Genomic DNA, 46,281 nt, shown 5'->3' with positions numbered 1-46,281 from the left:
CTGGCGCCGCGAGGCGTGGGGGTTCAAGTCCCTTCACCCGCACTTTGCGGAAGTAGTTCAGTGGTAGAACATCACCTTGCCAAGGTGGGGGTCGCGGGTTCGAATCCCGTCTTCCGCTCCAATAATTGAATGATGTGCCGGGGTGGCGGAACTGGCAGACGCACAGGACTTAAAATCCTGCGGTAGGTGACTACCGTACCGGTTCGATTCCGGTTCTCGGCACCATTTATTATTAAGAAAAGTGAATAGCTGTGAACATAGCCTAATTTTGATAGAGAATTTGGCTGATTTTCAAAAATTTAGGGATAATACATTTCTTGAGTGCGACAATACATGTTTGAAAAAAATCATTTTTAACATCGGGAAGTAGCTCAGCTTGGTAGAGCACTTGGTTTGGGACCAAGGGGTCGCAGGTTCGAATCCTGTCTTCCCGATCTTTTATTTAATATAACTAAATGGGGCCTTAGCTCAGCTGGGAGAGCGCCTGCTTTGCACGCAGGAGGTCAGCGGTTCGATCCCGCTAGGCTCCACCAATTATTTACTTTACAGGGGTACTAGTTAGAACATATGGATTCATAATCCACCTAGTTATAAGTTCTAGTCTATCGCTCGAATCGTTTATCTTATGGAGGGATACCCAAGTCTGGCTGAAGGGATCGGTCTTGAAAACCGACAGGGGAGTCAAATCCCGCAGGGGTTCGAATCCCCTTCCCTCCTCCATTTTTATATTATTATTATCGCGGGGTGGAGCAGCTCGGTAGCTCGTCGGGCTCATAACCCGAAGGTCGCAGGTTCAAATCCTGCCCCCGCAATCGTTGGTCCGGTAGTTCAGTTGGTTAGAATGCCTGCCTGTCACGCAGGAGGTCGCGGGTTCGAGTCCCGTCCGGACCGCCATTTTTAAATGGCTTAGTAGCTCAGTTGGTAGAGCAAAGGACTGAAAATCCTTGTGTCGGCGGTTCGATTCCGTCCTGAGCCACCATTTTAATTATGGCAGCTATGGCGAAGTAGTTAATTAATTGGGTTGTAGGTTCTATTTTGATCAGACACCAAGTCTGGTTTTTTTATCTTTTAGCGGGTGTAGTTTAATGGTAAAACCTCAGCCTTCCAAGCTGATGTCGTGGGTTCGATTCCCATCACCCGCTCCATTTATACATAATGGGCCTGTAGCTCAGCTGGTTAGAGCGCACGCCTGATAAGCGTGAGGTCGATGGTTCGAGTCCATTCAGGCCCATTTTATTCTTGCAATAGATCAGTGATGATTGATAGAGCAACTGAATTAGACTGTGTAGGCTAGGTGAGGGCAAGTTCTCTAACCGAAACCAGTTTTCCTAGCAGTCCTTTACATGGAGGGGTAGCGAAGTGGCTAAACGCGGCGGACTGTAAATCCGCTCCTTCGGGTTCGGCAGTTCGAATCTGCCCCCCTCCACCATCTAAAGGGGCATAGTTTAACGGTAGAACAGAGGTCTCCAAAACCTCCAGTGTGGGTTCGATTCCTACTGCCCCTGCCAATTAATTGAACAATATAATGGCGGTCGTGGCGAAGTGGTGAACGCATCGGATTGTGGCTCCGACACTCGGGGGTTCGATTCCCCTCGATCGCCCCATATTTTTAATTTTTATTGGGCTATAGCCAAGCGGTAAGGCAACGGACTTTGACTCCGTCACGCGCTGGTTCGAATCCAGCTAGCCCAGCCATTTTAAACGGAAGTAGTTCAGGGGTAGAACCTAGTTTGCCCAGGCGGCGAGTTCGAATTTGAAACTTGTCTTCTGATACATAATTTAATACAGCATAACCAAGTGGTCAAGCCAAGGTCGTAAAAGGCCATTGAAAAACAACTTTACTTCGCCTAGATACCAGATACGTAGTAATCACCGCTAGAACGTTTCTACTCAAACGGGAACAAATACCCCAGTAGGCATCCTGCACCAAATAATCTAAATAGCTCCCATTAGACAGCTTAGTTCCATCACCTTCATACCAGCCTATATTATTTTCAGTCGCTTCCTCCTCAACTAAAGCAGGGATATCCGTTTATCTGAATAAATGTTATCAGAGATTTTATGCATAGGTTCAGGTTTGATCTGTTTCTCCTCCGATGGCAAAGTAATAATCAATTTGTTTAATCAAATCATTCTGATCCCAATCTACTTAATTCTCCTCATACAATATCAGGATTTTCATGAATATATTTAGCAGCTTCATTGACTGTTATGTATACCTTATCAAGGTTTTCATCTAAGTTTACAGCTTAGTGTATTTAAGCTAACTTCTTTATCGAATTTTGGCAGCTTATTTCTTTTTTCAGAAGGATTGGTTCTATAAAGCAAAAACAAACTATAATAAAACAAGATCACATAGGCAATCGTGTAATATTTAGAAAGATAAATTTCGTTTATATATTTCAAGGAAGCCAATATGAAGCTCTTTCGAGGATATGTGATCCGTTTCATTAAGGTATTCAGGCAGGTTTTGAAGGTTAGATTAATGTTCAATTGGAATTTTAAAAAGGTTTAAGCATCTGAAATGTTTAAACCTTTGATATTATTGGGACAGTTAAAATAGCTAAAATGACAGCACATGTATTAGACGTTGTTTATTCATTTTCATTGAGTGTTTTGCGGCTCAGAACGATCGTATATGGAAGTTTCTCCAGGTCATCAGCCATTAAGGTAATATCGGCTGTTTCTAAAGCTGTACCGGTACCATCACTACTTTTCCGTATTGTTCCCTGAGCGATCTAATAGCTTGCAGCATTAATTCGGCCTTTACTTCACTTAATACTAATTAGGTGCCGATCGATTGTCCCGTCGCTTGGTTATCACGCGTTAACATGACGGTTTTTTCAATCCCTAGTTTTTGTAATTTTTGAATAATGGACAAGTTGCTTTCCCGTACCTGATCTGCTACGGCTAAGTATCCTTTAATTTCTTATTCTGTATTATAGTTGCTTACGTAGATAGAGAGAGTTTATTCTTTCTCATCTATCTTGTTTATTTTCATAGCTACTTCTTCTGTCAGCCCCTTTACCTGCTTTTAGCATACTCCCAAAAAATTTCTCTCTGTTTTGTTAACTGAACTGACTTTCCCTTGCGATGAAAAAGCTGCAAACTAAGCATGTCTTCCAAGTAACGAATATGGTGACTGATCGCAGGCTAAGAACAATACAACCTTTTTGCAGTTTCCGTGAAAGAGTTACATTCAGACAAAACGATAAATTTCTCCATTTTATCTAAAAATTTCATGTTAAACACCTCGATAAATGGATACCTTTTTAATTAAAAATAATAATAAGTATCATATTAAAACTCATAAAAGTCGGTGTCCAACCATTGATTACTTAACAGTTTTATTTGCTCGAAAGATGGGTTTGTACATTCAGAAAAAAGAAAAAATGCAACAATATTCGTCAAAGGACATTCCCTTGAACACACCGAACTTTACACATAAGCGAAAAAACCTGCTCGAAAACTTGAAAAAAACGATCATACACCTTTGAAGAGCGTTGTATTAGGTTTCTTTATCAGACACAGTCATTGAAACTTATCTTGAAAGGATGATTGAAAACATGAATCAAACGATGAATCAAACGGAAGACCAACGTACTGAAAACCTTGATGATTTACGCTTAACCGTCAAAGAAGCCGCGAAACATATTCAGGAAAGTCCTGGTGTTGTTCGGAATTGGATGAGAGAATTAAAATCTCATATTCCTACCATACAAGGCGAAAATGGCTATCACTACTTTGATCAACCGGCATTAGAAAAGTTAATATTGATCCGCCAGCTAAACCGTGATCAGAATTATTCGATTAAACAAATTGATTATTACTTTTCCAATGGTGAGACACGGGTCCAGCCTGAATCAGTCCATGTAGTCTCTAATGACATTCGTGAGGATTTAAAAACAATTGTAGATCGTCTGGAACTGCAACAGCAATTCAATCAGGCGTTGGTCACGAAACTAGACGAACAGCAGCAATACATCAAAGATTCTCTCATTAAACGGGACCAAATGCTGCTTGAATCACTTAAAGCATCACAAGAAGCCCGAAAAGCTGAAGTGAATAATAGAAAAAAGGGGTTTTTTGGGCGTATATTTCAGGTGAGTGAATAAGCTGAAGTGGTGATGTTGTTCTGGTAAAGGAGCCTGCTTTTGAAAAAGATTGATCAAAAGCAGGCTCCTTTATTTAAGAATAAATTAATGGTTTTGGAATATTCATGTCTTTTCATGTGACTGGTTGTTGTTCTTCTTTTTTAGCACGTATAACTTTTCACCCGCGATATCTTCTCTCCAAAATCAACTTCAGAAAAGCCATTTGTAAACTGATACTACCTTACTCTTATTCAGTCATAAAATACAAAATCGTCATGCTATATTTTTCAGAAAAACCTGAGGTCTTTTTACGCAATATAATATACTTAGTAGAAAACTTAAAACTATTTGAGACTCTTGTTTATGGGCTATGTATAGTTCTCTGGTCAATGGAAATCCTACTGTTATCATAGTATAAAATGGAGGATTTATTGTGACCCATAATGATCGATCAGAAGGAAAGTTACCACAGGTCCCTAAGCCCTATTGGAGAGACTTTATTGATTTGCCAGAATTTCCTCGTTTAGATAAAGATATTCATGTGGACGTTGTTATTGTAGGAGGCGGTATTACCGGAATCACATCTGCTTATCTTTTAGCAAATGAAGGGTTGAAGGTCGCTGTTTTAGAAGCAGGGAAATTATTGAACGGTACAACGGGGCACACAACTGCAAAAATTACGGCCCAGCATGACATAATATACGATGAATTCATTCAAACTATGGGGAAAAGCAAAGCCAGATTGTATTATGAAGCCAATATGGAAGCGTTAAGCTTTATCAAAAAAACCGTGGATCAGCATCAGATTAATTGTGATTTTAGCATACAAGATGCTTACATATATGCGACCACTGAGCAGTACGCAAGCAAGCTTGAAATAGAAAAGAAGGCCTATGAAAGGCTTGGTATTGATGGCGAGCTAGTTGATCACATACCCTTTGATATCGATATAAAAAATGCACTTGTCATGAAAAACCAGGCACAGTTTCATCCGATTAAATATTTGACCCACCTCATTCAAATCATCAAGGAAAAAGGCGGACTCATCTTTGAACATACGACGGCAGTGAATGTTGAAACTGGCGAGCAGCCAACCGTTCTTACCCGTAAAGGCTCACGTGTCACCGGCAGCCATGTTCTTTCCTGTTCGCATTTTCCATTTTATGAGGGACTAGGTTTTTACTCTACAAGAATGCACGCAGATCGTTCCTATATCCTTGCCGTGAAAACAAAGAAGTCTTTTCCGGGAGGGATGTACATTAGTGCTGATCAGCCAACGCGTTCCCTTCGTTCTGCAATGGTTAACGGAGAAGAAATGGTGCTTATTGGCGGTGAAGGTCATAAGACCGGTCAGGGAAAAGACACGATGGAACATTACAAAGCTTTAGAGACCTTTAGTGAACAAGTTTTTGGGGTCAATGATATCGTCTACCGTTGGTCTGCCCAAGACTTGATTACAATTGACAAAATCCCCTATATTGGGGAGATAACTGCTGGTCAACCAAATATCTTGATTGCTACTGGTTACAGAAAATGGGGAATGACAAACGGAACGACCGCTGCTCTATTATTTCGGGATATGATTTTAGACAAAAAAAATGCCTATCAAAATTTGTATACACCATCGCGGTTCTATGCGCATCCAAGTTTGAAAAATTTCTTAGTAGAGAACGCTAATGTTGCCGCCCATTTAATTAAAGGAAAACTTGAATTGCCTGCTAAAAATGCAAATGACTTATCTAACGGCGAGGGTGCAGTTATTACTATCAAAGGGCACAGAAAAGGGGCCTATAAAGATGATGGAGGGAAACTACATATTGTGGATACAACCTGCACTCACATAGGATGTGAAGTTGAATGGAACAATGGTGATCGGACCTGGGATTGCCCATGCCACGGCTCTAGGTTCTCATATACCGGAGAAGTCATTGAAGGTCCAGCAGAAAAACCGTTACAGCGGCACGATCATACGATGCTGGACAATCTTACATCCGAGGACTCCGGCTATTAATGAGTGAACTTACTGCAGCAGAATCTCTCTGCTGCAGTTTTTGATGCGATCATCAGGCGCGTTGTGAAAGTATTTGAGCCCCATCTTTAGTCTTTTAATTGTAAAGATCATTTGATAAGCAATCCCCCTCGCCTTCTTTGTCAATTTGAATGGTGACATGATACAAATAAAATTCATCTAGAAGAAGTTTTTTGGCCTTTGACAAAATTATTTGGTAATCCTCATCCCGTTCGACATAGTTGACAGTCAATTTTAAATTTAAAACAGCCTTCAATATTTAGATATTTTCAGAAATTAAATAAATATGATAACGCCAAAAGCCAAGTGTTCTTTTATCTTCATTATGTAGAGACCTAGCCCATTACAGTTCGGCAATTGCATATACAAAATAAAAAAGGCCACTGCACTGAGCAGTGAACCGACGTTTATTTTAAAATTAAGAAGATACAATGAACTCGATTGCGAGGTTTAAGAAAAATACTGTATGGACCGCCGCAAAAATAAGTCCTTGTTTATTTAAACGCTTCATCAATACTTGATCCATATTAATCACCTCATAAGTAGTTTGTAAAGTTATCATACTACAAGTTCACAGAAAGTTCAAAATATTTTTACGAATTTGTCACAAAAAATTAGAAAAGAAGTGAAAAATGTTTCTTTTAGCCTATTCAGAGGGCTTTTCCATATATAAAATCATCTATCAAAAGAATTTTTGAAATTTAAAAAAGTCTTACTATCTTCCAAAAATGTTTCTTTTTTTCTACATATCTCTCTTGTCGTTCCATTATAAAAAAATGAATAAATTCATTTTTTTATTTTATAACCTTACTTAATGATGAGATAAGACAAAGAAATATGAGAAATTAATATAATAATTGATTTTGATAATTGTTACCGGTGTTGATATAACGAACTTATCTTAAAAAGACTATGATTCTACGGAGGTTAAGCAATGTCAGTCATACATATTAACGATGGAAGTAAATTATTAGAAATTAGTTTTGAGGATATTAAAAGTACCATGGAAACCGGGCACTTATGGCTGTTGCTATCGGTTTTCGCTCTTTGCAGGTAGCGCTTAGAGAATTGTATAAAGAAAATAGTCCAGAGAGAGGAGATATCCATATTTTATCTGGTCATGGTGGACCTGGATTTCGAGATGCATTTGAATATGTCACACGAAATGCCTATCATGTAGAAACGTCTTATCCAGTTGCTGAATACGACCCGCATCGTTTAAAATCTTATCCAAAAGATATCAGCGATACTGGAAACTGGCTTCAGAATTCCTTATTCGAATTTGTTCCTTTGTTGAACCGTTAAAATTACTAGCAGCTTCTATATACAACGATGACCAAACAAGTTGGTTTGCAGATGAATTAAATGACTTAGTCGAAAAAGGGATCCTTCAGGGATTATATGGAGAAACATTTGATACAAACAAAGAAATCACAAGTGGAGAATTTGTACAATTGGTTCAGAAATCACGTGAACTTGGTCCAACGAGTGAAGAGAATGTATCGTTTACCGATGTGAGAAAAGAATACAGCTATTCCCCCGCCATTTCAGTGCTAGTAGCTTCTGATATCATAAACGGATATAAGAACGGATTATTTGTTTTTTACAAAAAGGGAGCGTCCCAAAAGTCAGTTTTCTCTGACTTTTGGGACGCTCCCTTTTTCTTCATTTGGAGAGCTTATGAGGCAGCTCCTTAAAAGAATAGCATCAAAATATAGTAAAACATCGCTGCAACTGTCGCAGAAATAGGAAGTGTAATCACCCATGTGATAAGCATACGCTGTGCTGTATCCCATTTCACGCCTTTTACCCGGTGTGAAGTACCGACACCGAGAATAGAAGAAGAGATCACATGAGTCGTACTAACCGGCAAATGAATCAGTGTAGCTGTGAAAATAATCAAAGCAGATGATAAATCAGCTGCCACACCGTTAACCGGACGAATTTTCATAATTTTACCGCCAACTGTTTTAATAATTTTCCAGCCGCCGATCGATGTTCCGAGCCCCATAGCTAGCGCACAGGAAACTTGTACCCACAACTGGATATCAGTGGTTTGTTGATAATTGTTCGCGATCAGCGCCAAGGTTATGATACCCATCGCTTTTTGTGCATCATTTGTACCGTGTGTATAGGACTGTAGGGCAGCCGTGAAAATTTGAAATGAACGAAAATTCCGATTCGTTTTCGATAGATTATTGTTTTTAAAAATGATTTTGAACAGGCTATACATGATAAATCCAACTGCAAATGCAAGTAGAGGAGAAAGAATCAATGCCTGTAAAATTTTGAAGAAACCACTGTAATTGAGTGCTTGAAATCCCGCAGATGCAATCGCAGCCCCGGCAATTGACCCGATCAGTGCATGCGATGAACTACTTGGAATGCCATAATACCATGTTAGCAAGTTCCAAAAAATTGCGGCAAGTAAAGCAGCTAAAATGACGATCGATCCATTTTCAAGCATAAAGGGATCGACAATATCTTTAGTGATGGTTTTCGCAACTCCTGTAAATGTCAATGCGCCGACGAAGTTCATGACCGCAGCAAGCATAATGGCACGGCGTGGCGTGAGTGCTTTCGTTGAAACGGCTGTTGCAATCGAATTTGCTGTGTCATGAAAACCATTGATGAAATCGAAAGCAAGAGCGAAAAAAACAATAAGAATAGTGATTATAAGTAAAGTATCCATTGTCTAATACTCCTTACGCATTTTTCATGATAATGGTTTCCAGCGTATTTGCAACGTCTTGGCATGAGTCTGCAATTTCTTCAAGATTCTCATAAATTTCTTTAATTTTAATTAACCGGATCGGATCTTTTTCAATAGTGAAAATATGTTTAATGGACTGACGTAAGACCCCATCACAAATGGTTTCATAATCTTTAATTTTAATTGCATGCGTACGAATATTTTGTAATTTTTTTGTAGACAACAATTCAATTGCTTTTACAATTTCATCCGTGCATGATCGAATCGCATCAACAAACTTTAGCATATATTCATCTGCTTGCATCACAGAATACATTTCGAAAATAGCTGCTGTTTCTTCTAACCCATCCAATACATCATCCATACTCATCGCCAGCGCTAAAATATCTTCCCGCTCAATCGGTGTAATAAATGAATTATTTAATTCTTTAATGGTTTGATGAATATACTCATCACCTTGAGTTTCAAATCTTTTCATTTCTTCCGAAAATATTTTTAAATCACTGGCATTTTTCAATTTATAGTCTGCGAAATAATAAGCTCCTTCTTTTAAATTTAAAGAAATGGATTCAAGCAGAATAGAAAATTTATCTTTTTTATTTTTAAACATCTAAAAGGCCCCCTGTTTTTTATATGAATAACCAGTCTATTTTACCCGAAAAATGTCGAAAAAAACAGGTTTTTTATAATAGTTGGGTTTGAGGCTATTTCGATAACTTAATCAGAGGGGAAAAATCAAAAAATGTCAAACTTTCTACTCTTTTGTGCATTTTGATGATCGGATATGCATCAAAAATATAAAAAGCTAATCAGCTTTATGGATGAATCATACTTATTTCAGAAAAATTATCATGAATTAAGAGCTGGTTATTTTACTAATGAACTGTCCCCAATAAGGACTTGTTTTAGTCATTTTTTATTAATTCCGACTATATATATGTAAATAATCGTTAATAGAGAGTCCACCTTTGCCTTACTATAACACCCATTTCTTTGTTACCTAAAACTGGTGCTCTGGTACTTTCACAATTTTAAAACGGGTCGATATTTTATGAAAAGAAGTGAATTAGTGAGAAAAAGGGCCATGCTTCTCGCTTACATGGCCAATGTTTTCGCTTACATTCACTTTGATTAAACGCTACTTATATAAGACAATATAATCATCCTAATTGGATAAATAATCCGTTCCAAAAAAGAACTTACAAAAACATGCAAGCATGGAATTGTCATTGAACAAACGAAATTAAAATGAAAATAAAATTTCAATTATAGTGAAAAATTTCAAAAAGAAAGGAATGGTTAAATGTATTCGGTAGAAGAAATTACAAATGAGTTATTAAACGGAGAATTTGGTTATCAAGAGGTTCATTTTATTGAGAAAGAGTTTTTACCGGGAGAAGGAGATCAATACATCGGATTTATCTACGATGTAAAAGGAACTTTCGATGGTAATAATTATGAAGTCAGTGTGTTTTCTCATGATGGCTCGACGTTCGAAATAAGAAAAGATAGTGATCAGGGATTTGATGATTTAGAAGGAAAATTTACATTATAATAGTTGGGTTGTCTCTAGTCAGTTTTCACTGACTAAAGACAACCCTTTTGAATTTAACTGATCAAAAGAAGTTGATTACTTTCTGATTACAAGAAGAACAAATCAGTTTTTTAAAATTTATTTAACAATAAATACTGGGCACGTGATTTTTTGCACTACATGATGGCTAACACTGCCTAAGAACATCTCTTTTAATCCACTTAGTCCCCGGCTGCCCATTACGATAAGATCAGCATCAGATTGTTGTACAAAATCTACAATCACTGGAGCAGGGTTTCCTTCTATAATAAATGTTTTTGTCTCGTTTGGAACCGCTTTCAATTCTTGTTCTACTTCAATCATCATTTCCTTTGCCGCTTCGAGATTAGCTTCATGCGTTGCATCAGCTGCACCGTAATAAACGGGCGCTACAGGTCTATCCACAACTGTGATCACATTTAATACAATTTTTTCATCTTGTTTTGCTAGATTTATAGCTCTTGCCAATGCTTTTTTACCTAATTCAGATCCATCGTAAGCAACAACAATCTTTGACATAATTGTTAGCATAGACAACAATCCCCTTTTAATGAATTATGTACTCATGCTCATTCTAAACGTACGAATGGATTGAAGTCAATATTTTGACTATAAAAAAGCAGGGTACCTTGAGCGGTCCCTGCCTCTTCTAATTCAACTGCAATGGTTCTTTAACATTCATTTATACTATACACTTTTTCAAGTTATAAAGTTTAATAGTTTAAAGATGGTAGCAAATTATTAGGCTTTCTTTAATTTAAGCATGAAAATTCGTGCCGTCTGTCGTTGCTTTGATGATGCCGGCGCGGATGACAAAGTCACCGAAGTGTTCGCCTTCTTGCCGTTCTTTCGCATAGCGTGGAAGAATCACACGCAGTTCGTTCAAAATTTCTTCTTCACCGATGTTTTCACGGTGCATTTTGCTTAAGCGGCTGCCGTCAAAGGCTGCACCGAGATACATGTTGTATTTGCCAGGTGCTTTGCCGATAAAACCAATTTCTCCGAGTGCATGACGGGCACACCCGTTCGGACATCCAGTCATACGAATGGTAATTTCTTTGTCCCGCAGGCCGTTTTCATCGACAATGGCATCGATCTTATCAAGTAAAACCGGCAAATAACGTTCTGCTTCTGCCATCGCTAATCCACATGTTGGAAGAGCAACACATGCGATTGAACTGCGTCGTAGTGCTGAGTAATACTTGCCATCCGTCAAGCCGTATTGTTCGATCAGTTCGCTAATTTTTTTCTTTTTCTGACTAGATACGTTGGCAATGATCAGATTTTGATTGGCCGTCAGACGAATATCACCAGTATGGATTTTAGCGATTTCGCGTAAACCGGTCATCAACTTGTAATCATCAACATCCGCAACGCGGCCTCCTTCGACAAACAGCGTAAAATGCCATTTACCTTGAATACCTTTTACCCAGCCATAACGGTCACCGTTATTGTCGAAATGATACGGTTTCGCTTCATCCAGGCTCCAGCCAAGACGGCTTTCCAGTTCAGCCTTTACCGTTTCCAGCCCGAGGCGGTCAACGGTGTACTTGAACCGGGCATTTTTGCGGACGGAACGATTTCCGTAATCGCGCTGAATCGTAATGACTTTTTCCGCCACATCAAGAATTTGGTCTGGCGTACAAAAGCCGATTACTTTGGAGAGCTGCGGATATGTTGCTGTATCACCGTGTGACATGCCCATGCCGCCGCCGATCGCTATATTAAAACCGACAAGCTTGCCATCTTCCACAACCGCAATGAAGCCAAGATCTTGTGAAAAAACATCAATGTCATTCGATGGCGGAACGGCGATACCGATCTTAAACTTACGCGGCAAGTAAAGCGGTCCGTACATTGGTTCCACTTCTTCTACTTCCGGTGTACCTACTACTTTTTCTTCATCCAGCCAAATTTCATGATACGCTCTTGTCCGAGGTAATAGATAATCACTCAATTTTTTTGACCATTCATACACTTCAGAATGGATCTCTGATTCATCTGGATTCGAGATACACATAACGTTACGATTCACATCGCCGCACGCCGCAATCGTATCCAGCATAGATGCATGGATTTCCTGAATGGTTTTTTTCATATTCCATTTTAAAATACCATGCATTTGAAACGTCTGACGTGTTGTCAATTTTAAGGTACCGTTGCCGTATTTTTGGGCAAGATCGTCCATGACAAGCCACTGAGCAGGCTGTGCCACACCGCCTGGCATACGGACACGCAGCATGAACTGATACGCGGGTTCCAATTTTTGCTTTTGACGCTCGTTGCGGAAGTCCCGGTCATCCTGCAAATAGCTGCCGTGATGTTTCATCAGACGATTGTCATCGTCTGGAATTCCAGCGCTGATCCGATCCAGCATCACTTCTTTCAGTGTGCCGCGCAAATAGTTGCTTTTTTCTTTAATATCCTCAACATCACTTGGAGGGCCTTCCGGCGCTTTTAATAGTGTGTTCTTCACCATATTGATTCTCTCCTTTCAATCCAAAATCAGTACACATCACGCTGGTAACGTTTTTGCTGCTGCATATCGGCAACATACGCTTCCGCTTTTTCACGACTCATATTGCCTTCTTTTTCAATAATATCGATCAACGTGTTTTGAACGTCATGTGCCATGTATTTCTCATCGCCACAGACATAGAGTGACGCGCCTTGTTCAAGCCACTCGAACAATTCTTTGCTGTGTTCAAGCATACGGTGCTGAACGTACACTTTTTCATCTGTATCACGTGAGAATGCGACATCCATTTTGGTCAGCACGCCGTCTTTCAACCATTTTTGCCATTCTGTTTGATATAAGAAATCGGTCACAAAGTGCTGGTCGCCAAAGAATAACCATGACTTTCCTTCTGTACCGCTTTCTTCACGCTCTTGCATAAAGGAACGGAACGGCGCAATACCCGTTCCCGGTCCAACCATAATAATCGGCGTGTCCGGATTTTCCGGCAGTTTGAAGTTTTGGTTATGCTGAATGTAAACCGGCAATGTGTCACCTGGCTCAAGACGATCTGCACATAAAACGGAGCAGACGCCATTCCGATCGCGTCCATGTGTAGTATAGCGGACCGCGCCGATTGTCACATGGACTTCATCTGGATTCGACGTTAAGCTGCTTGCAATCGAGTAAAGACGTGCCGGCATTTTACGTAAAAGATCCGAAAACTCCTGCGAAGATATGCCAAACGGACCGAAGTCTTTGACAACATCAAGCAAATCGCGTCCTTCAATATAATCTTTCAGTTTATCTTCATTGCCAGAACTGATTAATTCATGCAATTCATCGATATTAGTCAGTTGAGCAATTTTTTCCAAAAGCGGTTTTGTTAGAACGGTAATTTCATAATGCGATGTAAATGCCTCCCGCAATGAACGAATATCACCTTGTTTATTAATCGTTATGGTTTCATCCGGATTCGAATTCAATGCTTGAATAAGCTCGTTGACAAGTTCCGGATCGTTTTGTGGGTAAATGCCAAGCGCATCGCCAGGCTGATAAGTAAGACCGGAGCCTTCAAGCGAAATTTCAAGATGGCGTGTTTCTTTATTTGAGCCGCGGCCGTTCAAATTCAAGTTTTCGAGTACTTCTGCATAAAACGGATTTGTTCTCGAATAAATCGTTTCGCCAGCTGTGGCTGTTCCTGCTGCCGGAGCAGCTGCGCTTCCTGCCACCTGTGCTTCACTTAAACCATTTAGGACACTTTCAACCCATTCCGCTGCCGGTTCATCGAAGTCAAGGTCACAGTCGACACGCGATGTAATACGTTCGCCGCCAAGCTCTTCAAGACGCTTATCGAATTGTTTTCCTGTTTCGCAGAAAAATTCATATGAACTGTCACCAAGCGATAAAACGGAAAAGCGGAGATCGTCTAGTTTCGGTGCCCGTCTGCCATGAAGAAACTCATGGAATGACAGCGCGTTATCTGGAGGATCGCCTTCTCCATGTGTGCTTACGATAATAAGCAAGTTTTGGACTTTCTTCAAATTATTAGGTTTAAAATCGCTCATGGATGAGATAGTTACTTGAAAGCCACGCCCTTCAAGCGTCTTGCCCGCATTATTCGCAAGCCCCTGCGCGTTGCCCGTCTGTGATCCGTAAAGAATGGTCACTTCTTTTGAGATTGTCTGTTCGGTGTTCCCCGCAGGAAGTTCTGCCACCGGTGCTTCTGGCGTTCCTGGAATGGAAGTAGACTGGGATGCAGCTAGATAACCGCTCAGCCAGACTTTTTGTGATTCTGTCAAGGTCGGCAGAATGCGGTTAAGGAGCTCTGCCTGCTCCTGATTAAAAGGACTATTTATTACCTGAAGTTGCAATCGATATCCACCTCACAAAAGAATATAAATTTATTGTACGTCATTTTATTTATAATTGACTGACTTCAACAATTCTCGCCATTCACTTCTCAGTACAAAAATGATTAGATTTATCGTAGCTATATTATTCCCATAAGTCAAGTTGGTTTTATTTATACAAACCATTAGTAAATACTTATGATTTTGTCCATTTTTATGAATTCTTACAGACCTTACGAGCGGGAAAGCCCACTCCTTCAGGTGTGGGATGATAGCGAGGTCGAACCGGGCATGTCTTCAGGCATGTCAAAGGTTCGATTTTTTTCTTTTAGTTTATCTCTCTTGTATATAGAACGCTTGTTTGATATACTTGATACAACCTAATTTTCTGGAAAGGAGGAATGAAGTGGAAACAATTTCTTTAAAGCTGGAACTAATGAAGCCAACCCATGCAAAAGAACAGATATACGGCAAAATGACCGAATTAAACACCGGCTTTTCCAATTGGCTTCTTCAGTATGATGAACTTTCAAAAGCCACTTCGAAGGTCTACAAACTTTTTTCTGCGGACAAATTGCCTTCGGCCATTGTCAACCAAACCATCCGGGAAGTGAAGTCACAAAAGAAGAATCAAAAAGCAAAAACCTTTCGCCGTTTCTGGTGTACCTTTAACAACCAAAAATTAAAAGTTGAAAAGGAAAACGGCTTATACAAACTCTCTTTTCCTACATTAGAGAAACGGGTCGGTGTTCCCGTTGTGGCAGAGCTCTATCAGCAGCATTGGCTTGATAAAGTATTGTCCGGCGAAGCAAAATTAGGTGCCGGCAAGCTTTATGAGAAAAAAGGGAAATGGTATATGTCTGTGGCGGTTTCCTTTGAACCGAAGGTTGTTTCCTCTTCTTCTAAAGTGATGGGTGTAGATGTAGGGCTAAATTATTTAGCTGTTGCTTCAATAGGGACAAATTCATTGTTTTTCAAAGGTAACGAGGCTGCTTTTATTCGAAGAACATTTTCTTCAAGGAGAAAAATCTTAGGAAGAAATAAGCTTCTTTCTGTTATTAAAGCCTCTAAAAATAAAGAATCCCAATGGATGAAAAATCTGAACCATAAAATAAGCCGGCAAATCGTTCGTTTCGCTGCAGAGAACGGTGTTCGCTGCATTCGAATGGAAGATTTGACAGGTATTCGCCGTAAAGCCAAATCAAAAAAAGATGCAGGTAGAAATCTGCACTCTTGGGCACATTATCAGCTTCAACAGTTTATTGAATACAAAGCAAAAATGGCAGGGGTTCAAGTTGAATATGTGAATCCACATCATACCTCTCAAACATGTAAATGTGGCCATGTAGACAAAAAGAATCGAAAAAGACACACGTTTGTGTGTGTCAAATGTCAGTATAAACTTCATGCTGATGCGAATGCGGCCATTAATATTTCAAAAGCCATCAGCGGCCTTTCAAAAAAGAAACACAAGCAAGCAGCTTAATCTAGTCCTGTGGTAACAGCAGGACCGCCTGTAACGTACATCTATGTCCGAAGGCATAGATAACGCAGCAGGATGGGCTGATGACACCGCCCCTAACTGAAGGCGAGTTCTAAACAGAAATGGACTGGGAACGCGTTCGCACTTCAGAATCCCACCCGTCTCACCGCAAGGTGAAGGGCTTGCGGCTTTAGCCGTGGGAGTGTCAATGTTGATTTTCTTAACGAACGAATAGGTACGTTCTATTTACTATTTAAGTGTCTTCCATTCAAGATGTCAACCAGGTTGTCCAATTAATCAAAAGAAGAACTTCATATTAAATAGGGGTAGCTCAAAAGCTACTTTCATTTAATTCTTGTTTAATATCTTAAGGCTAAGTTTTAAGTTACATATTCCGCCGATATTGTCCACCAACATCATATAGAGCTGATGTAATTTGGCCAAGGGATGCTACTTTTACACATTCCATTAGTTCTTCAAAAATATTGCCGTGTTGTAGAGCTACTTGCTTTAGTCGATTCAGTGCTTTTGGTGCTTCCTCTTTATGTCGAGACCAGAAATCATTCAGATGGCGGATCTGGGTTTGTTTTTCTTCTTCTGTTGAACGCGCTAATTCAATTTTGTATGCGTTATCATCCGCATTTGGATTGATGAAAGTATTGACTCCGATAATCGGCAATTCTCCAGAGTGTTTTTTATGTTCATAATAAAGCGATTCTTCCTGGATTTTTCCGCGTTGATATTGTGTTTCCATTGCACCAAGTACGCCCCCCCGATCATGGATACGCGTGAATTCAGCTAATACCGCTTTTTCGACAAGATCGGTCAGCTCATCAATAATAAAAGCCCCTTGCAGCGGGTTTTCATTCTTCACGATTCCGAATTCTTTATTGATGATCATTTGAATGGCCATGGCCCGGCGTACGGAATTTTCTGTCGGTGTTGTGATGGCTTCATCATAGGCGTTCGTATGCAAAGAGTTACAGTTGTCATTAATCGCAATCAATGCTTGCAGCGTCGTACGGATATCATTGAAGTCCATTTCTTGTGCATGAAGGGAGCGGCCTGATGTTTGGATATGGTATTTAAGCTTTTGGCTTCGTTCATTCCCACCATACTTATTTTTGATAACAGTGGACCAAATTCGACGTGCGACACGCCCCATGACTGTATATTCAGGATCTAACCCGTTACTGAAAAAGAAGGAAAGATTCGGTGCAAAATCATCAATATTCATTCCGCGACTTAAGTAATACTCCACAAAAGTGAAGCCATTCGCGAGCGTAAAGGCCAATTGAGAAATCGGGTTTGCTCCTGCTTCAGCGATGTGATACCCGCTAATACTGACAGAATAGTAGTTGCGTATTTTATGATCAATGAAATACTGCTGAATATCTCCCATCATTTTGAGTGCAAACTCGGTAGAAAAGATGCAAGTATTCTGACCTTGGTCTTCTTTTAGAATATCGGCTTGCACGGTGCCGCGCACCGTTTGCATCGTCCACTCCTTGATCTGCTCAAATTCTTTTTTGTATGGCTGTCTTCCATTTCTCTCTGTAAACTTTTCAACCTGCTGATCAATAGCCGCATTCATGAACATAGCTAATATAATAGGTGCTGGTCCATTTATAGTCATAGATACACTTGTGGATGGATGACAAAGATCAAATCCTTTATAGAGCTTTTTCATATCATCCACTGTACATATATTTACGCCGCTGTTTCCGATCTTCCCATAAATATCAGGTCGATAATCTGGATCGTGACCATATAACGTGACACTGTCAAAAGCGGTAGATAATCGTTTTGCCTCATCGTTTTGGCAGAGGTAATGAAAGCGTCGATTAGTTCGATCGGGTGTCCCTTCCCCGGCAAACTGACGTTTGGGGTCCTCGTTGGTACGTTTAAATGGAAACACACCGGCTGTATATGGAAAAGTTCCCGGTAGATTTTCTTTCATTAGCCAGCGGAGAATTTCTCCAGGATCTTCAAACTTTGGAACACTGACGCGTGGAATTTTATTTCCAGCTAGTGATTCTGTATATAATTCCGTGATAATTTCTTTCCCGCGAACATTCGTAACGAGTTGATTTTGTTGGTAGATCTCACGGATTTTTGACCATTCATCCACCATTTTTTTGCATTCTGGATGAATTCTCTCTTCATAATCAGCAATCATGTCATCTAGCTTGTCCATAAAAGCTTGAGCTTCTTCCTGAGAAATTATTTGTCCATTGTCCTTTTCCATAAGTGCTTTTGTTCCTCGCAATTGAAATCGTTTTCGGATCAAATCCACTTGTTCTTCTAAAAATTGCTGATATTGATAAACCGTTTGGACAATTTCACTTAAATAAGCTGTTCTGTCAGGTGGGATAACAAGGTTTTGTTTTGTCACTTTTTTAAATTCAGTGTCATAGTCTGTTGGCCAACTGCTATTTGTTTTCTCCTCGACCACCTTCATTAAATTAGCAAAGAGTATGTTGGTTCCTAGGTCATTAAACTGGCTGGCAATGGTTCCGAATACCGGCAAATCCACATCCGGAAGTTCAAATAACTGACGGCTTCTCTGAAATTGCTTACGAACATCACGCAGCGCATCTTCAGATCCACGGCGTTCAAATTTGTTAATGACAATTAGATCAGCGAAATCAATCATATCGATTTTTTCAAGCTGGGTGGTCGCACCAAATTCGCTTGTCATTACATACATGGATATATCACATAAATCAACAATGCCAGAAGCCCCTTGTCCGATTCCACTTGTTTCAATAATGACGAAATCATAGCCAGCTACTTTGACTACATCGATGGCTTCCTTTGTGGCAAGACTTAATTCTGTATTGGATCCCCGAGTTGCTAGACTTCGCATGTAAACACGTGGATCGTTAATCGCATTCATGCGAATACGGTCTCCGAGTAATGCCCCTCCTGTTTTCATCTTAGAAGGATCCACGCAGATAATTGCAATGGAGCGATCTGGGAATTGCCTAAGATAACGTCTCACCAATTCATCAGTTAATGAGCTTTTCCCTGCCCCTCCAGTTCCTGTTATCCCTAAGACGGGTGGTACATTTGGAACTTCTGCCAGCCTTTCTTTTAAAGAAATGGAATTCTTCGTCTTATTCATCACTTGATTTTCTTCAGCAATCGTAATTAATTGTGCGATTGAACCCCAATGTTTTTCTTGTAACTGAGTCATCCCTTGATCCATATGTTTCGGCGTTGGATAATCGGTTTCCCGAATCATATGGTTAATCATGCCTTGCATTCCAAGTTCCCGGCCATCATCCGGTGAAAAGATTTTAGCAATGCCATAATCCATCAATTCCTTTATCTCAGCTGGAATGATGACACCACCACCTCCTGCAAAAATTTTGATGTGACCGGCTCCTTTTTCTCGAAGCAAATCATACATATATTTCAAATATTCTATGTGTCCACCCTGATAGGTACTTATAGCAATCCCTTGTACATCTTCCTGAATGGCGGCATTCACGACTTCGTCCACGGAGCGGTTGTGACCTAAATGAATCACTTCCACGCCTGAAGCTTGGAGAATACGCCGCATAATATTAATGGCCGCATCATGGCCGTCAAATAGGGATGCCGCTGTTATAAAGCGAACATGATGCTTTGGTCTTAAAATTTGTGTTTTCAAACGCTATCTCGCCTCACTTCATCCTTTTATTAGTCCTTTATAAGGTACCCTGCAATCACCAATCGTTGAATTTCTTGTGTACCTTCATAAATTTGTGTGATCTTTGCATCACGCATATAGCGCTCTACCGGATAATCTTTTGTATAACCGTAACCGCCCAATATTTGAACCGCTTCTGTTGTTACTTTCATCGCTGTATCACCGGCCAACAGTTTTGACATAGCGGACGCTTTTCCATACGGAAAACCATTAGATTCCAGCCAAGCAGCCTGATAGGTTAAAAGACGGGAAGCTTCAATTGCTATTGCCATATCAGCCAGCTTAAAAGAAATACCTTGATTTACAGCAATAGACTTACCAAATTGCTTCCGTTCTTTTGCATACCAAATGGCGGTATCCATTGCGCCTTGGGCAATTCCGACAGCTTGAGCCGCAATGCCGTTTCGTCCACCATCAAGTGTCATCATAGCTATTTTGAATCCTTCTCCTTCTTTGCCTAAAATATTTTCTTTAGGGACACGGCAATCTTCAAATATAATCTCTGTCGTTGGGGAGGAGCGAATACCCAGTTTCCTTTCTTTTTTTCCGACAGAAAAGCCAGGAAAATCTTTTTCGACGATAAAAGAGGTTATACCATATTTTCCAGAGGAAGGATCTGTCAAAGCAAAAACAATATACGTATCCGCAATACCGCCATTTGTAATAAAGATTTTGGATCCATTTAAGATATAATCGTTACCCTCTAATCGGGCAGTTGTTTTCATACCACCTGCATCTGAACCTGAACCAGGTTCAGTTAATCCGTAGGCACCGATTTTTTCTCCTTGTGCCATCGGTTTTAAATATTTTTGTTTTTGTTCCTCTGTTCCAAATTTGAAGACAGGCCATCCTGCTAATGAAGTATGTGCAGAGAGTGTTACCCCTGTTGAGGCGCACACACGGGACAATTCTTCCACCGCTATGCAGTAAGAGATATAATCACTGCCAATACCTCCATACTCTTCAGGCCAAGGAATACCTGTTAAACCAAGCTCCGCCATCTGACGAAAAATCTCCATATCAAAGCGTTCTTCTTCATCCCGTTCATCCGCTGTTGGTGCTACCTCCTTTTTTGCAAAATCCCGTACCATCTTTCGGATCATTTCGTGCTCTTCTGATACTTGAAAATTCATTGTATTTCCCCACCTTTTTATTTTGTCAAATATATGTGAATGATCATTCTTTACGTTTCCTTTTTTCAAAAACCTCAGTTTCACCTTTTAATTTTTTATGTAGACGTAGACTCTACAAAACATGAATAGTTTTTAATCTAAGAGAGAAAAAAGGATAAAAAAAGATGGTTTTTATCCTTTTTAAAGGTATCAAAAATTTTTTTTTATAATGATGATGGAATAAGAGTAAATAAAAGACATGGGGTAGTTAATAAATAGTTGTTTCAGAACCGTAAGCTTCAATTTTGTTTTTAACCGCTTGAAGAAAACGCCCACTAACCAACCCATCTATAATCCGATGATCAAAGGATAGACAAATGTTCATCATATCCCGGATGGCGATCATATCATTGATAACGACTGGACGCTTTACAATCGCTTCAATGCTTAAAATAGCTGCTTGTGGATGGTTTATAATCGGGTTAGATAGCACGGAGCCGAAAGAGCCTGTATTGTTAACAGTAAACGTACCGCCAGACATATCTTCCACTGTTAACTTCCCATCTCGCGTTTTCTTCGCCATTTTATCGACTTCTTTTCCGAGACCAAAAATGCTTTTGTGATCGGCATCTTTGATAACTGGGACAAATAGCGCACGATCTGTTGCAACAGCGATTGAGATATTGATCGCTTTTTTGATGATAATTTCTTCATCGGTCCATTGTGAATTGAGAATGGGGAATTCTTTTAATGATTCGACTACTGACTTAATAAAAAAAGGTAAGTAGGTAAGGTTCATGTTTTCTTTTTGCTTAAATTCATCTTTTACCTGATTACGATAGCGGACAAGATTTGTCACATCACATTCGATCGTGAACCATGCATGCGGGGCTTCATGTTTACTTGTTACCATACGTCTAGCAATTGCTTTTCGAATGGCCGTAATTGGAACCCTTTGGTCTTCTTTATACTGTTGGAATTCTTTTTCTATATGTGTTTCTCCTGTTCGTTTCTTCTTTTCATTAACTGTTGGTTTTGAGAAAGGAATATTGGAGGGTTCTGGAACGGCTGGAGCCACTGTTTGCTGTTTGATCGTCACTGCGTGCAAGATGTCTTTTCTAGTAATACGTCCGCCATTTCCTGTTCCATTGATAGTAGAAAGGTCTACATTATGTTCTTGTGCCAGTCTTAAAACAGCAGGTGAATAGCGTTGTTTGTCATCCATAGGAATAGCTAAATGACTTGAATGTTCAGTTTGTTGGACGGAGTCAGGTGCAGGTGCCTTAAGTGTACGGCCTGCATCTTCAGAAAGAATGTAACAAATTAATCCCCCTACTGGAATGGTCTCACCCTCTTCTGCTACAATTTCCAAAATGGTTCCGTTAAAAGAGGAGGGCACTTCTGCCGTCACTTTGTCAGTCGTCACTTCACAAACCGGTTCATATTTTTTAATAGTATCTCCTATACTGACTAACCATTTGGACACAGTGCCTTCCGTTACACTTTCCCCAAGCTGGGGCATGATTAACTTCTCCACTATGATCCCCACCTCAATCTATTTAAAATGCGGCTAATTCTGCCATTGCCTTGTATACTTTATCCGGATTTAGCATGAAGAATTTTTCCATTACTCCGTTATAAGGAGTAGCCGGGACATCAGGACCGCAAAGTCGCTTCACAGGTGCATCAAGCTCATATAAACACTCTTCCGCAATAATACCCGCTACTTCTCCTCCAACACCGCCTTCTTTGTTATCTTCATGAACGATTAAAACTTTGCCCGTTTTGCGGGCCGCTTGCACAATCGATTCTTTATCCAGTGGATAAAGAGTTCGCAAATCTAAAATATGAGCACTGTACCCGTCTTTCTCCAATTTATCGGCGGCTTGTAGAGCAAAGTGCAACGTGAGTCCGTACGTAATGACTGTAATGTCCTCGCCCTCTCTTTTCACATCCGCCTTTCCGATTGGAACAGTGTATTCTATGTCTGGTACTTCTCCTTTAATGAACCGGTAACAACGTTTATGTTCAAAAAACAAGACAGGATCTTCATCACGAATAGCTGATATCAATAATCCTTTTGCATCATAGGGTGTTGACGGTGTGACCACTTTTAAACCTGGAATATTACAAAACATCGCTTCAACGCATTGGGAATGATAAAGCCCCCCGTGAACGCCTCCACCATAGGGAGCACGAATCACGAGCGGACAGTTCCAGTCTCCGTTCGAACGGTATCTCATTTTGGCGGCTTCACTGACAATTTGATTGACGGCCGGCATAATAAAATCGGCAAACTGCATTTCAGCGATCGGCCTCAATCCATATGCTGCTGCGCCTATTGCTACACCGGCAATCGCTGATTCGGCAAGGGGGGTGTCCATGACTCGTGCTTCTCCAAACTCTTCATACAGACCCTGTGTTGCCTTAAAGACGCCTCCTTTTAATCCAACATCTTCTCCCAGTACAAAGACTTTATGGTCACGTGCCATCTCTTCACGCATGGCCTGATTGATGGCCTCAATATAAGAAATGATTGTCATTGGTTATGCCTCCTATTCTGCATATATGTGCTTTAATGTATCTTCTGGTGCTGGAGACGGTGCGTTTTCAGCATATTCAGTCGCTTCATCGATTTCTTTGGTTACCCATTCGAGAATCTCTTTTTCTTTTTCTTCGTTTAACACGCCAACTTCTTTTAAGTAATGATTGAATTGGTGAATGGGATCTTGCTTCTTCTCTTCAGCTACTTCTCCTTCTGGTCGGTATGTCCGGTCATCGTCATCTGAGGAATGCGGCATATAGCGAAAGCAACGAGCCTCAATCAACGTAGGTCCTTCACCTCTTCTTGCTCTATCGGCTGCCTCTTTTGTCACTTTGTATACTTCAAGAACGTCACTTCCATCTACACTGACGCCGGGGAAACCATAACCTAAAGCTCGATCAGCGATGCTGTTACATGCGACTTGTTTTGAGTAAGGCACTGAAATCGCATATTTATTGTTTTCGCAGAAAAAGATAACAGGAAGCTTGTGGACACCAGCAAAATTGGCCCCTTCATGAAAGTCTCCTTGATTGCTTGATCCTTCTCCAAAAGAAACGAAAGTTACAAGGTCTTTTCCTTCTAACCTTCCTGCCAGAGCCAGACCAACTGCATGTGGAACTTGGGTCGTTACTGGACTTGACCCCGATAAAATCCGGTACTTTTTCCCACCAAAATGCCCTGGCATTTGACGACCGCCGCTATTTGGATCTTCTGCTCTAGCAAACGAACTAAGCATTAAATCCTTTGCCGTCATTCCAAAGACAATGACAACGCCCGCGTCACGGTAATAGGGGCATAAGTAGTCTTTGTTTTTATCGAGGGCATAGGCTGCTCCAATTTGTGCTGCTTCCTGTCCTTGACAAGAAAGTACAAAAGGAATCTTTCCAGCTCGATTTAAAATCCACGTCCGTTCATCAATTTTTCGTACTAAAAGCATATCTTGATACATGCTTAGAACTTGCTCATCTGACAGCCCAAGTTTTTTATGCTTGTTTTCGACTTGACTAGTACGTGAGTCTCCCATACTAAGACCTCCCGCGTTTTTAATGTGAGGATTTATGAATGAATAACGACTTTTTCAACGAAAGTCCATCTTCCCCGAACATTTCTGATAAGGAAGAGTGTGAATGAATCATTTTAGTCACTCCCCATGAAGTGAGCCTACTGTGATTATATGAATACCTAGTACATCATTTGTCTATTTATCGACGACAAGTTTGCCCCTTAGATGAATTATTTTCCAATTGCTTAAATAGAAATTTCCCTGCTTTAAACAGTGAAGTCCAATCAGCAAACTCCCTATCTGTACGTTGTCTCTTAAATTACCTAAAAATAAAACACACTCAATTCCGCTAACAACAATAACAATCTTTTATGGAAACGCTTTCATTTTTATGAATTGCTCACCCATACGGAATGTCGCCCTCTTTGCAGCTGTATCCAGGAGCTACGAGAATTTTATCCATTCAGTTAGTATTGGAATATCTTTTTATTTCAAAAAGTTCATGGTCATTTGAAGCTTTCTAGAATAGAAATTTTTTTCAAAGTTAGTTTTCTTTTTTTGAAATTCTATTTCGTTTCCATCCGTACTTGATCATTGAAAGCGCTCGGCAGTGTAATTTTAATCACTCGATTTGTTCTCTTATTAACTCTTTGTCATTAATTTATTCCGTGACAAGAACATTGATAACCGCTATATCGCTTTTTTGCTTATTTTACATAATTGGGCACTGGGAAAGGGTCAAAGAAAGACCATAATTGTTCTTTTTTAGTAAATAAAAAAAGCTCCACAAGGGAGTTTTTATGATTATGCGATATTCTCATGTAAGGCTATTTGTTCTTTTAGCTTTTCTGCTCGCCCCATAAATTTTACACCTTCTCTTATTTGGATGGTATCACATATGAGGTGCACAACATCGTTTTTCTCAGTCCAAGCGACCAAATCTTTTTCTAAAATCCGCTTTCTACAAGTAGAACATATTAAACCATCTTTAATATTCATTTTGTTTGCTCCTTTTTAAAAATATTTTATATGCTTATTAAGTATCTATGGAGCGCTCATCCATCTTCACATGTTCTAATCGCTCGATAGAATATGTGAAGATGGACGAACTTTTTCCGCCAGTAGCTGAACAAATCTTACTACTGAAATAGAAATCAGAACATCACTGGTCTACCTAATAACATAGTATGAGCCCCGCCTACGCTCGATACCGTGACGGCCACACGTGCCATCCAACCCACTATTATTATAAACAGAAAGCGCTTACAAATAAAGAATTATCGATCATCAAATTCCGACATATATCTGTTTAAATTGTAAGATTTGCTTGGTTTATGGCCATAATCTAACTAAGGCACTTTTAAACCCGTGCTGACTTATAAATAAACAGCAGTACTATACCAAAAGATAAAAAGCCTTCAGCTTATGGGGCGATTTATTTCTTTTCCACTCTACAAAAAAGAGGTGCTCACAGATGAAAAAGGACAAGAAGTATTTAAAAATGGAAGGAAAGTCCGACGAATTTATTTACGGCGCGATTCAGACGTATGAGAAAGTACTGGCAAACGCCCAGCGGATGATACTTGCCGGTGAGGTGAAGGAGAGTGAGATTGCCCATCTTCTCCGAGAATGGATGAAAGAGCGTGATACGCTGCTTGGCTTACTTGGCCCATCCACTTATGTAAGCTCGATGCACGCTTATGCTGATGAGGCAAGCAAAGAGAGAACACGAAAGAGCGTGATTTCCGATGTCGGGTTGGGTCCTGATATGAAACTCTTGACGGAAGAGAATCAACGAAGTATTAATGTTGGAAAAAACGATTGAGCAAGTTCCCTTAAAAAACAATCTGATCCGTTAATTTTCGACGATCAGACTGTTTTTGTTTTCTATGACTTGCACATACCTTACAAAATATAAGATGCTTCTGATTGATTAAATAGATTAGTGGATGCCCACTCACGAACATTCTCTTTCCACTTAGTATCTGAGTAGTGTTCTTTTACCCCTTTGTACTATTCACTATAGTAAGCAGATGAATTTTGGAAAATATCAATTCATTGTTTTTCCACCACTTGATAAGTTTCATAAGTATCGACTGACAGACCATGCTCTTCCAGAAGGTCATCGAGCATAATGATAAATGATATGGCCAGCTGATCCGTATTCCGTATAAAATTGCATGAGAATAGAAATAAAAAATCCGCTTTTATCTTAAAAATTGATCAAAGCGGATTTTTTGTAATGCTTTTTTCTTACCGAGCATGACGAATCATGTACTAGCAAACCATTTACAAGCTCTTACTTTAAAAGCTATTAGGTTTAGAGGGAGTTGACGGTGTTTTTATTTTTTCTTGTACATCGAGCAACATTCTCTCAGCTAGTTGATCGAACCATTTCTCGTCACCGGTCTGAATGGCCAGATCAATCAAACAATCCCAATCTTCTTTTTCAAGTGTTAAATTGAATTTTTCAACACGATCTACGGTAAATAGTCTCGGTGTTGGTTTTATCGATTGCGTCACACCATCAACATAATTCGCTACTTTTGTGATAAACACTTCATTGCGTGCTACAGAAATATTCTCAATAAAACCAATCACGTGATAATTATCGATCTGAGTAATAATCCAATCTCCATTTTTCAACATGTTACTGGCTCCTTCCTATATTTACTTTATGTCACCTGTCAATTCTTTATTTGGCTGTACTAGTTAAAACAAGGACTTATCCATCACTATGAATAATCTCCTATTTTCCATTGAGACTTCTTGGAGCAATGATCAATAATCTCTATATTTGGAAACGCTTTCATTTATTCGTAGCACTTGATTGTATAAAAGAATCATTTTTTTCAAAGAGCAATCTATACACGTATATTGTATTACAAATTTAGGCTAACTCCTACTCAAAATTCATCCCCATCCTACTCATCGAGCTATGCCCTTCATATTCCTTGTGGATGGGGGGTCTTCCTTCAGAAAGTTGTTAAAAAGTGCAGGGAAAGAAAAAAGAGTTTACTATGAACACTTGTTAAGCGCTTTTATTCAGCTATTTTTTCTAGATTTCCATTGCTCTCCATTTTAAAAGTTGCACGTGGTGAATCATCATCATCTAATACAACGAGTTTGCGTGCGCGATTCATAATTTTCATCATTGTTTCATAGTCTTCTTGCATGGTTAAGGCCGATTTTTCAAGATGACATAGCTTCTTTTCCAAAACAATCTTTTCATTTTTTACTGTTTCTAACTCACTGCGCAGCTTGTCATTCTCTTTCTTTATATCATACGTTGCGTCCATACTACGTAAAAAACTAATCACTTCGTCGATTGTGAGCGGTGTTTGATCTTGATGAAGTCGAATAGATTGTGCAGTTACTGTTTCAGTCAGCTCTGGTATCTTATATAACTCTTCCTTTTCTTTCTTTTGTTCCGTCTTAAGCAGACGATTGCGTTGTTTTCGTTGTTTTTTAGCTAAATCCAGCGCCTTCTCGTATTGCTGCCGCACGACCGCATTCCATCGAAAACCGCAAGCTGCAGAAGTTCTGTTTAGTTGGTCCCCAACTTCTTCAAACGCATTTAGCTGTGTGCTTCCTTCACGAACATGCCGTAATACAGTTTCAGCAAGCAATAGATCATCTTCTTTAGACCAAGCATCTTGACGCTGTTTCACTCATCATCGCTCCTTTTTATAAAAAATTATTCTTTATAGTAAAGATGGCCATAGACAGTTTATTTTATACGATCAGTAAACATGGAGCTTAAAGATTGAAAGAAGCCTACTCTATTATGCTTCATTCTATTCTACTCTGTTCCTCTTTATTCATTCTGATGAACTACGCCTTCAAACTTGTGGCTTAGGACCTAATTTCAGGCGTTTTTTATCAATTTCTTAAAGCACACGATAATACAGATTTGTTGCTTAGAAATTCTATTAAAGGTGCATTTTGCTTTGATAAATAGATGAATCAGCTTCGATAGGACAATACAACCACTATAGCTATAGGAGCGTCAAAGAGACAGGGAGTAGTATTAATTTATTGGTCTTGGTCCTACGCCTATACTGGAATTTTCCACTGTCATAATGGGGCGAACATTTATGTCTCCGTCCACACGGATTTGACAGGATAAACGCAAGTTATCGTCAATAATCCCTTTTTCTAAAAATGCATGGCTTTCTGTATTAGTTGGTTCACAATAGTCCCCTTCTAATATTTCTACTCGACAGGTTGTACATCTCGCTTTACCTCCACATCTGTGAAGAATGTTAACGCCGCTGTCTTCTAGTGCTAATACGAGCTTTTTTCCTTTTTCAATTTCAAACGTTCCATATCCATTGACTGTTAAGTAGGGCATTTAATTGTCTCCATTCGTTATATTCGATAAATATTATTAACAGGTATAGCCTTTTGTTAATTTTTTTAAACAAAAAATGGATAGTCATTTTAAAATGCTCTTTAAAAATTTGTTGATCAGCTCCAACCTAGCCCCTTTGCTATGTATTTTCCAAACCCATCTAATTTCTGAGCAACATCTTCATCTATATAAGCACTAATTTTTCCTTTTTTATGGCCTTTGGTTTATTCGTAACTGAGTCAAGAATGTCATTAAGACTACTATTTACATGAATATCATGATTGTTGCTAGTTTCATTATCAATTTTATTATTATCCATCGTCTTTATTGCCCCCAATCCCTTTAAAGAAGGATTAAATTGTGTTTAAAATCATATATTGTTCCCAAGACTTTAACCAACAATCTCGTTGAATAGCTTTTAGGTGAAAATAGATATGACTAATTCTAATAAGGAAGGAATAAGACTGTTTTACTAAATCATTTTCTTATTTTAAAAAAATACTAATATATCTAAGATATTAGAGAGTAAGCAACAATATTCATATGAAATTAAATTTCAACGTTGATCTTAATGTCTTTACTAATTTTGACTTGGTAATCAATATTAGTGCTCATGATAATAGCAATTTTAAACCTATTATTATTCAAATTTTTTAAGAAAGATTGGAAGATTACCTATTTTGAAGACATTATAAATGAATTCAGAAGATATCTTTGCACAGGTTAAAGCATGAGGGATTGAAAAAAATTGTCTAACGGAACTTGTCAACTTATATACAGCTTCTGAAAAACTTGAGATGTAGTTTTCATTCCTTTATTAAACCAGCAGGAAATTTACTGAGTTTTGCTACACGTTTTGCTATGAACATTCTCTATATATTGAAAATGCATCTTAGTCGATGCTGACCAACAAGGGGTACCGGTTTTACTTGTATCCGAACAAAGAACAGAAAGTGTTAAGAGTATCCTGTTTTTATAACGCATAAAAAATCTATTCGTACAGAACAACTACCGGAATGATTTGTGCAGCAAAAGCAAGGCAAGGAACAACTCGAATTGGACATCGATCATGACGAACTATTTCTCGCAGAAAAAGCAAAACTAGAAGCAATTCTTCGTGAAAGACAGCATGACATACGCTAAAACACGTTCATTTTTTTAAAAAAGATGCCGGTTGTTTGCTGTCTCTTTTTCCAAATTGCTGTGGAAACGTTCTATTTTTCATCGTTTTTTCGGGGATTTTATCTGTCGAAAACAAAAAAAGAGTGTCCCTTTTTAACCTTGTTGAAGCTTATCGACTGTCTATGTTGGTCGGCAGTAATTGAACAAGGCTATTAAAACATAATCAATATTTAAACATCATACAGCCATAAAAATCAGCAAGATAAATTTAAAAACGTGTGCAAAGCTGAGAAAAAATAGGGGGACGTAGTGGGGACATGGGAAGGGCGTGGTGGGGACGTAGTCGGGACATAACTCGAAAAAAGGGGGACATGGTGGGGACATTTTCGCTACTTTCGTGATATCACGGTTTTGTCAGGCTTTGCCTGACCTATCACCCATGTGATAGCAAAAACCCCTTATGCTCATATCATTATCATTATTGGGTTATCCAATTTGAAAGAGGACTGACGAAATGGATATTATGATTCGAAATCTTGATCCGGTTGAAATTTAAAAAATGGATGAAGTGGCTAAGAAGCAAGGTATTTCAAGACAAGAATTTTTAAAAAATCAAATAGAAACCTTGGCTTTCTATCGTGAAGAAACAAATCGAGAATTGCATTTACAGAACATGATTGAAAAAAATATGTTGCTGATGACACTATTCAATGATTCCATTAAACGCATGAATTTATTTTTAGAGTCGATGATTGAAGAGTAAAGGTTCGCCATTTTTTTGATTCTTAGTTGTTCATGTTTTGCATCACCCCTCATGATTTTTTCGTCGTTCGGAATGATAAGAAGTTTTCTTTGAGGATCTTTACTAAGAATAAAAATGTGAGTTGTTTTATTTTCTCCACTTCAATTTAAATGATTTGCTGAAAAAGAAAATCAAAAAATGAAGTGCCAGAAAAAATTGATTGATCAAACCGATTCAATTTTGAAACGGTCCTGTGTGCTTTCGAATAAATAATTCTTTAAGAGTCGAATAAAAATTTCATGAACTTTTTTTAAAACTACCTTTTGCTGATGATCATTTTTAAATGGGTATCAATAAATAAAAACAGACCGTTTCAAAAATGAAACGGTTGAATTTTCTTTCGATTAAAAGTTATTTTCTGATTTAAAAATTTAAAATTCGTATCCAATTTTCCTTTTTTGTTTGCTCGCGTTTGAATTATTTTTTGGTTACTTATGTTTAGACGTTATCGACCTTTAGATTCGATGGTCTGGTTTAAAGAGTTAGCATGAGCATAAGGAGTTTTTGTCCCCACCGATGATGTGGGGTCAGGCAAAGCCTGACAAAACAATGGGTACAAGAAAACCTTTCAAGTGTTGACTCACTGTTGACTCAAAATGAGGGACTGTTGATATGGTGTAGACCTGTAATTTTTTCCATGATGACACGGTGTTGACCTCTGTTTTTCTATTGCTGCTCATTTTTCCCCCGTTTTTAATTTCAAAAAATAAAAAAACCGATTCTTTTCTCTGCACTTTTAGATTTAATTTATTTTTGCTAAATCTTATCTACTCTATCTTCCGTACCTGTTCCTATCTAACTAAGAAATTTTAAATGGAATGGGGACTTACGGATTGATCGTTACCTGTGTAGAATGAGCATTAAGAGTTGAATGAACGCATGGAAAACGCAGCTGAGTATGGAACATTATCAAAAGAGGTAGCAATTCACTTAAACATAAACCCTAATACATTAAGACGTTGGTCCCTTGAACTTGAAAAGCACGGATACACATTTGAACGCAATAGCAAAGGTCAGCGTATTTATTATGAACGCGATATTCATTCGTTATCAGAATGTAAAATGATTTTAGAAAAAGGCCAATCGATGGAAAATGCAACAAAGTCTATTGCATCAGAGTTCATCGAGCGAAAAAACGCAGAAAAAACGCTAGGCGTTATTCTCGATACATCAGAAAATAATGAGAATGTAACGTTATCCAAGCGTGATTTGGAATCCATCGTAGAATCGGCAGTAACAAAGGCAATGGAGAAAGAACGGGAAGCAATACTGGAAGCTCTGGAGTTGAAAATGAACAATGCCATTGAGCAGCGCGATCGGATGCTGATGCAGAGTATGAACCAGAAGATCGAAGAAAAACGCATTGAGATTACGGAATCAACCGAAAAAGAACAGGAGAAAAAGTCAATTTTCAATTGGTTCAAAAAGAAAAAATAGGGGTATATAAAGGGAAAATCCCTCGTATTAATTTAAGGGATTTGTTGGCCGCAAGAATAAAATTGATTAACTTCTCATTTTTACTGAATCTGGCTAGGTGGTTAGGTTACCTATAGAAACTAATCCCCTGATTTTTATTTCGATTTCAAGTAGGTGAATGAAATCTTCAGGTAGTTCTAGTTTTATAGCGTCATTATATGCTTGTAGCAAAACATCATCTGGTATACTTGGTTTTTCCATAGTGCCCTCCACGGTTTATGAGGCAGCTCAGCTATCCTAGTCACTTGACCTTAGACCTGAAACTTTGCATCCTACTCATTCGAGTAGTTTGCCATTTCTTATATTTCATTATTATGATAATCAATAGAATTCAAGATTAAATTATAAATTAAAAAATGTCATTATTATTTTTTTATTGGAAATCCAAACAAAATACAATGATGAATAACTAAAAATCAAAGGCAAACTACTCGAAAGAGTAGGGCGCAAAGCCACGGATCTAAGGTCAAGTGACTAGGATAGCCGGGTTGCAGAAGTAGGAAGGTACCCATCGCCATGAGTGACGATAAAGACCGACTTATTTTCAGTCATGAGCTCAGTCGTTTACATAGCGATTATGAGCGTTGTAAAGAGATCAGGATTAAAGAAGAAATATTGAAAGAAATTCACCTTCTAAAAAAAGCTATCAAGCTCCTTTTAGAAGGTGAACAAATGACGTTCAAAAGATAGGTGTTTTTATTCCATTGCTTTTATTTTTTTCAGATAGAGGTAAAACCAATAATCAAAGAGATAAGGAACAAGGTAAGAAATGAACGTCCAAAAGATGTTCCATCCGTTCCCATATACCACTATTCCCATTAGAACGAATATGGCTTCGGTAAGTGTCGTGAATAATGTCATCAGAAAAACGATGAGATAGGGATGATTGCTTTTCTTTATGAAAAAAATCAGATAGCAGCCCAAAATCGGATACAGGCCTAAATTAACAGGGATAGCAGGTAAGGTGTTAGCGTTATTGAAAAGATAAACATGCCAAAAACCGAACTGTACTCCTAATTCATTTACAAGAAAAGCATTGACTGAAGCAAATGGGCCAATTAAAGGAATAAGCTTTTTATCCCGTGGATGAAGATGCAGAATACCAAAAATTCAAGGGATTATAAATGCGATGATCGTAATAGAATACACTGGGCTTCAATCCTCCTTTAAGCCAGGTGGTCCGGGCTATGAACAGATATCTAGAGAGACATGCATGATTGACTAAACAGACTACCTTAGTAAAATTACCCAATCCAGAAAAATACATACATATTCTAAATACAACATAAAGAGAATTATGTTGCATTGAAAAGCTCTGGAGCAAATTCCAGAGCTTTTTATTTACTAATTTATGTTAAGGTGGTTTAAAAGAAAGACGAGGAGGCGCTGTATGAATGGCTAATGGATGAGTTAGCTAAAGTAAAATGAAAAGACTGAGAACCCTTTAAAAAGTTTCTCAGCCTTTTCTATGTATGTATTTGTTTATGTATATATGTTCTAGTTGTTATTCCATTGGCTTTCTTTTAGCATATTTTCTGCTTTGGAATAAATATCGTCTGCTGGTCTTGGTCTTTCATTTATCCGTTTACCTACAGCAAAATAAAAAACAATTTTTGTCTCTTCATTAACTTCGAATATAATTCGCATATCTCCTGTACCATTCTTTGGTAACTTGGAATGGAATGTCATAGTACGGAATCCTTTTTCACGAAGAATCCCGTACTTGCATTCCCTTGAATTGTTGTATGGATTCTTTTCTAAAATTTTACGTTCGTGCTCAAATAGTTCATAAAACATCGAAAATTCTTCTTCTGTCATATGGTCTGTTGCATCATCAAGGGTATCAAAAAATTTAGGGTGAAATTCTGATTCGTATTTTTGTTTGCTCATTTATTTTCTCATTCCTTTTCTCCACTCTCTGTATTCACTTGCTGACATGTTTTCAGGAAGCTTTATAAATTGTTCTTTTGACGTATTGAAGAAATTCTCGCCAAGCTCTTTTACCATTAGAGCTTCATCTAATAATTGTTCTAAATTTTCTACATATTGTCTTAACTCTTCAAATTCCTTCATTCCCATCATCGTAATTGACATTTCATCTTTAATGATAAGTCCCATTACTTCATTTTCATCAATCATCTCCTTTAATTTCCTTTGCGAAATTTCTCTTAATTTACTTGCCGGCATTGTGTTTTTAAGGGTAAAAGGCTTTTCTAGAAGCTTTTCCACGTTTGTTTTCCCCTTTCGAATTTCCTCTTTCATGTGTGTTCACCTCCTATTGTACAAAAAAATGAACAAAAAATCAAACAAAATTATGTTCATTTTTTTATATATTATGTGCCTTGGAAATCTTAGATATACCTTTAATTAAAAAAATGCTTTATGTTTTTACAAGTCATTTAACAATTTCTTATTTTTTAAAAATCCGAGTGCCCTAATTTAAAGAAAAGAAATGCAACATAAATGCAATTATGTTGTATTGAGAACGCCCCGGATCTTTAGAATTTGGGGCGTTTTTTCGATTTGAGTGCAATCACAAGGAGATTTTTGTAATGCGTCTTATTGAACTAGCGGGGCAGTGTAGTTGAACAATGATAAACTACAAACGAAGGGTATTGTTTTCATACCTAGTTTAAATTAGGAGCGTCTAAAAATGGGTAGCAAAAAAAAGATTAGGGGATTAAAAAGAAGAATTCGCCAATTTACGGAGGAATTAAATGAATTAACCAGGGATTTCCCTGAAGATTTATCTAATGGTTATTGGGAATTACATCTTCCTAACCTAGGGTCGGAATGGATTAGTTCAACGAAAACTCCATTTAATGTTCGTAAAAAATGCTTACAATTTTTGATAAACAGGACAAAACATCTTATTGAGAAGAAGCCCGCGCATTATAAGGATACAAGAGTAATGTTAATGATTGATTCTCATTATTGGTGGTCAACGAAAATTGAGATTTTTTCTGCAAAAAATGATGAGGGGTTATCTTTTTATAGAGAAGACGATTATACAAGATGGATTGCTTTAGATGAGAATCGTAACTTATCAAAAGAATGGGGCTTAACCATTCCAGATGGGTTAGAAGTAAAGGGGATAAAGGAAGAAATAAAGGATTTTGAATTGGTTGATGATGACATTTTTGGCGGAGAGATATGGTTTATAGGTGAGTTAAATTAACCCTTCGCTTCCCAATGCAACAAAAATATAATTATGTTGTATTGAAAACGTCCCAGATCTTTAGAATCTGGGGCGTTTTTTTAGCCGCTCATAATTAATCATTATGAGCAGCTATTATTGAGGGTGTTTTTAAAATTAAAAATGGATGCCGACTTTGTCGACAACCTGAAGAGAGCCAATGGCTCTCTTATCATTGTTCTTTTATCAAGGTAAGCTACCTATTGTTATCTTTTACCCCTCACCTTTTTCTCCTGTCCTGTGCTTTAAACACCTCAATGGGGCGCATCATTTCGTGATCTTCATGTTCTAGCATGTGACAGTGCCACACATAACGCCCGGTGAAGGGTCCAAAACGGGCTATGATGGATGTAACGTAACCAAACGGAGTCCGAACCGTATCTTTTAATCCTGTTTCATAGGGATCAGGAGGAATAGGAGGTCCCGTAAAAATAAGGTTTCCGGTTTTTTGAAAATGAGAAACATCAAAAGGCTGGCGATCAAGAATTTGAAAGTCAACCAAATGGAGATGGATGGGGTGAGGATCATCATCGATTATATTGATGATCCGCCAAATTTCAACCGTATCTACTTCAATTCTTTCGGATATTCTATCTATCCACATTTTACCATCTAATAAATTCAAGGATCGACCATATTGATCCTTGATTCTGACGAGTGTTAAATCTCTTGTTCTCTTTGCCATACTTCTGGGAAGTCGTTTGATTTCCCCAAAATAAAAAGGAAGGGAGCTGGTATCTGTACTTCTTAACGGAACGGTTACTCTGAATTGCATGACATCTGTTGTTTCGGAGGATGCACTCTTGGTGATATTTTTGAGAATAATAGTTTGGCCGTAGTATTGAGAAAAATCAATTATCACATCTACACGCTCGGCACTCGTAAGTATAAATTCATTTATTTTTACCGTTGTCTCAAGAAAGCCGCCATCCGTGCCAATTTGATAAAAAGGCTGATTGGAGTCCATTTTTAATGTAAGGATTCGACTATTGGATGCGTTTAAAATTCGAAATCGGTATTTTCTTGGTTCAACGTCCAGAAATGGATAAACCTTCCCATTTACCAGAATCGTATCCGCATCAAAAGGAGGGACAAGAGAAGGATGAGGAAGACCTACATCGTTTTGATCCGGTTTGCTAGGGTAGTAAAGTGATCCGTCTGGGTTGAACGAGCGATCCACAATTAAAAGTGGGATTTCATATTTTCCTTTCGGAAGATTAAGGGATTGTTCATGCATGTCGCGAATGAGATAGAATCCCGCGAGTCCCGCGTAGATGTTCAATCTTGTAATACCTATCGTGTGGTCGTGATACCATAACGTTGTGGCTCGCTCAATGTTTGGATACGTATAAACCTCTCGTTCAAATAAAGGTCCCGTTTGTTGAAAATTTCTCGTAAACCACGCTTCGGGGTAGCCATCACTATGAGCAGGCGTTCTTCCTCCGTGTAAATGTACAACGGTTCTACCCTCTGGAAGAGTTATTTCGGAACCATGAATGGTTGTATCAACGGGAAGAAAGTGCTTATTGGGCAGATCATTAATCCATTTAACAAACACTCTTTCATTTTTCATCACTTCGAACGTAGGACCCGGAAATATTCCTTCATACCCCCATAAACGGGTTGGTGCGAGGTCCCTGTGTAGCTTCTGAGAAAACTCCTTCATGGTCACTTCGTAATATGAACTATTATTACTTCGCATCTTGGGAGATAACGTGTTTGGAATAGGTAGTTCATCCACGAATTTTTGCAGCTTTATCTTTTCAGGCATAAGAATGGAAAACCTCCCCACTGTTAAGATCAACTGATTAAGTTTATGAACGATAAATGTAATTATGTTGTGGAAGCCTTGTAGGGCTACTCTGTGGAGCGTACTCTGAATAGATGGGTACATGTGTATTATTAGGAGACATTATTGGCCAATTACAGAAGGATACAACTCACAATAAAGATTGATGATTTTCTTCTTGACCTCTCATAGAAGAACGGAAAATATTCCATCATCTGTGGTGTTGCGATATATAGCATCGTTGACTAACGGGTACGTTAGTTCAAGAAAGTGAAATATAAAAACCAAATGCAACATAATAGCAATTATGTTGTATTGGAAACTGAAAATAAGGCTTGTCATTCCGGCTCCCGGGTGAGTATCGTTTAGTTCAAAACTATTACAATCCATCAGGTTATTATCTCGATGAAAAAGAGATGGAACTAGGGGGAAGGACTCTTGCTGTTCCTTACCTAAAAAAAAATTGAGGAATTGACAAATGAACTATTGATGTTTAATATATAAAAAAAAAATGAGATATATGAATTCGAGACATAAAAATTAAGGATTTGGTGAAGATGAATCGGTTGAATCAAGATCTTGATGAGGAATTGGCTCTAAAATTATTTATTGTTCTAACTAGAGCTAATCACTCGGTGGAAGAAAAAATTAAAGAAGATATTAGAAACCATGGATTAAATCCAACAGAATTTGCTGTTTTAGAGTTTTTATTTCATAAAGGTGATCAACCGATGCAACAAATTGGAAAAAGGATCTTACTGAAAAGTGGGAGCACGACGTATGTCATTGATAAATTGGAAGAAAAACGACTATTGTGCCGTAAACATTGTTCTGAGGATCGTCGGGTCATTTATGTTGAAATTACAGACGAAGGAAAGCAATTAATCGAAGACATATTTCCTAAGCATAAAAAAACGATTCAAAAAATTTTCGAGGAATTGAATAAGGATGAAAAGCAAACTATGATTTCTTTATTAAAGAAATTGGGTCTCCCTTTGCAAAACCAATAATTTTTTTAGGTATTTATCTAGAAACTAAGGTATACGAAATGAGAATAATGGTTAGAGAAATAATAGTAATGGCGAACATGTGATTTGTATGGTTAGCAAAAAGTTGAAAGAAGAATGAAGAACGGCTAAAAGGGATTCTGCCGACAAAACGCGGATATTATAAGAGAATTTTGGGATGAAAAAGACGATTTTTTTATATGACATTTTTATGGAAATAAGTGAGCTTTTAGATACTATGTGATATAAAAGTGCGTACTTCCTTTTTTGAAAATTCAATCTATAATAAAGCGTAAGATATATATCTAGAAAACAAGATACATGAAATCTAACAAACAAATGAAAAAAAAACAAGGAGTGGAAAAAATGAGCAGAGCAGCAACTAAAGATAATTATACTTACTTAAGTCAAAAACCAGGTTTACAATTAATTAAAGCAGGAAGTTATGAAACGAAAGAATTAAATACAATATTAGGGATTCCAGAAGTTAAAAGCCAAATCCTTGATATTCCGATTACTGCAAACGAAAATGCAGCAACAGTAGGATTATACGCAATGCAAGAAGCTGAAAAAGGTTTCGATTTTAAATATGATTTCTTAGAAATGAAAACAGTTGTCACTGGTAAATTTGTTTTAAGTGATGATCAAGGAAACAGCTTTACAGCAGAAGCAGGCGATGTTGTTATCATCAATCCGGGTACAACGGTTACTTTCCATGGTGAGAGCGATGGGACAGCGGTTTATGTAGCGCATAGATTGCCAGAACCTACGTTTGCTTAAATCAACGATTTAAAGAGTAATAGGGTAAGCCAAAAGTTAATCGGCTTACCCTTTTTATTGTACTAAGAGGTTTATCTTATTGATATAAGCTTAATAATTCTTGATATTATGCGTTTTTTATCTTAACGTTGTAAATTGTCAAAATCCTGACGCTACCCCCTTTAACAGCATATATAATAGAAGAAACACGTTAAAAAAGGAGCATTTTCTAAATAAGTAGAGGCTCTAACTTTCATATCATTTTAATCTAATTTAAAAAGTATTATTCATTAATAAATACCCAAAAGCCCCCTCCGTGGTATGCGATGATAAAGGTATATCTTTCATCGACCCGCTTATGGGAACTCGATCACTATGCTACTACTTTATCGTTTCCTTTTTTATTCTTTTTCTTGATCGACTGCTTTTTCATGAATCTCTGCTTCAATTGCCTGGACGTGTTCATCTTTAAACTCTTGATGGGGATGAGGATGGAACCATTGTATTTCCCCTTCATGGACAAAGCCTTTGTATTCTTTGCCTTGAATTTGAATGGTAAATTGTTGACGTTCATGCAATTTTCCCTCAAATGCTGGAGTGAGTTCGACGTCTTTAACACTACTAGTTGTACTATGTTCTTTCATCAGCTTATAGATACTTTTTTCTAAAGTATCTGTTTTATCATCACCGATCATTTGCCTCGGCTTTGGTTGAAGCCATTGAATTTCATCATTGTGAAAATGACCTTTAAATTCATCTCCTTGAACTTTGACTGTGAATTCGTAACGTTCATAAAGTCGATCCTCAAATATAGGTTCTAACCCAAACTTTTCTAGTTCGTTTTCAAAAGACATTATGTCCCCCCTCTTAGAAATATTCTTCTTGAGTAATTCCCTAGTTTAATAATAAATATTCTGCAAAAAGTTAAAATATCAATATGTAAAAATTGATATATGTGCGCTTGTCATATATCATTTAGCTGGAAGAAATCAAAAAAATTAGTAAGAAATGAGGGAGTTTACATGCATTTGTTGCCAAGGGAACAAGAAAAATTGTTAATTGTTGTGGCAGCGGATCTGGCAAGGCGCCGGAAAGATCGAGGACTGAAGCTGAATCACCCGGAAGCGGTTGCATTGATTACGTATGAAATTTTAGAAGGAGCTCGTGATGGCAAAACGGTTGCCGAGTTAATGGAGTATGGGGCGACAATTTTAACGGCAGACGATGTCATGGAAGGCGTGGCAGAAATGATTGATAATGTGCAAGTAGAAGCGACGTTTCCAGACGGTGTAAAACTTGTGACTGTCCATGTGCCGATACGATAAGGGAGAGGATTTTTGACATGATACCTGGAGAATACATTTTAAAGTCAGACGATATTGTTTGCAATGAAGGACAGAAAACGAAAAAGATTTCCGTTTTGAATAAAGGAGACCGTCCTGTGCAGGTAGGATCCCATTTTCATTTTTATGAAATTAACGAAAGTCTTGAATTTGATCGAGAGGCGGCCTTTGGATTTCGCTTAAATATTCCAGCGGGTGCAGCTGTTCGTTTTGAGCCAGGTGATAAAAAAGAAATACAATTGGTCGCGTTCACAGGTGAAAGACGGGTATATGGATTGAATAATAAAACAGATGGATCATTAGACCGGAGGTAATATATATGAGTTTTCGAATGACAAGAAAACAATATTCTGATATGTACGGTCCAACGACAGGCGATGCCGTTCGTCTAGCGGATACAGATTTATTCATTGAAATTGAAAAAGATTATACGCAATATGGAGATGAAGTCGTTTTTGGCGGCGGTAAAGTGATTCGTGATGGAATGGGCAGTCACCCGCTCGCCGTTCGTGCCGATAACGTTCCGGATCTTGTGATCACAAGTGTCATTGTGTTGGATTACACAGGTATTTACAAAGCGGACGTAGCTGTTCGTGATGGCAAAATTTTTGCGATTGGAAAAGCGGGAAATCCGCTTTTGATGGATGGTGTCGATATCGTGATCGGCGCATCCACTGAAATTATTGCTGGGGAAGGAAAAATTTTGACAGCAGGTGGAATTGACACACATGTTCATTTCATTAATCCAGCTCAAGTAGAAACCGCTCTAACTGCTGGATTGACAACGCTGATCGGTGGCGGAACAGGACCAGCAGAAGGGTCAAAAGCAACGACGGTTACACCGGGCGAGTGGAATATTCACCGCATGCTTGAAGCGGCAGAAGGGTTGCCGATTAATGTCGGTTTCTTAGGGAAAGGGCACGCCGGTGCAGAAGAGCCGCTTGCAGAGCAAGTTCGCGCTGGTGTGATTGGGCTGAAGGTTCATGAAGACTGGGGCGCAACACGCTCATCAATTGATTTGTCTTTAAAAGTCGCTGATGAATATGATGTTCAAGTCGCACTCCATTCCGATACATTGAATGAAGGCGGTTTTGCGGAAGATACAGCGGCTGCATTTAAAGGCCGTCTTATTCATACGTACCATACAGAAGGAGCCGGCGGCGGTCATGCACCGGATATTATTAAACTGGCCGGCTATCCGAATGTGCTTCCTGCTTCGACAAACCCGACGCTCCCGTACACGGTAAATACGATTGATGAACACCTTGATATGTTGATGGTGTGTCATCACTTAAATCCGGATATTCCGGAAGATGTGGCATTTGCCGATTCACGGATTCGGGGAGAAACGATTGCGGCGGAAGATATTTTGCAGGATATGGGCGTGTTTAGTATTACGAGCTCTGACTCACAGGCGATGGGCCGTATTGGAGAAGTTGTTTTGCGGACATGGCAAACAGCAGATAAAATGAAAAAACAGCGGGGCAAATTTGAAAATGACAATGGCGTTGGCGATAACAATCGTGTAAAACGTTACGTTGCGAAATATACAATCAATCCAGCCATCGCACACGGAATTTCCGAGTATGTCGGTTCGATTGAAGTTGGAAAATTTGCCGATCTTGTACTATGGGAGCCGAAGTTTTTTGGTGTAAAACCGAACATGATTTTAAAAGGCGGTCAGGCGGTCTATAGTTTAATGGGCGATGCCAATGCATCCATCCCGACGCCTCAGCCCGTTTTGTATCGTCCAATGTACGGGACAATGGGAAAAGCAACATATAAGGCCTCTATTACATTTGTCTCAAAAGCCGCATATGAAGGCGGCGTTCATGAAAAACTGGGACTTCAAAAAACAGTCCTTCCTGTACACAGCATTCGATCACTGACGAAAAAAGACATGAAATTGAACGATGCAACACCAGAAATTACGGTCGATCCAGAAACGTATGAAGTACGTGTGGATGGCGAACATATTACGTGTGACCCGGTAGACGTCGTACCAATGGGACAACGTTATTTCTTATTTTGAGGTGAAAAGATGATTATTGAGAAAATTGTGGGACATGTTGACGAGCTTGATCCGGAGCTTGTTGCTCGTACGCATAAAGAAAAAGTGTATTTAGAAAGCAGTGACTTAGTAAAACGCATTCAGCGCGTCAAAACGGATCATGGCCGTGAGCTTGGCATTCGTTTAAGTGAATCCCGTGAGTTAAATGCAGGCGACGTGTTGTACATGGATGAAAAGAACATCATTTTGATTGAAGTATTTCCGGACGACGTTATCGCTATTCAACCGCGAAATATGAATGAGATGGGGACGATTGCTCATCAGCTTGGCAACCGTCATTTGCCTGCCCAATTTGAAGAGGATCAGATGCTCGTTCAATATGATTATCTTGTCGAAGAACTGCTTGAGGAGCTTGGTATCCCATATGTGCGTGAAAAACGAAAAGTGAAAAAAGCATTCCGGCATATAGGACACAGTCATGGATAACTATTTGCTGTCTTTATTTCAGCTATGTGATTCCAACTTGCCGACAGGAGCGTTTAGTCACTCGTTCGGTTTGGAAACTTACATACAGGAAAACAAAGTACACGATAAAGATAGTTTTTCAGAGTGGCTGCGGATGTATGTATCAGGGCAACTCGTTTATACAGACGGGATCGCTTGCCGTCTTGCTTATGAAGCACTTGAACAAAATGATGCAGAGGCGATCTGGGCGCTTGACCGGAAAATAACGGTACAAGCTCTTCCGAGAGAAACGAGAGAGGGTACACATAAGATCGGTGAGCGCATGTTGACCATCGGAAATGATCTTTATCCAGCTTCTTTGCTGTCTCTGTATAAAGAAAAAACAGCGAACGGAGAGGCATTTGGTCATCCTGCTATTGTATTTACCATGATTGCTCATCAGTTAAATGTGCCGGAGAACGTCATTTTATCCACGTATCTTTATTCGTCTATATCGAGTCTGACCCAAAACGCAGTACGCGGTATACCACTCGGTCAGACAGCCGGACAGTTTATTTTACGGGACATTCAACAGTGGATTACAAAAGCGGTCGAACAAATCAGGACAATGGACATCGCTGACTTTGGAGCTGTGGCCCCAGGATTGGAAATTTCTCAAATGAAACATGAACGGGTACATATCCGTATTTTTATGTCTTAATAATGAAAGGACGTGCTTTTAATATGGAACCGATTAAAATTGGTGTAGGCGGCCCGGTTGGAGCCGGTAAAACAATGCTTGTCGAAAAATTAACGCGTCACATGCAGGATGATATTAGCATGGCGGCGATTACGAACGATATTTACACGAAGGAAGATGCTAAATACTTAATGAACAATGGTGTTTTGCCTGATGACCGAATTATTGGCGTTGAAACAGGCGGCTGTCCTCATACAGCGATTCGTGAGGATACGTCAATGAATAGTGCGGCGATTGAAGAGTTGAAAAAACGCCATCCTGATTTGGACTTGATCTTTGTGGAGAGCGGCGGCGATAATTTGGCGGCTACATTCAGCCCTGAACTTGTTGATTTTTCCATCTACATTATTGATGTGGCCCAGGGAGAGAAAATTCCGCGCAAAGGCGGACAAGGAATGATCAAATCAGATCTTTTCATCATTAACAAAATCGATCTTGCTCCATACGTGCATGCGAATTTGGATGTCATGGCTGCTGATACGAAAGTGTTCCGAGGCGAAAAGCCATTTATTTTCACGAACTTGCAGGACAATACAGGTTTGGATGAGGTCATTGGCTGGATTAAACAAAACGCTTTACTCGCCGGGTTGAATTAAGATGGATAAATGGACAGGCGTTTTGCGTCTGAGCATGGAGAAGAAACGGGATAAGACGGTAACGAAACAAGTGTATTTCCAAGGCGCATTTAAAATGCTGCGTCCCCATTACTTTGATGATAGCGGACAAGCTTGTTATTTTCTCATTAATCCAGGGGGCGGATACGTGGATGGAGACCGCTACCGGATGGAAATTATGCTTGAGGAGCGGGCTGAGCTGATCTTGACGACACAGTCTGCGACAAAAGTGTACAGAACACCGCATACGCCCGTTCTTCAAGAGAATGAAATCGTCTTGAAAAAAGGTAGTGTGCTTGAATACATTCCTGATCCGCTTATCGCCTATCGTAATGCCAAGTATAAGCAAAATACGATCATTCAGATGGAACGTGGAGCTACTCTTTTTTACAGTGACATTGTAACACCGGGCTGGTCTCCGGACGGAGAGTGGTTTCAGTATGATTTACTTCAGCTGAAAAATGAAATTTATTTAGATGAAAAATTGATTTTATTTGATCATTTAAAACTCCAGCCCATTGAAGCCGGTGTGGACGGGATCGGTTATATGGAAGGATATACTCATTTAGGTTCTATGATTGTGATTAGTGAAAAAGTAAATGAGGACGTTCTTCAACGTTTGTATAATGTAATCGAAAAAGATTTAGGCGAGTGCAAAGCAGGACTGTCCCTTTTGACAGAAGGCGGCTTTACAGTGCGTATATTGGCTCATTCCACACAAAAAATTGAAGAACTTACGGCTGCTTGCAGCGCGTTCCTCCGCAAAGAATGGTATGACCGTCACCCAGTTACCTTAAGAAAGTATTAATCAGACAAAAATTTTGATGTGCAAAAATGCTGATTAAATCGAAGATAGAAGGGGTTTTAAGATGGATGTCACATTGTTTTCAATTTTATCACTGGGGTTCATACTGGGCATTAAACATGCGATTGAGCCAGATCATATTATTGCCGTTTCAACAATTGCCAGTAGAAGTAAAAAAATATCGCAGTCTGCTTTAGCAGGTGTTTTTTGGGGAATTGGTCACACGGCTACTTTGTTTTTGATTGGGCTTACCCTTATTTTAATGAAAAATAGCTTTCCAGACAAAGTATCCATGTCACTCGAATTTTTAGTCGGTGTCATGCTTGTCTACTTAGGCACAGTCAACGTTTTGGCAGCGAATAAAAATCAACGTCATATCCATCGGAATCATAGCCAGTATGGAGATAAACATTATTTTATTAAGTCATCTCTCATCGGTCTCGTGCATGGACTGGCTGGAAGTGCTGCGATGGTTTTATTGACGATGAGCACAGTAAATAGCGTTTGGCAGGGTGCAGCATACATTCTTATTTTTGGAGCAGGTACGGTAGCAGGGATGCTCCTTTTTACAACACTAATTGGTATTCCATTCGTGTTTAGTTCTTCTAAAAAAGAAATGAATTCATTGTTTACGATGATCTCAGGTGTAATCAGTGTATTGTTTGGCTTGTACTACATGTACAATCTAGCAATTAAAGATGGACTTCTTTCGCTTTTGTTCAGATAGGCGAGTTTTTCCGTCGCTGCAAGGGGTGAAATACGGTGAACACATTGGGGTATGCAATTCTTAGTATTTTAATTGGAATGCCATGTTCTGGAGGGACTGACCCCCACTTCTGAGACAGAGATCAAAAGGTTCTGGTGCGAAAATAATTTGATAAAAAGATAGAACCTATATTACCCACTAACTTGCGAGTTATGATGCTATCCCGAACAGCTTACGTACGAATTTAACTTCATTTTGGGCAGACTTCACTCCTTGGTGAACTTGCCTTTTTTTATCATATGCATCGCTTCAATGCCACTCCATATATAAGTGACTGTTTTATACGACTTGAATCCCAACATAGAGCACACACGTTTCTTAATGAAACGGTGATCTTGTTCTACTATATTATTAAGATATCTAACTTGTCTTATTTGTATGCCTTCCGGCATACGTTTTTCTTCTTTTAACTCTTTAATTGCTACAGGATAGGTTGGATTCTTGTCTACTGTTATGACAAGAGGTTTAGAAACATG

At 38.9% G+C, this 46,281-nt stretch carries 43 protein-coding genes, 14 tRNA genes, 2 pseudogenes and 2 riboswitches; of the genes and pseudogenes, 36 read left to right on the top strand and 23 right to left on the bottom strand.

The window, feature by feature from the left end; genetic code table 11:
- The first annotated feature begins 46 nt into the window (after nucleotides 1-46).
- From A3M5_RS0121150 to A3M5_RS0121085, 14 genes are all read left to right on the top strand, one after another.
- A tRNA-Gly gene (locus tag A3M5_RS0121150) sits at nucleotides 47-121 on the top strand.
- A gap of 15 nt (nucleotides 122-136) precedes the next feature.
- A tRNA-Leu gene (locus tag A3M5_RS0121145) sits at nucleotides 137-225 on the top strand.
- Nucleotides 226-360: 135 nt separating this feature from the next.
- Nucleotides 361-434 (top strand) — tRNA-Pro (locus tag A3M5_RS0121140).
- Nucleotides 435-457: 23 nt separating this feature from the next.
- Nucleotides 458-533, top strand: a tRNA-Ala gene (locus A3M5_RS0121135).
- 94 nt (nucleotides 534-627) lie between these two features.
- A tRNA-Ser gene (locus tag A3M5_RS0121130) sits at nucleotides 628-720 on the top strand.
- Between the two features lie 18 nt (nucleotides 721-738).
- Nucleotides 739-812 (top strand) — tRNA-Met (locus A3M5_RS0121125).
- Nucleotides 813-817: 5 nt separating this feature from the next.
- A tRNA-Asp gene (locus A3M5_RS0121120) sits at nucleotides 818-894 on the top strand.
- Nucleotides 895-903: 9 nt separating this feature from the next.
- Nucleotides 904-979, top strand: a tRNA-Phe gene (locus A3M5_RS0121115).
- A 92-nt stretch (nucleotides 980-1,071) separates the two neighbouring features.
- Nucleotides 1,072-1,145: transfer RNA gene (locus tag A3M5_RS0121110), tRNA-Gly, on the top strand.
- A gap of 12 nt (nucleotides 1,146-1,157) precedes the next feature.
- Nucleotides 1,158-1,231: transfer RNA gene (locus tag A3M5_RS0121105), tRNA-Ile, on the top strand.
- 114 nt (nucleotides 1,232-1,345) lie between these two features.
- Nucleotides 1,346-1,429, top strand: a tRNA-Tyr gene (locus A3M5_RS0121100).
- A 5-nt stretch (nucleotides 1,430-1,434) separates the two neighbouring features.
- A tRNA-Trp gene (locus tag A3M5_RS0121095) sits at nucleotides 1,435-1,508 on the top strand.
- A gap of 20 nt (nucleotides 1,509-1,528) precedes the next feature.
- Nucleotides 1,529-1,604: transfer RNA gene (locus A3M5_RS0121090), tRNA-His, on the top strand.
- Between the two features lie 16 nt (nucleotides 1,605-1,620).
- A tRNA-Gln gene (locus tag A3M5_RS0121085) sits at nucleotides 1,621-1,695 on the top strand.
- Between the two features lie 914 nt (nucleotides 1,696-2,609).
- On the opposite strand, the pseudogene A3M5_RS26290 reads toward A3M5_RS0121085, so the two are convergent.
- Together A3M5_RS26290 and A3M5_RS26730 are read right to left on the bottom strand one after the other, a co-directional pair.
- Nucleotides 2,610-2,929, bottom strand: a pseudogene (locus A3M5_RS26290) (cation-transporting P-type ATPase); the annotation flags it as partial.
- 95 nt (nucleotides 2,930-3,024) lie between these two features.
- The gene (locus A3M5_RS26730) at nucleotides 3,025-3,147 is read right to left on the bottom strand and encodes a LysR family transcriptional regulator (RefSeq protein WP_152333508.1); all 123 of its coding nucleotides are present in this window, start codon (nucleotides 3,145-3,147) and stop codon (nucleotides 3,025-3,027) included.
- Between the two features lie 419 nt (nucleotides 3,148-3,566).
- Between A3M5_RS26730 and A3M5_RS0121080 the strand changes: the two genes are divergently transcribed.
- From A3M5_RS0121080 to A3M5_RS26725, 4 genes are all read left to right on the top strand, one after another.
- A complete protein-coding gene (locus tag A3M5_RS0121080; protein ID WP_018395760.1) occupies nucleotides 3,567-4,115 on the top strand; it encodes a MerR family transcriptional regulator in 549 nt (182 codons plus the stop codon).
- A gap of 412 nt (nucleotides 4,116-4,527) precedes the next feature.
- Nucleotides 4,528-6,105 (top strand): FAD-dependent oxidoreductase, encoded by a 1,578-nt coding sequence (locus A3M5_RS0121075; protein ID WP_018395759.1) that lies wholly within the window; start codon nucleotides 4,528-4,530, stop codon nucleotides 6,103-6,105.
- A 1,038-nt stretch (nucleotides 6,106-7,143) separates the two neighbouring features.
- Complete coding sequence (locus A3M5_RS23445; protein ID WP_018395757.1) at nucleotides 7,144-7,428, top strand: hypothetical protein; 285 nt, start codon at nucleotides 7,144-7,146, stop codon at nucleotides 7,426-7,428.
- Nucleotides 7,326-7,820 (top strand): S-layer homology domain-containing protein, encoded by a 495-nt coding sequence (locus tag A3M5_RS26725; protein ID WP_353643389.1) that lies wholly within the window; start codon nucleotides 7,326-7,328, stop codon nucleotides 7,818-7,820. Before A3M5_RS23445 ends, A3M5_RS26725 begins: the two co-directional genes overlap by 103 nt.
- Here A3M5_RS26725 and A3M5_RS0121055 read toward each other — a convergent pair.
- Both A3M5_RS0121055 and A3M5_RS0121050 read right to left on the bottom strand, forming a co-directional pair.
- Nucleotides 7,817-8,815: an inorganic phosphate transporter gene (locus A3M5_RS0121055; protein ID WP_018395755.1), complete on the bottom strand. Its 999-nt coding sequence runs from the start codon at nucleotides 8,813-8,815 to the stop codon at nucleotides 7,817-7,819. The genes A3M5_RS26725 and A3M5_RS0121055 overlap by 4 nt on opposite strands.
- A gap of 13 nt (nucleotides 8,816-8,828) precedes the next feature.
- Nucleotides 8,829-9,446, bottom strand: coding sequence for a DUF47 domain-containing protein (locus A3M5_RS0121050; protein WP_018395754.1), 618 nt, complete (start codon nucleotides 9,444-9,446; stop codon nucleotides 8,829-8,831).
- A gap of 693 nt (nucleotides 9,447-10,139) precedes the next feature.
- Here A3M5_RS0121050 and A3M5_RS0121045 point away from each other — a divergent pair.
- The gene (locus tag A3M5_RS0121045; protein WP_018395753.1) at nucleotides 10,140-10,391 is read left to right on the top strand and encodes a hypothetical protein; all 252 of its coding nucleotides are present in this window, start codon (nucleotides 10,140-10,142) and stop codon (nucleotides 10,389-10,391) included.
- A gap of 117 nt (nucleotides 10,392-10,508) precedes the next feature.
- Here the strand turns inward: A3M5_RS0121045 and A3M5_RS0121040 are convergent, their stop codons facing one another.
- From A3M5_RS0121040 to A3M5_RS0121030, 3 genes are all read right to left on the bottom strand, one after another.
- Nucleotides 10,509-10,940 carry a universal stress protein gene (locus tag A3M5_RS0121040; RefSeq protein WP_018395752.1) on the bottom strand — a complete coding sequence of 144 codons (432 nt, stop codon included), beginning with the start codon at nucleotides 10,938-10,940 and terminating at the stop codon, nucleotides 10,509-10,511.
- Between the two features lie 226 nt (nucleotides 10,941-11,166).
- The gene (cysI, locus tag A3M5_RS0121035) at nucleotides 11,167-12,888 is read right to left on the bottom strand and encodes an assimilatory sulfite reductase (NADPH) hemoprotein subunit (protein ID WP_018395751.1); all 1,722 of its coding nucleotides are present in this window, start codon (nucleotides 12,886-12,888) and stop codon (nucleotides 11,167-11,169) included.
- A gap of 26 nt (nucleotides 12,889-12,914) precedes the next feature.
- Nucleotides 12,915-14,738 (bottom strand): assimilatory sulfite reductase (NADPH) flavoprotein subunit, encoded by a 1,824-nt coding sequence (locus A3M5_RS0121030; RefSeq protein ID WP_018395750.1) that lies wholly within the window; start codon nucleotides 14,736-14,738, stop codon nucleotides 12,915-12,917.
- A 385-nt stretch (nucleotides 14,739-15,123) separates the two neighbouring features.
- Between A3M5_RS0121030 and A3M5_RS0121025 the strand changes: the two genes are divergently transcribed.
- Entirely contained in the window at nucleotides 15,124-16,203 is a 1,080-nt protein-coding gene (locus A3M5_RS0121025) for an RNA-guided endonuclease InsQ/TnpB family protein (protein WP_018395749.1), read from the top strand.
- Between the two features lie 382 nt (nucleotides 16,204-16,585).
- On the opposite strand, the gene icmF is transcribed toward A3M5_RS0121025, so the two are convergent.
- The 6 genes from icmF to A3M5_RS0120995 all read right to left on the bottom strand — a co-directional run bounded on the left by icmF (nucleotide 16,586) and on the right by A3M5_RS0120995 (nucleotide 25,556).
- Nucleotides 16,586-19,858 carry a fused isobutyryl-CoA mutase/GTPase IcmF gene (icmF, locus tag A3M5_RS0121020; protein WP_018395748.1) on the bottom strand — a complete coding sequence of 1,091 codons (3,273 nt, stop codon included), beginning with the start codon at nucleotides 19,856-19,858 and terminating at the stop codon, nucleotides 16,586-16,588.
- A gap of 29 nt (nucleotides 19,859-19,887) precedes the next feature.
- On the bottom strand, nucleotides 19,888-21,030 hold the full coding sequence (locus tag A3M5_RS0121015; protein WP_018395747.1) for an acyl-CoA dehydrogenase: 1,143 nt from the start codon (nucleotides 21,028-21,030) through the stop codon (nucleotides 19,888-19,890).
- A gap of 247 nt (nucleotides 21,031-21,277) precedes the next feature.
- Nucleotides 21,278-22,531, bottom strand: a complete 1,254-nt coding sequence (locus A3M5_RS0121010) for a dihydrolipoamide acetyltransferase family protein (protein ID WP_034290958.1) — start codon at nucleotides 22,529-22,531, stop codon at nucleotides 21,278-21,280.
- A gap of 37 nt (nucleotides 22,532-22,568) precedes the next feature.
- Nucleotides 22,569-23,552: an alpha-ketoacid dehydrogenase subunit beta gene (locus A3M5_RS0121005; RefSeq protein ID WP_018395745.1), complete on the bottom strand. Its 984-nt coding sequence runs from the start codon at nucleotides 23,550-23,552 to the stop codon at nucleotides 22,569-22,571.
- A gap of 12 nt (nucleotides 23,553-23,564) precedes the next feature.
- On the bottom strand, nucleotides 23,565-24,578 hold the full coding sequence (locus A3M5_RS0121000) for a thiamine pyrophosphate-dependent dehydrogenase E1 component subunit alpha (protein WP_018395744.1): 1,014 nt from the start codon (nucleotides 24,576-24,578) through the stop codon (nucleotides 23,565-23,567).
- A 783-nt stretch (nucleotides 24,579-25,361) separates the two neighbouring features.
- Complete coding sequence (locus tag A3M5_RS0120995) at nucleotides 25,362-25,556, bottom strand: hypothetical protein (RefSeq protein ID WP_018395743.1); 195 nt, start codon at nucleotides 25,554-25,556, stop codon at nucleotides 25,362-25,364.
- 475 nt (nucleotides 25,557-26,031) lie between these two features.
- Here A3M5_RS0120995 and A3M5_RS0120990 point away from each other — a divergent pair, with 475 nt between their 5' ends.
- Nucleotides 26,032-26,382, top strand: a complete 351-nt coding sequence (locus tag A3M5_RS0120990; RefSeq protein ID WP_018395742.1) for a hypothetical protein — start codon at nucleotides 26,032-26,034, stop codon at nucleotides 26,380-26,382.
- Nucleotides 26,383-26,861: 479 nt separating this feature from the next.
- Here the strand turns inward: A3M5_RS0120990 and A3M5_RS0120985 are convergent, their stop codons facing one another.
- The 3 genes from A3M5_RS0120985 to A3M5_RS0120975 all read right to left on the bottom strand — a co-directional run bounded on the left by A3M5_RS0120985 (nucleotide 26,862) and on the right by A3M5_RS0120975 (nucleotide 28,911).
- A complete protein-coding gene (locus A3M5_RS0120985) occupies nucleotides 26,862-27,206 on the bottom strand; it encodes a hypothetical protein (protein WP_018395741.1) in 345 nt (114 codons plus the stop codon).
- A 392-nt stretch (nucleotides 27,207-27,598) separates the two neighbouring features.
- A complete protein-coding gene (locus A3M5_RS0120980; protein WP_018395740.1) occupies nucleotides 27,599-28,228 on the bottom strand; it encodes an RsfA family transcriptional regulator in 630 nt (209 codons plus the stop codon).
- Nucleotides 28,229-28,587: 359 nt separating this feature from the next.
- Nucleotides 28,588-28,911, bottom strand: a complete 324-nt coding sequence (locus A3M5_RS0120975; RefSeq protein ID WP_018395739.1) for a 2Fe-2S iron-sulfur cluster-binding protein — start codon at nucleotides 28,909-28,911, stop codon at nucleotides 28,588-28,590.
- Between the two features lie 899 nt (nucleotides 28,912-29,810).
- On the opposite strand from A3M5_RS0120975, the gene A3M5_RS26720 reads away from it, so the two are divergent.
- From A3M5_RS26720 to A3M5_RS0120950, 3 genes are all read left to right on the top strand, one after another.
- Nucleotides 29,811-29,897 carry a helix-turn-helix domain-containing protein gene (locus A3M5_RS26720; protein ID WP_227431927.1) on the top strand — a complete coding sequence of 29 codons (87 nt, stop codon included), beginning with the start codon at nucleotides 29,811-29,813 and terminating at the stop codon, nucleotides 29,895-29,897.
- 695 nt (nucleotides 29,898-30,592) lie between these two features.
- A complete protein-coding gene (locus tag A3M5_RS23440) occupies nucleotides 30,593-30,796 on the top strand; it encodes a hypothetical protein (protein WP_018395735.1) in 204 nt (67 codons plus the stop codon).
- 906 nt (nucleotides 30,797-31,702) lie between these two features.
- The gene (locus tag A3M5_RS0120950) at nucleotides 31,703-32,272 is read left to right on the top strand and encodes a MerR family transcriptional regulator (RefSeq protein ID WP_227431924.1); all 570 of its coding nucleotides are present in this window, start codon (nucleotides 31,703-31,705) and stop codon (nucleotides 32,270-32,272) included.
- A gap of 93 nt (nucleotides 32,273-32,365) precedes the next feature.
- Here the strand turns inward: A3M5_RS0120950 and sda are convergent, their stop codons facing one another.
- A complete protein-coding gene (gene sda, locus A3M5_RS25010) occupies nucleotides 32,366-32,512 on the bottom strand; it encodes a sporulation histidine kinase inhibitor Sda (RefSeq protein ID WP_018395733.1) in 147 nt (48 codons plus the stop codon).
- Between the two features lie 18 nt (nucleotides 32,513-32,530).
- Nucleotides 32,531-32,615: riboswitch (cyclic di-GMP riboswitch) on the bottom strand.
- Between the two features lie 107 nt (nucleotides 32,616-32,722).
- A riboswitch (cyclic di-GMP riboswitch) is annotated at nucleotides 32,723-32,807 on the top strand.
- A gap of 20 nt (nucleotides 32,808-32,827) precedes the next feature.
- Between sda and A3M5_RS25605 the strand changes: the two genes are divergently transcribed.
- Nucleotides 32,828-33,001: a hypothetical protein gene (locus A3M5_RS25605; RefSeq protein WP_018395732.1), complete on the top strand. Its 174-nt coding sequence runs from the start codon at nucleotides 32,828-32,830 to the stop codon at nucleotides 32,999-33,001.
- A gap of 6 nt (nucleotides 33,002-33,007) precedes the next feature.
- Here A3M5_RS25605 and A3M5_RS26520 read toward each other — a convergent pair whose 3' ends face one another.
- The 3 genes from A3M5_RS26520 to A3M5_RS0120930 form a co-directional block, all read right to left on the bottom strand.
- Nucleotides 33,008-33,379: a CBO0543 family protein gene (locus A3M5_RS26520; RefSeq protein WP_286130254.1), complete on the bottom strand. Its 372-nt coding sequence runs from the start codon at nucleotides 33,377-33,379 to the stop codon at nucleotides 33,008-33,010.
- A 429-nt stretch (nucleotides 33,380-33,808) separates the two neighbouring features.
- The gene (locus tag A3M5_RS0120935; protein WP_018395731.1) at nucleotides 33,809-34,201 is read right to left on the bottom strand and encodes a type II toxin-antitoxin system RelE family toxin; all 393 of its coding nucleotides are present in this window, start codon (nucleotides 34,199-34,201) and stop codon (nucleotides 33,809-33,811) included.
- Nucleotides 34,202-34,573, bottom strand: coding sequence for a hypothetical protein (locus A3M5_RS0120930; RefSeq protein ID WP_018395730.1), 372 nt, complete (start codon nucleotides 34,571-34,573; stop codon nucleotides 34,202-34,204).
- Nucleotides 34,574-34,964: 391 nt separating this feature from the next.
- On the opposite strand from A3M5_RS0120930, the gene A3M5_RS0120925 reads away from it, so the two are divergent.
- Entirely contained in the window at nucleotides 34,965-35,489 is a 525-nt protein-coding gene (locus tag A3M5_RS0120925; RefSeq protein WP_018395729.1) for a DUF3916 domain-containing protein, read from the top strand.
- Between the two features lie 238 nt (nucleotides 35,490-35,727).
- On the opposite strand, the gene A3M5_RS0120920 is transcribed toward A3M5_RS0120925, so the two are convergent.
- Nucleotides 35,728-37,278 (bottom strand): multicopper oxidase family protein, encoded by a 1,551-nt coding sequence (locus tag A3M5_RS0120920; RefSeq protein ID WP_018395728.1) that lies wholly within the window; start codon nucleotides 37,276-37,278, stop codon nucleotides 35,728-35,730.
- Nucleotides 37,279-37,853: 575 nt separating this feature from the next.
- On the opposite strand from A3M5_RS0120920, the gene A3M5_RS0120915 reads away from it, so the two are divergent.
- Both A3M5_RS0120915 and A3M5_RS0120910 read left to right on the top strand, forming a co-directional pair.
- Nucleotides 37,854-38,306 (top strand): MarR family winged helix-turn-helix transcriptional regulator, encoded by a 453-nt coding sequence (locus tag A3M5_RS0120915; protein WP_018395727.1) that lies wholly within the window; start codon nucleotides 37,854-37,856, stop codon nucleotides 38,304-38,306.
- 318 nt (nucleotides 38,307-38,624) lie between these two features.
- Nucleotides 38,625-39,083 carry a EutQ-related cupin domain-containing protein gene (locus tag A3M5_RS0120910; RefSeq protein WP_018395726.1) on the top strand — a complete coding sequence of 153 codons (459 nt, stop codon included), beginning with the start codon at nucleotides 38,625-38,627 and terminating at the stop codon, nucleotides 39,081-39,083.
- A 380-nt stretch (nucleotides 39,084-39,463) separates the two neighbouring features.
- Here the strand turns inward: A3M5_RS0120910 and A3M5_RS0120905 are convergent, their stop codons facing one another.
- Nucleotides 39,464-39,916, bottom strand: a complete 453-nt coding sequence (locus A3M5_RS0120905) for a hypothetical protein (RefSeq protein ID WP_018395725.1) — start codon at nucleotides 39,914-39,916, stop codon at nucleotides 39,464-39,466.
- Between the two features lie 168 nt (nucleotides 39,917-40,084).
- Between A3M5_RS0120905 and A3M5_RS0120900 the strand changes: the two genes are divergently transcribed.
- From A3M5_RS0120900 to A3M5_RS0120865, 8 genes are all read left to right on the top strand, one after another.
- Nucleotides 40,085-40,387 (top strand): urease subunit gamma, encoded by a 303-nt coding sequence (locus tag A3M5_RS0120900; protein WP_018395724.1) that lies wholly within the window; start codon nucleotides 40,085-40,087, stop codon nucleotides 40,385-40,387.
- Nucleotides 40,388-40,404: 17 nt separating this feature from the next.
- Nucleotides 40,405-40,719, top strand: coding sequence for an urease subunit beta (locus A3M5_RS0120895; RefSeq protein ID WP_018395723.1), 315 nt, complete (start codon nucleotides 40,405-40,407; stop codon nucleotides 40,717-40,719).
- A gap of 5 nt (nucleotides 40,720-40,724) precedes the next feature.
- Nucleotides 40,725-42,437: an urease subunit alpha gene (gene ureC / locus A3M5_RS0120890; protein WP_018395722.1), complete on the top strand. Its 1,713-nt coding sequence runs from the start codon at nucleotides 40,725-40,727 to the stop codon at nucleotides 42,435-42,437.
- A 9-nt stretch (nucleotides 42,438-42,446) separates the two neighbouring features.
- The gene (ureE, locus tag A3M5_RS0120885) at nucleotides 42,447-42,902 is read left to right on the top strand and encodes an urease accessory protein UreE (protein ID WP_018395721.1); all 456 of its coding nucleotides are present in this window, start codon (nucleotides 42,447-42,449) and stop codon (nucleotides 42,900-42,902) included.
- Entirely contained in the window at nucleotides 42,895-43,581 is a 687-nt protein-coding gene (locus A3M5_RS0120880; protein WP_018395720.1) for an urease accessory protein UreF, read from the top strand. The genes ureE and A3M5_RS0120880 overlap by 8 nt, the downstream gene beginning before the upstream one ends.
- A 23-nt stretch (nucleotides 43,582-43,604) precedes the next feature.
- Nucleotides 43,605-44,216 (top strand): urease accessory protein UreG, encoded by a 612-nt coding sequence (gene ureG / locus A3M5_RS0120875; RefSeq protein WP_018395719.1) that lies wholly within the window; start codon nucleotides 43,605-43,607, stop codon nucleotides 44,214-44,216.
- Between the two features lies 1 nt (nucleotide 44,217).
- On the top strand, nucleotides 44,218-45,042 hold the full coding sequence (locus A3M5_RS0120870; RefSeq protein WP_018395718.1) for an urease accessory protein UreD: 825 nt from the start codon (nucleotides 44,218-44,220) through the stop codon (nucleotides 45,040-45,042).
- A gap of 61 nt (nucleotides 45,043-45,103) precedes the next feature.
- Nucleotides 45,104-45,766, top strand: a complete 663-nt coding sequence (locus A3M5_RS0120865; RefSeq protein WP_018395717.1) for a HoxN/HupN/NixA family nickel/cobalt transporter — start codon at nucleotides 45,104-45,106, stop codon at nucleotides 45,764-45,766.
- Nucleotides 45,767-45,955: 189 nt separating this feature from the next.
- On the opposite strand, the pseudogene A3M5_RS24135 reads toward A3M5_RS0120865, so the two are convergent.
- Nucleotides 45,956-46,281: pseudogene (locus A3M5_RS24135) on the bottom strand (DDE-type integrase/transposase/recombinase); the annotation flags it as partial.

The sequence above is a fragment of the Bacillus sp. 37MA genome (genome assembly GCF_000372765.1).
Lineage (GTDB): Bacteria > Bacillota > Bacilli > Bacillales > Domibacillaceae > Domibacillus > Domibacillus aminovorans.
This window is presented reverse-complemented; position numbering and strand designations above follow the sequence as displayed.

What these genes read in the sequence shown, in the direction of transcription:
- A3M5_RS0121080 (WP_018395760.1), top strand. Translation starts at nt 3,567, where the DNA reads ATGAATCAAACGATGAATCAAACGGAAGACCAACGTACTGAAAACCTT.
- A3M5_RS0121005 (WP_018395745.1), bottom strand. Translation starts at nt 23,552, where the DNA reads ATGACAATCATTTCTTATATTGAGGCCATCAATCAGGCCATGCGTGAA.
- A3M5_RS0121010 (WP_034290958.1), bottom strand. Translation starts at nt 22,531, where the DNA reads ATGCCCCAGCTTGGGGAAAGTGTAACGGAAGGCACTGTGTCCAAATGG.
- A3M5_RS0121040 (WP_018395752.1), bottom strand. Translation starts at nt 10,940, where the DNA reads ATGCTAACAATTATGTCAAAGATTGTTGTTGCTTACGATGGATCTGAA.
- ureE (WP_018395721.1), top strand. Translation starts at nt 42,447, where the DNA reads ATGATTATTGAGAAAATTGTGGGACATGTTGACGAGCTTGATCCGGAG.
- A3M5_RS23445 (WP_018395757.1), top strand. Translation starts at nt 7,144, where the DNA reads ATGGCTGTTGCTATCGGTTTTCGCTCTTTGCAGGTAGCGCTTAGAGAA.
- A3M5_RS0120870 (WP_018395718.1), top strand. Translation starts at nt 44,218, where the DNA reads ATGGATAAATGGACAGGCGTTTTGCGTCTGAGCATGGAGAAGAAACGG.
- A3M5_RS0120880 (WP_018395720.1), top strand. Translation starts at nt 42,895, where the DNA reads ATGGATAACTATTTGCTGTCTTTATTTCAGCTATGTGATTCCAACTTG.
- ureG (WP_018395719.1), top strand. Translation starts at nt 43,605, where the DNA reads ATGGAACCGATTAAAATTGGTGTAGGCGGCCCGGTTGGAGCCGGTAAA.
- A3M5_RS0120930 (WP_018395730.1), bottom strand. Translation starts at nt 34,573, where the DNA reads ATGAAAGAGGAAATTCGAAAGGGGAAAACAAACGTGGAAAAGCTTCTA.
- A3M5_RS0121055 (WP_018395755.1), bottom strand. Translation starts at nt 8,815, where the DNA reads ATGGATACTTTACTTATAATCACTATTCTTATTGTTTTTTTCGCTCTT.
- A3M5_RS0120915 (WP_018395727.1), top strand. Translation starts at nt 37,854, where the DNA reads ATGAATCGGTTGAATCAAGATCTTGATGAGGAATTGGCTCTAAAATTA.
- sda (WP_018395733.1), bottom strand. Translation starts at nt 32,512, where the DNA reads ATGGAAAAACCAAGTATACCAGATGATGTTTTGCTACAAGCATATAAT.
- A3M5_RS25605 (WP_018395732.1), top strand. Translation starts at nt 32,828, where the DNA reads ATGAGTGACGATAAAGACCGACTTATTTTCAGTCATGAGCTCAGTCGT.
- A3M5_RS0120910 (WP_018395726.1), top strand. Translation starts at nt 38,625, where the DNA reads ATGAAATCTAACAAACAAATGAAAAAAAAACAAGGAGTGGAAAAAATG.
- cysI (WP_018395751.1), bottom strand. Translation starts at nt 12,888, where the DNA reads ATGGTGAAGAACACACTATTAAAAGCGCCGGAAGGCCCTCCAAGTGAT.
- A3M5_RS0121050 (WP_018395754.1), bottom strand. Translation starts at nt 9,446, where the DNA reads ATGTTTAAAAATAAAAAAGATAAATTTTCTATTCTGCTTGAATCCATT.
- A3M5_RS0120895 (WP_018395723.1), top strand. Translation starts at nt 40,405, where the DNA reads ATGATACCTGGAGAATACATTTTAAAGTCAGACGATATTGTTTGCAAT.
- A3M5_RS0120900 (WP_018395724.1), top strand. Translation starts at nt 40,085, where the DNA reads ATGCATTTGTTGCCAAGGGAACAAGAAAAATTGTTAATTGTTGTGGCA.
- A3M5_RS23440 (WP_018395735.1), top strand. Translation starts at nt 30,593, where the DNA reads ATGGATGAAGTGGCTAAGAAGCAAGGTATTTCAAGACAAGAATTTTTA.
- A3M5_RS0120995 (WP_018395743.1), bottom strand. Translation starts at nt 25,556, where the DNA reads ATGAATATTAAAGATGGTTTAATATGTTCTACTTGTAGAAAGCGGATT.
- A3M5_RS0121015 (WP_018395747.1), bottom strand. Translation starts at nt 21,030, where the DNA reads ATGAATTTTCAAGTATCAGAAGAGCACGAAATGATCCGAAAGATGGTA.
- ureC (WP_018395722.1), top strand. Translation starts at nt 40,725, where the DNA reads ATGAGTTTTCGAATGACAAGAAAACAATATTCTGATATGTACGGTCCA.
- A3M5_RS0120920 (WP_018395728.1), bottom strand. Translation starts at nt 37,278, where the DNA reads ATGCCTGAAAAGATAAAGCTGCAAAAATTCGTGGATGAACTACCTATT.
- A3M5_RS0120985 (WP_018395741.1), bottom strand. Translation starts at nt 27,206, where the DNA reads ATGTTGAAAAATGGAGATTGGATTATTACTCAGATCGATAATTATCAC.
- A3M5_RS0120990 (WP_018395742.1), top strand. Translation starts at nt 26,032, where the DNA reads ATGAAAAAGGACAAGAAGTATTTAAAAATGGAAGGAAAGTCCGACGAA.
- A3M5_RS0120865 (WP_018395717.1), top strand. Translation starts at nt 45,104, where the DNA reads ATGGATGTCACATTGTTTTCAATTTTATCACTGGGGTTCATACTGGGC.
- A3M5_RS0120925 (WP_018395729.1), top strand. Translation starts at nt 34,965, where the DNA reads ATGGGTAGCAAAAAAAAGATTAGGGGATTAAAAAGAAGAATTCGCCAA.
- A3M5_RS0120905 (WP_018395725.1), bottom strand. Translation starts at nt 39,916, where the DNA reads ATGTCTTTTGAAAACGAACTAGAAAAGTTTGGGTTAGAACCTATATTT.
- A3M5_RS0121000 (WP_018395744.1), bottom strand. Translation starts at nt 24,578, where the DNA reads ATGGGAGACTCACGTACTAGTCAAGTCGAAAACAAGCATAAAAAACTT.
- A3M5_RS0121045 (WP_018395753.1), top strand. Translation starts at nt 10,140, where the DNA reads ATGTATTCGGTAGAAGAAATTACAAATGAGTTATTAAACGGAGAATTT.
- A3M5_RS26720 (WP_227431927.1), top strand. Translation starts at nt 29,811, where the DNA reads ATGCTGACCAACAAGGGGTACCGGTTTTACTTGTATCCGAACAAAGAA.
- A3M5_RS0120935 (WP_018395731.1), bottom strand. Translation starts at nt 34,201, where the DNA reads ATGAGCAAACAAAAATACGAATCAGAATTTCACCCTAAATTTTTTGAT.
- A3M5_RS0120975 (WP_018395739.1), bottom strand. Translation starts at nt 28,911, where the DNA reads ATGCCCTACTTAACAGTCAATGGATATGGAACGTTTGAAATTGAAAAA.